Genomic DNA, 57,671 nt, shown 5'->3' with positions numbered 1-57,671 from the left:
TCACTTTTATGTTGATATACACCACGGTGCGTAACTAACTTAAATAGTAAGGCAGCAAGGTACATGATAATCATAATAATAGAAACACCTATACTTAATTGATACGTCTTGCCAGCGTCCATCTTCATTGAAAAGATCTCTGGAATAACAAAGGCCACAACAACAGCAAATATTAATAAAGCTGAATTATGCCTTGCATCATATACATTAAAACTTTGTCTTTTGTATTTAAGACCTCCAACAAAGAAGGATAACCCTCCTACTAATAATAAATTTCCAAGTACAGATCCCGTTAAAGAAGCTAACACCACTTCAATTAACCCTGCTTGAAGTGCAAAAATTGAAATGATAAGTTCAACAGCATTACCGAAAGTAGCATTTAATAATCCGCCTATTCTAGGACCAGAAACAATTGCTAGACTCTCTGTTGCTCTACCCATAAAACCAGCTAATGCGATAATCGTAACACAATACACAGCGAACATAATTGTTTCTGGCCAATGAAGTGTTTTTCCAAGTACAGATAGTGGTACACCTATAAGCGCTACTATAAGAAATATTTTATTAAACATGTTTTTCATCCTTCCATCGTATGTATTTCTCCTCAATATTATTATTATTATTCTCCTAACTTGTCCGATTTCATCACAATTACGTTTAAAAAATCGGATTGAAGAAAACAGTATGAAAGATATTTAAATTATCTTGTTTAAACAGACAGAATTATAAATTGTGAAAAGGGGTTAAAATTATGCACTTAAAAGAAAAAATCGCAACTATTATTCAAGGTCAACGTACTGGTGTATTATCTACAGTACGAAATGAGAAACCTCATAGCGCCTTTATGATGTTTTTCCATGAAGATTTTGTACTGTATGTTGCAACAGATCGACAATCAAAAAAGATAACAGATATTGAACAAAATCCTAATGTCCATGTACTACTCGGACGAGAAGGGAAAAAATTAGATGAAGATTATATTGAAGTTGAAGGATTGGCTTCAATTGAGGAAGACTCGACATTAAAAAACAAGTTTTGGAATAATAGCTTAAAACGTTGGTTACTCGGCCCTGAAGACCCTAATTACGTATTGATAAAAATCAACCCCGACACAATTTATTACATCGATGGTGCCGGTACGACGGAGCCTGAGTTTTTACGACTATAAAATAAAACAAGCCCCCCTTAGGTGGGCTTGTTTTGTCGAAAAGTTCTTTTGAAAAAAAACAATAAAATAGGTGGAACTTTCTAAAGATTCTGTTATATAATAGCATTAACTTAAATAAACTGTATTAAAACAGATTGAGAGGAGAAATAAAATTGATGAAGAGAGAAGAACGCAAAAACATGATTGAGTTTATTGAAAAGAAAAAAGGGATTGAGCGTGACGAATTACTGTTTATGACAGACGATGAAGTAGAACATATTTATAATGTAACGTACTTTTTATATGAGGAAATTGCAGAGTAGTATAATAATCCCCACCTTATTAAAAATATAAGGTGGGGATTATTTCGCTATTTAGCCCACTATTTACAGGCAGTAAAACTCCCACCTTAAAATTCAGGTGGAGCAAGAAGTTAAGTTGAAGTCGTGCTTCCTATAAGCTCAATTGCTTCAACTTTATACATGAGAATCATTTTCATGTATAATACTGTAAGATTGGAGGAATTTTACTATGAGTTCGTGGCTCTTATTTGCACTATTATCAGCAATTGCTGCTGCCCTTGTATCGATTTTTGGAAAGTTTGGTTTAGACGGCATCGATGCAAACGTTGCAACAACAATTCGATCTATTATTATGGCATTATTTATGATAGGCGTTATTATCATACAAGGTAAATTTCAAAATATCGGCGACGTACTGCTAAATAAAAAAGCACTGCTATTTATCACATTAAGTGGGATTGCAGGTGCTTCTTCATGGCTATTTTATTTTCTTGCCCTCAAAACAGGAAAGGTTTCACAAGTAGCTCCTGTCGATAAATTAAGCGTCGTATTTTCTATCATTCTCGCTATGATTATCCTCGGTGAAAAGTTAAACTTTATGACCGGCGTTGGTGTAGTCTTTATTACAGCTGGTGTATTATTTATTGCTTTCAGCTAAAAAAACCGCTATTAGCGGTTTTTCTTTTTCTTTATGTACAACCATACAAAACATGTAACAACTGCTGAAATTAATAAAATCCATATTCCATAATGATGTAAACTATACTCAACGAAGCGCCACTTCTCGCCTAACTTCCAGCCAAGCCCAATAAAAACACTTATCCAAATGAGCGCACCACCGTAAGCGTACAAACAAAAACGCCAAAGTGTCAAATTTGATACCCCAGCAAAATATGCTGTTAAATGACGTACGCCCGGTATAAAATAACCAATCATTAAAAGAAATGGCCCATATTTTTCAAATAAAATATGTGTTTTTTCAATGTGATGTTCTTTAATTCTAATTTTCGGCCCATATTTCTTTAAAACAGGGAGCCCAAGTTTTAAACCTAATATGTAGCTTAATGTGATCCCTAACATCGCACCAGCCAGCCCACTTAAAAAAGCAGCAGTTCCTGACATAACTCCTTTTGAAACATTATAACCAACAAAGGTCAATAAAAACTCGTCTGGTATCGGTAATCCGACAATCCCACCAGCCAAAGCTATAACAATTCCAAAATAGCCATAATGCGCGATTAACTCGCCAATATGTTGTTCCATTCGGAAGACACATCCTATGCACGGTCGTTATTCCACATTGTACCCTTTCTATCTTTAAGGCAAACATGGTATACATATTCACTATACATTGTTTTTATAATGAACTCTACTTCTATTCTTTCCTTTAACAGAGATAAAGAAAAACTTTACTCAGTGGGAGTTTTGTTCATCCTCTACTAATTATTAACCTATGCCAATCTTGCTTTTACAGACATCCCGACTCCACATAACTCACTTACATTCACCAATTTTGAGATTAGATTCTTATTGCCCGCAAATAACCCGATAAAAAATAAAAATTCATATGCGTGTTTTTTTGTTACAATAAAGGAAAGTTACTTTTCGCAACGGTTTAACTCTCAAGAAAAATGATATATCTAGCAAAAACATAGTTTGGTCTATATAATGCAACTTCTACCTATTAAAAGAACATACACCCTTTTACATACAACATCATTTTTCTAAATTATACAGGGGGGAACGAACATGACCATTGAAAATCAATTTATTCAAAAAGTTTACTATAAAACATTTTTAACAGAAGAAACTTCTACTCCTGCATCGGAAGTACTCGGTGGAGCATATATAAATGAATCTAAAAATGAATTCTCCAACATTTCTAATATTCGATTTGCTCAAGGTGAATTTTATTATCAAAATAAAGATTTTGAAGCAGCTATATTTAAATGGGAAAAAGTAAATAATGCTCTTGCACTTTGGGCGACAAAAAATATTGCAGATGCTTATTTTGAACTAGGATTCTTACCAAAGGCAGAAGAAATTTATCAATCTATTCAAACGGAAGATACGACTCTTACGATGGAGGTTTCCTTACAACTTCTTTCTCTTTATATCGAACAAGATCGTTTAGGACTCGCTTTTAAGACGATTAGTGAAGCTGTTGCATTCCAACCGGATTACCCAAATATTACTGCAATTGCACGTTCTTTCTATGAAAAACAAGAAGATTGGAACAACGCTATCGAACTAGCTGTTCAAGAAGGTATCCGAACACAATCTTTACACTGGTTTGATACGTTAATAACTTACATAAACAAAGGATTTACCAAAAATATTAAGCCTGAATATTTCTATGAGTCTTTAAAAGCTCTATATGCTGTTGATCAAGCTCAATTTAAAGAACTTGTTATTGCTCTTTGGAATAGCTATCAACATGAATCCTTATACCTTCCTTGGATTCAAAGTATTAATCATTTATTCTTGCATATTGAAACAGACAATAATGACGATTGGAATGAAATCTCTACTCGCTACCAAGAAACATACTTTGCATTAATTACCGGAAATCATTTTATGCATGAATTAAACGGACTTGTACCAAATTTATTAACAAATTGGTTCAGTTTAACGAAAGCAAAAGATTCTCTAGTTGTCTCTGCAGCAGTGTTAGCATGGAATGAAGTCTCACCTACAACTTTAGAATCATTACTCGTAAAAAGTGCTGGATCCTTACTTTCTAATACATCAGCTGAAGCAGATGTAAATATGGAAACAGTTTCTCATTTATTCGAAACAATCGCTGTATGGGCTGAGAAAAATGATGTAGATTTAAGTCATCAATTTACGCTACTCGTCCATGAACTATGTGATTTAAATGTCACACCAATACTAATAGCTGGAACTAGTGACCATGATAAAACATCATTTGTTAATTCAATATTGGGAGAGAACATCTTAACTGAAACTTTAACAACTCCTATTCTATTTAAAGACGCTAGTCAAACTGAAATAACAGAATTTACCGAGTTAGATATAAGAAATATCCCTAACCTTGATGAATTCCATCAAATAACGGCTACATCTGCTCAGTCAGAACTTGAGAAAAAATGTATAGAAATTAAGCTACCAAGTAGGTTTTTAAGAAAAAATAAGTTTACATTTCTTATTACACCATCTATTCAAGGCCAATTGGATAAAAACAATGCATACTTTGAATACTTACAAGCAGCAGATAGCCTTGTATACGTATTAAATTCTTCTTCACCATTGCATAGTCAAGAAATTGATACGTTAATTTATTTACGTGAACAAGTACCAAACTTACAAATTCACTTCGTATCACACACAAATAATACGACTACTGATGAAAAACTAATTAGTAAACTTAAAGTACATTTTCCAGATGCACAATTCTTCCCATACTCTCCTTCGCAAGAGAGTAGCCAGCAACTTGGAGATGTAACAGAATCTATTCTTTCTAATCTTGCAAAACGCGATATAGAAAAAGAACGTATAGAAAAGCTAATATGGTTTACGCAAAAGACAATTGCTTATCTCATAAATGAACGTGTGGAATTAGAAAATACATTAGTAAAATCCGTACGCTGGAATAAACACATCTCAGTGAAACTTACTGGATTTATTAATAACCTTACTGCTCTTGAAAAAGATAAAATTCGTTCTATTACCGAATCCTATCTTTTAACGAAAGAAGAAATTACACGAGATATACATTCTCAAATTCCTGAATTATTACAGAGCTGCTCTGATCTTGTTCAAGAAGATAGTGATTTCAAATTAGTTCATGAAGAATTAAATGCTGCAATGAATGAACGAGTTCAAAAGCATGTACAACAGGTACTTCTTCCTAAATTTACTGGGTCTATTCAAGAATGGATTGAAACAGCACATAATGAATTTATTCAAGCTCAAGCTTATTTAGATGAAATGAGTGAAACGTTTAATAAATTATATAAAGAAGAACGTATGAAACTTCCTTGCGATTTCAAATTATTAGATGATTGGAATCGAGATGTTGTACGAATGACAAATCGAATTACAGTAACGAACATCAATATTTTATTACGCTTTACACCGACACAGTTTTTCTTAAAAAGTGCCGGAAAATTATTTGGTAATATGCAAAAAAACCAATCTATGCTCGCCAACAAATATAAACAATATATTGAAACAGAAGACTATACAGAAATTGCTCACACAATTTCAAAACAATTCTTCCTTCAATTTGAAGTATTTGAAGGTGCATTAGAACGTGATATCATGATGTTCTTCAAAGATCCACTTAATATATTGAAACAAAATGTAGATGCAGCTCAACTTGAGATAAAGGAAGACGAGCAAACATTAGCAACGCTAAGAAGCAATCCAGAAACATATCATGATCCTTTAGCGCTATTTAAACTACAATTGCTACAACATAAATTTGTTTTAAGTACTACAAAGAAACATGAAGATATGTTTGTATCTAACGAATCTCCTACTGTTTAACAAAAAAACCAAGCAAACTAAAATTTGCTTGGTTTTTTACTTTATTATTTTCATATGTTCAAACGGATAATAAATGCCTGCTAACTTACCTAACACATCTTCTCTATCAATAAAACCTAAACCATTTCTACTATCTTTACTTATTAAGCGATTATCTCCCATAACAAAAATCTTATTTTTAGGAACTGTAATCGGTCCAAAGTCCTCTGTTAAATTCATAAGTTTTTTTTCTGCTTGTTTTTTATTACTATCCAAATACTCTTCATCTTTCACTTCAGAATTCACATATAATTGATCATTTCTCATCTCAATAATATCTCCTGGCAATCCAATCACTCTTTTGACATAAAAATTATCTGTTTTCACAACAATAATGTCTTCTCTCCCATAGCTTTCAAATTGTTTTGCTAGCTTATTAACAATCACCTTATCTCCATCTTGCAACGTCGGCCTCATGGATGCTCCTTTTACAGTCGTCGGAAAAAACACAAAAATTTTCGCCAAAAACACCAATAAACATGCAATTGCAATAGTTCCAAAGAATTCACGCCAACGTTTTTTCTTTTGCATCATTTCACCATCTCATCATCTTTTACTTTTATTATAAATAATACCACTGATGATTTTCTACAAAATTCTGAATCATAAAATTATAATATTAGAAACTTAAAAATATAAATACTGATCAAATTTACAAGCAAAAAAGATACTCTCAAAATAGTCTATCCACTATTTTTGAGAGTATCTTTTTATAATCCCACATATACAATACACATTTGAGCAGCTACATATGTAAACCAAATCCAAAGTGGCTCATACTTCAATTTACGTCCTCCGATATCTGTCACGCCAATAATAAAATCAGAAATCACAAATAGTAAACCACCAAACGCTGGTATCCACCATATTCCTGTATTTTCATAATATAAGGCGAATGCAAAGCAAGCCATTCCTCCAACCCACAATCCGTAAATTAGAGCTCCTATCGTAAACAATTTATCCTGTTTATCATTTCGGATAAAGAAGAACCATCCTACAATTAGAAAGAGCCCATATACGAGTAAGCCAATCCAAAAACCATTCCACGAGATTCCTGTTTGCAAAAATGCTTTTACATAAAAACAATGTGCAAGAGCGAAAGTAACCATCCCTCCAATTAACCTGTGACCAATTGGAATCAGCCCAGCCATAAACAAATCTCCCACAGTCGATAAAGTCATACCAAGTGCAACCCACGTACTATACTCTACAGATGGATCTTGTAACCATATCCAAATTGCACTACCTGTTAAAGAAAAACTAAGAATAAGACGGATTACTAAAGGTAACGGCATATTATCTTTCGTTCTTTTTGTCTGCCGCATTGCATAAATTGCACCAATTAAAAAAAGAAGTATTTGCCCAATTAACACCACGTAAAGTAGATTCATAACATGTTCTCCTCAATAAATGCTTTTTGTATCTTTTTTCGTTACACTTAGTCTATTATCCTTTTTCTATGAAAAAAAGAAGAACAGTACTGTTCTTCCATTGTAATCGCTTTTCTGCTCTCTATGCTACTTGTTTTTCTTGCTCCATTTTTTGCTTAGCTGGCGTTCGATTTACCACAATAATTCCCGCGGCTACACATGCTAAACCGAATAGCACAAATGAATGAATTGCTTCACCTAAAATCATGCTCGATAATAACACACCAAATACGGGTATAAAGAACATATACATAGATACTTTTCCAACCTTGTTGTACTTCATAATTGTATTCCAAATGCAAAAACCAGCTGCAGATAAGAAAGATAAATAAATCAGCATAAGTAGTGCATGTAGACTAAATGTAAATGGCATGACTCCAACTTGTAAAGCCCCTATACATAATAATCCTATAGAACCAAACATCATTTGGTATGCTGTCATATAGCCAACATCTAATGTTTTACTACCTTCTTTTGCTAATATGTTTCCATATGAATACAGCATTGCTGCACTAAGAAGTAATAAGCTTCCGATTCCAAAATGAAATGATAAGCTACCATCACTCGGCACATTTACTAAAATGACGCCACAAAAACCAATCGATACCCCAATTATTTTTCTTATATTGAGAGCATCATCTTTATATAAAAAATGGGCGAGTAAAATTTGAAAGAATGATGATGTCCCTGAAATGATAGCTCCTTCAATTCCTGAACTATAACTCATTCCAATGTAAAAACAGATATATTGAAGAAACGTTTGGAATAAACCAATTTGTATTAACTGTTTCCCCGTTCCTTTTTTGAAGCTCATATCTTTTCCTAACACTTTAAAGAATAATAAGAGCATGACTCCAGATAACAAGAAACGATAACCGGCAAATAATATTTGTTCTCCAACTTCTTGTGGTTGAATTCCAAGTTCAGCATAACTTAACTTAATAAAAGGAAATGCGCTTCCCCATAAAAAAGTTGCTACTATTGCAGCAATAAATACGCCAATCGGATGGGTAAAAAATTTCTCTGTCTTCACTCGTTGTCTTCCTTTCCGACCTTTTTATGAACAATATTCATATATACCAAAGGAATTGCGAAAACACAAGTTTTCCGTTTATACTTGAAACAAAACCGTACCATCTCATAAAAACATATGATATACTATAGAATAATTACAACATAATAACTATTAAAAACAGATTCAACAGAAATGCTGCTATCCATTATGGATGGCAGCTTTCGTCGTTTTATAGGGGTTTCGATTTTGATTATTTTTCTCAATAAGAATTCGGAAGGAGCGAGTAGTAATGAACTCAGAAGTAAAAACGTTACACGCAAAAGAAACAATTTCTCATCCCTCTTTATGGGACACATTAAAAAAACATTATGAACTTGTATTTGCAGTGGCATCTGGTATTTTTATTTTAGCTGGCTGGCTATTCACAAAGAACGATGCAATGAATGTAGGTATTACTTGCTATATCCTTGCTTATATAGTTGGTGGATATGCAAAAGCTAAAGAAGGCATTGAAGATACGATTGAAGAAAAAGAGCTAAATGTTGAAATGCTAATGCTCTTTGCAGCTATCGGTGCTGCAATTATTGGCTACTGGGCAGAAGGGGCTATTTTAATCTTCATATTTGCGCTCAGCGGTGCTATGGAATCTTATACATTAAGTAAGAGCCAAAAAGAAATTTCCGCTCTTCTTGACTTACAACCCGAAGAAGCATTACGCATTTCCAATGGAACAGAGGAACGTATTCCTGTTGGAGAGTTACAAATTAACGACATTATTTTAATTAAACCAGGTGAACGTGTTCCTGCTGACGGTACGATTCATAACGGTGAAACAAATATCGATGAAGCAGCAATCACGGGAGAACCTATTCCAAATGAGAAAAGATATGGCGATGAAGTATTTGCAGGTACTGTAAATTTACGTGGTGCTATCGAAGTTAAAATTACGAAGCCGAGCGATCAAACATTATTCCAAAAGATTATCCGTCTCGTACAAAGTGCACAAAGTGAAAAATCACCATCACAACTATTCATCGAAAAGTTTGAAGGAACATACGTAAAAGGTGTACTACTCGTTGTTGCGCTTATGATGTTCGTTCCTCATTTCTTACTTGACTGGAGCTGGAATGAAACGTTTTATCGCGCTATGATCTTACTTGTAGTCGCATCTCCTTGTGCACTCGTTGCTGCCATTACACCAGCAACGTTATCAGCCATTTCTAACGGAGCAAGAAATGGGATTCTCTTTAAAGGTGGCATACATTTAGAACGTCTCGCTTCAGTAAAAGCAATCGCCTTTGATAAAACAGGAACATTAACAGAAGGAAAACCTACCGTAACAGATATATATGTTCGAGAAAATATGACAGAAAAAGAAGTACTTTCTATTACAGCATCAATTGAAAGTCACTCTACACATCCTTTGGCTGAATCTATTGTTAAATATGCACAACATGCGTACGACATTACATTAAAAAAACCAGAAAAGGTTGAAGATGTAACTGGTTTTGGGCTAAAAGGAATATTCGAAAATAACGCTTATAAAATAGGTAAAGCTGATTTTATCGGTGAAGAAACAAAAACATTTCATAATGGTATTTCTGCCTCACTTGAAAAGGAAGGTAAAACTGTCGTTTATATTAGTGATGAGGGAGGCATTCTTGGACTTATCGCTTTAAAAGATACGCTTCGCCAAGAAACAATAGCTGCTATTCGTGATTTACAAAGCATTGGTGTCGAAGCAATTATGATTACTGGAGATAATGAAGAAACGGCAAAAGCAATTGCCTCTGAAAGTAATATAAAGGAATATTACGCATCATGCTTACCAGAAACAAAAGTTGAAACGATTAAAAAGTTAAAAGAAAAATACGGTACAGTAGCAATGGTCGGAGACGGTATAAATGATGCACCTGCACTAGCTACTGCTAGCATTGGTGTCGCAATGGGAGAAGGAACAGATGTAGCTTTAGAAACTGCGGATGTTGTACTGATGAAGAACGAACTATCTCGTCTTTCTCAAGCGATCCGTCTATCAAAACGAATGAATCGTATTGTGAAGCAAAACGTAATCTTTTCGCTAGCCGTTATTGCCATGCTAATTTGTTCAAACTTCTTGCAATTTTTAGCTCTTCCATTCGGTGTTATTGGCCATGAAGGAAGTACGATTCTTGTCATTTTGAATGGCTTACGATTATTAAAAGGAAGCAAATAAAACGGGTCCCTCATAGAGGACCCGTTTTTTTTAATGATAGCTATTATGACCGTTCGCACTGCTACTCGTTTTATGCTTTGGATGCGAACTGCTCTTTTGTTTATTATTACTTTTATTATTATGGTTCTTTTTATTATTACTCATGAAATATCCCCCCTGTTCCTTTTTATTATGGAACAAGAGCTCATTATTCATTACGGGAATTATTGTCACCGGTTCTATAATGGTGGAGTAAACCATTAATTTCACCGCCAAGTAAAATTACCCATCCAGTTAAGTAAAACCATAACATTAAAATAATGATACCACCGAGACCACCATATGTATTGGCGTAATTCGCAAACTTATCTACATAATAAGCAAATGAGTACGATACCACAATCCATCCTACAGTAGCAAATAACGCCCCTGAAATAACTTCTCTTCTTTTTAACTTTCGATCTGGTGCAAATGTATATAAGAAACTAAATAAAGCAAATAGCACGAAGAAACTCGCTACTAATCGTGTAATGCTCCATACGAAAGAAAAACTATCTGATAAACCGAGTGCTTTAAACACTGCTGCTCCAATAACTTGTCCGAATACCGGAACAATTAACGCAAAGACAATCATAAAAATAATAGCTAATGTAAACACAATTGATAACGCTCTTGTTGTAATAAAAGAACGTGTTTCCTTCACGTCATAAGCGCGGTTAAAAGCATTCATAACCGCATTAACACCATTTGAGGCAAACCATAACATGGATAATAAACCAAATGATAATAAACCACCATTTTGCTGGTTTACAACTTTATCTACATTTACCTCAATTAAGTTCATTGCATCATCTGGTACATAAACCTCTAATAAACTAAGCACATCCTCTGTTTGAATGGGAATAAATCCAAGAAGCGTAATTAAGAAAACGAGCCCAGGAAAAATTGCAAGCAAGAAGAAATAAGCGAGCTGTGCTGCCAAGCCCGCTACATCATCGCGCATCGTCCGGTCATATAAATCTTTACCAAACGAATAAGTACGATTTCTTCTCACCTTTTCTAAAATTTTTCTCATATATGTTTAAACGCTTTTCTTCTCTTCTTTATCTTGCTTTAACTCAATGTACGCTTCAGTTTTTTTTTCCACTGCATTTGAGTCTTTCATAAATAATTCACGCGCTTCTTTCATACCACCATCTTCAGCAACTATTGGTTCTTCTTCTACTTTCAACTCATCTACCTTTGGAGATACAGCTTGAATTTCAATCGTTTCTGGCTTTTCTTCTGGCTCAACTTTTTTCTTACTAAAAATTTCTTTCGTTTCTTTTAACGTCTCTACAACAGATGGCGTTAATTTTTTAATTTCTGCTACTTTCGCTTTTACCACATTGAAATCAGCAAGTTCGCGTCCTTTATCTGTAACAGTTTGCACTTTTTCTTTGATCTTTGCATTTTCACCAATTTCAATCATCTTTGTTTTTGCTTTTTCTGCTGTATTTTTTACTTTTTCGCGGTTTTCTTTCTTTAACATGGATACAGCTACACCTGCAGCTACACCAATCGCAATGTTTCGAGCAATATTATTTTTCTTTGCCATATTCCTTCACCCTTTCATTTCTTATGTTAGAAAGTATTTCTTTCTAAGCTTCCTCATATTCCTTGTTCATTTCGAATGAAAGCTAATAGCTTTGCACACCCTTCTGTTACAAGGTCATATACTTCTTGGAAATTCCCTGTATAGTAAGGGTCAGGAACGTCTGTCCAGCCACCGTCTGGAACAAAGTCGGACAGCCTACCAATATAGCCTCCAGTTTTACCTAAACTTTTTAAATCTGCTATATTCTTGTTGTCCATGGCAATAATATAATCAAACTTTGTTAAGTCTTCTTTTTCTACTTGCCTTGCTTTAATTCCTTCAAAAGTGACTGCATTTTCTTTTAAAATTTTTTGTGTTCCTTTATGTGGCGGATGACCAACATGCCAATCTCCAGTTCCTGCAGAATCAATGACAATTTTCTCTTCAAGTCCCTCTTTTACGACAAGATTTCGAAAAATCGCTTCTGCCATCGGAGAACGGCAAATGTTCCCAAGACAAACAAACAATACTTGAACCATATTTTTGTTTCTTCCCTTCTTGGTGCATTTCTTAATATATACTTATAGTATAAACAACCAATTATTAAATATAAAGGAAATCCCTACTAATTTAATAGGATTGAAAAGATCCATTAACGAAAATGATAAAAAATGTTAAGATAGCCTTATGTTATTTTAAAGGGGGACACTTCGGTGGATTTATCCGTAAAGTCAGAAGAAAACGTTGAATACATGGTCGAAGCTATTAAAGAAAAATTACGTATGGTTAATGCTGGAGCGATGAGAGCTGCTAGTTTTAACGAAGAAATGTACGAAGATTTACGTGACATTTATGATCATGTTATGAAACGTGAAACATTCAGCATTAGTGAAATGCAAGCTATTACAGAAGAATTAGGTACATTAATTAAAAAGTAAAAAAGCCTCTCTTATTATGAGGCTCTTTTTTATTTCCAACAAATTCATGACAACTCTTCTCTTTCCCTCAACCAACTGTAAAATATTGTACAATAGAAGTAGAACCTCACCTTAGATTTTTTCTCCATACATACTACTCACAAATAATAGCAACACTACCATTGCTAACTGTTTTTACTGGAGGTGCTTACTTATGAGCAATTGGTACAGTAAGACGAAAGATCAAACATTGATTGACCTAGAAACAAACGAACAAAACGGTTTAACAGATGAGATTGTAAGTGAACGTTTAAAGCAATACGGTTCTAATGAATTAGCTACAAAACAAAAACGCACTTTATGGCAGCGTATTTTCGCCCAAATTAATGACGTCCTCGTATATGTCCTTATTATTGCTGCCCTTATTTCTGCCTTTGTAGGTGAATGGGCGGATGCCAGTATTATCGCGCTTGTTGTAGTTTTAAATGCTGTTATCGGTGTTGTCCAAGAATCGAAAGCAGAACAAGCTTTAGAGGCATTGAAAAAGATGGCAACACCTAAAGCTATCGTCAAGAGAAATGGTGAACTAAAAGAAATTCCATCTGAGCACGTCGTTCCAGGGGATATCGTTATGCTCGACGCCGGACGATATATCCCATGCGATTTACGCCTTATTGAAACCGCAAATTTAAAAGTTGAAGAATCTGCTCTAACTGGTGAATCTGTCCCTGTTGATAAAGATGCAATCTACCACCCTTCCATGCAACGTGATGAGCAAGTACCACTCGGCGATCAAAAAAACATGGCCTTTATGTCTACTCTTGTCACATATGGAAGAGGCGTCGGTGTTGCTGTTGAAACTGGAATGAACTCACAAATTGGTAAGATTGCTACCCTTTTACATGAAGCAGACGATGATATGACACCACTTCAAAAAAGCTTAGCACAAGTCGGAAAATATTTAGGCTTTGTCGCTGTAGCTATTTGTATCGTTATGTTTCTCATCGGTTTTTTACAAGGCCGGGATACGTTAGAAATGTTTATGACTGCTATTAGTTTAGCTGTCGCAGCTATTCCAGAAGGTTTGCCAGCTATCGTTTCCATCGTTCTTGCAATTGGTGTGCAACGTATGATTAAACAAAACGTTATCATTCGGAAACTACCAGCTGTTGAAGCCCTCGGTTCTGTCACAATTATTTGTTCAGATAAGACAGGTACGTTAACGCAAAATAAAATGACCGTTACTCACTTTTATAGTGATAACACATACGATCGCTTAGAAAGTTTAAATGTAAATAATGATGCGCAACGTCTATTGTTAGAAAATATGGTGCTATGTAATGATGCGTCTTACAATAACGAATCACAAACGGGAGACCCGACTGAAATTGCACTTCTCGTTGCTGGAACCACTTTTAACTTGCAAAAAGATCATTTAGAAAAAATACATGAACGTGTTAACGAAGTACCTTTCGATTCAGATCGTAAAATGATGTCAACTGTACATACATACGATGAAAGCTACTATAGCATGACGAAAGGCGCTATTGATAAGCTCTTACCTCGATGTACCCATATTTTTAAAAACGGCAAAATCGAGATTTTAACTGATTCTGATAAAAATCAAATATTAGAAGCTGCCGGAGCAATGTCTCAAGAAGCTTTAAGAGTACTTTCATTCGCATTTAAACAATACGATTCAAACGATGTGGATATAAATCATCTTGAAAAAAATCTTATCTTTATTGGTCTTGTCGGTATGATTGATCCACCACGAACTGAAGTGAAAGATTCAATTAAAGAATGTAAAAAAGCCGGTATTCGCACAGTTATGATTACTGGTGACCATAAAGATACCGCCTTTGCAATTGCCAAAGAACTTGGCATTGCTGAAGAAATATCGGAAATTATGATTGGAACTGAATTAGATAACATTTCTGATACAGAACTAGCTAGCAAAATTAATCATTTAAATGTATTCGCTAGAGTCTCTCCAGAGCATAAAGTGAAAATTGTAAAGGCATTACGCGCGAAAGGAAATATCGTTTCTATGACTGGTGATGGTGTCAATGATGCACCATCTTTAAAGCAAGCTGATGTTGGCGTTGCGATGGGCATTACAGGAACAGACGTTGCAAAAGGGGCAGCAGATGTCGTGTTAACAGATGATAATTTCTCATCTATCGTGAAAGCCGTTGAAGAAGGTAGAAATATTTATCGCAACATAAAAAAATCAATTCTCTTCCTACTCTCTTGTAACTTCGGAGAAATTATCGCTTTATTTTTAGCCATTTTACTCGGCTGGGCAACACCACTACGACCTATTCACATTTTGTGGGTGAATTTAATTACAGATACACTGCCTGCATTATCACTTGGGGTTGATCCTGAAGACCCAGATGTGATGAAGGAAAAACCACGACATGCAAAAGAAAGCTTATTTAGCGGCAGCGTTCCTTTCCTGATTTTCAATGGAGTTATCATTGGACTTTTAACGCTAATAGCTTTTATCGCCGGAGCAAAATTCTATACTGGAGATACAAATTTATTCCCTCTTTTCCCAGAGCGAATTGATGACGATGCTCTATTACATGCTCAAACGATGGCATTTGTCGTTCTTAGTTTTTCTCAGCTCGTTCATTCATTTAACTTGCGTTCAAGAACGAAATCGATTTTTTCAATTGGGATCTTTACAAATAAATATTTAGTCTTCTCCCTCCTTATCGGTGTTCTTATGCAAGTTTGTATCATCTCCATCCCGCCCCTTGCAAATATATTCGGTGTACATGCATTAACGATGCAAGATTGGGGATTTGTTCTCTTATTAAGTATCATTCCGCTTGTTGTGAATGAAATCATTAAATTAGTGAAGAAAAACTAAAAGGCAATGAGGAATATTCCTCATTGCCTTTTCATTTATCCTGCTATTTTCCGTGCATTAAAACTCCCACCTCAAAATTCAGTTTGAGCAAAGAAGTTAGGTAATGGATTAACTGCCCATAAATGTCCAATTGGTGAAGGCTAATAATCGGTGGGGATGAACAAAACCCCACTGATTAAAGTTTCACTTTATCCTTGTAATTCTTTTTTGATATTCTCTGTTAATGTAGCCATACGCTTGCGGCTTTCTTCACGCTCACGTTTATTTTGTTCTTCAATTTGTTGTGTTTCTTGCATACCTCTTGAAATAATGTTCCAAGTTTCCTCAAGTGTTTCCATCTTAATACTAGAAGAACCTGATAATCTCGCTACTTCTACACTTTGCGTTGCGATATTTTGTGCATTTTTCTTAAGTAATTCATTTGTACGGCGATCCAGTTCAGCCATAGAATCTGCAACAAGCTTTTGGCGCTTGGCATTTACCGCTTGAATGATACCATTTTTAAAGATAGGAATCGTTGTAATAAATGCTGTATTGATTTTACCAATTAATTTATTATTACCACGTTGAATCATACGAATTTGTGGTGCTGTAAGTAACGCAACCATACGTGCTTTTTCTAAATCGTCAATACGCTGTTCTAAAATTTCAACAGAGTTTTTAAGCGACTCTAATTCAATACCTGCTAATTGATCATTATTACGTACACGCTCTTCATACATCGGAACTAACTCTGTATTTAAACGCTCTAATAACATTTCTCCTGCTACTACGTACTTCTCTAAGTCTAAATAATATTTTAAGTTTTGCTCATACAAGCCATCTAACGTACCAATTGATTTTTTCATCTCATCTTGGTACTTCGTAATTTCCACATAAACTTTATCAATTTCGCGGCCCATCGTTTGATATTTACTAAAGATTTGTTCTATCATTTTATCCGCTTTTTTGAACATACGTGAGAAGAAACCACTTTTTTCTTCCGCAAAATCTTTACTATCAAATCGGTCCATAATTTTACCAAGCTGTTTTAATAATTCACCAGAATCTTCTATCTTTGATAATGACATTGTATGTAAAATTTGATCAGCAAAACGTGAAATTTCCATAGAAGGTTCTTTTCCAAGTTCAATTAATTCTAATTGATCTTTAATATCTACCGCATTATAAATACGTTGTACATCCGCATCTTGTCTAAGTTGTAAGCGAACATCTTGTGCTGTTTGTTCATTTAATTCTGTTTTCGGATCTAGTACGACTGGGTTATTCATATGGTATTCTCCCTTTCCTTATAAAAATGGACGAAATAGTCCTTTTATTGTTTGTGATAAATTTTTATAGGCTGATGAACCATGAAACTCAAGATCGAAATTAACCTCTTCAAGCCAATGTGAATCAAATGCCCCCGCTTCAATATACGGTTCAATATCGTTTCTTCCCGTTGGATTGAAATGGAATACATCTACTCCAATTTGATTCAAAAATAGTAATAAAACAGCGTCAGAACGAGTTAATTCTCCGCTCTTCTCATTATTAAATATAACAATTTTCGGTACATCTTGTGAATAATCAAATTTCTCAAGCTGTTCTAAAATATTCGGTGGTATTTGAGAAAGTTGTGCGAAAACATATAGCGCTACATCTTGTTTCGTCTCTTTCGCAATTGGTTTGCACATTTCACTTTCGCACGTATGGATAATCGCCTCTGCAATCCCATGCTGTAAACCTTCCGGTAAACGCTTATGCGGCCACCAATGGCTATTCATAATTAGATCAGGATGCAATTTTCCAGCTCGGTCCAATGCATCTCGATAATGATATTGGAAGTTTGCTTTTTGCTCTTTCGTAAATGGGAATGTATTAATTAGTAAACTGTTATCAAATGATGTAACAGCCTTTAATCGTTGAAAATATTCTTTATCATTCTTTGAAACGCCTGATATTTTCGCAAATAAAGAAGGAATATAAATATGTTTATTTTCAACAAAGAATGTTGGGCGTACAAATGCCTTTTCTTTCGTAATTAAAAAGAGTTCATCATATGTCGTTTTTAACGTACGTGCTACAGGTGTATAGGAACGGAATTGCCACGGCTTGTACAGCAGTGAATTATCGTGGTGAAGTACTTGTTCAATTTCTTTCGAAGCTTGATACGCTACTGTTGCAACACGCTCACGGCGACGATCAGGGAATGGTTCAAGCGAAATGCGACTTGAATGAGATACAACAAAAGTTCTTCCCTCTTCATCAATATTTTCAAATCCATCTTTTCCTTCTGGGTGATAATAAAGCACATCACAACCGAGCATAATAAGAAAGTATAAGAAATATATACGGCTTTCCTGTGCATCACCGTACCAAATGATACGCGGCATTTGTTTCTTATAATTAATCGTAGAGAACCACTTCGCTACGTAATTTTCGCTTAGTTTAATTATGTCGATTAAGAAACGACGGAAGCCTTCTGTCTTTAACGACTGATTATGTTGCTTCTCATATAATTTCAATAGTGAAATAAACGTCGTATGTATGTAATGCTGTAAATCAGGATTGTCTACTTTCGGTAAAAGTTGTTTCCCAGATAAGTGTGCAACTAGCCTATTTACTGTCAGACCATTTGGTGCTTCTTGATGTAATCCGAACACTTCTTGAATATGACGAAGCTTTTCCGAATCAATCACTTTGTTTAAATTTTGTTCGTGTAAAACTTCGATTCCTTTCGCTTCACTATAATCAAACAGTTCATTAAAATATTCATCTACATCATTAGGAACACCAAGGATTCGACATGCTATATAACTAAATTTCATCTCATTCTCTGTCAGCTCATATTGTGGGCGTTTTTCTAAAAGCGTTTCAAATTGCTTTAAATCTGATTCATCTTTTAATGCATATGGTTGAAGTGTAAAACGTGAAAACACAACAGTTCACCTCCAAAAACATTTACGTTTTTTCTAAGTCCTTCTTCTATTATAAACTATTTTTGGTTATAAAAAATGGGCGCTCGCAAAACGAGCAAACCCATTTCAATTATTTATTGTCTTCTTTAGTAGCTGCAACTTCTTCTCTAGCTTGTCCAGAATTCTTCATGTAGTGAAGTATAAATGTTGCTCCAAATGCTACAACTAAAATAATAAAGAATAGTGTATGACTAATCTCAATCTCGATTAAAGACAGTAACATTTTTGCTGCAATAATTAAGATTAAAATGTATGCTGTCGTTTCAAGCTCTGGAATACGCTCTAACAATTTTAAGAATACACCAGCAATACCACGCATCATTAAAATACCTAGCATTCCGCCTAATAGTAAAATCCAAACTTCATTAGATACACCAAATGCAGCAAGTACGCTATCTACAGAGAATGCGATATCCATTAATTCAACCATCGCAACTGTTCCCCAGAAGACACCAAACATTCTAAAGAGAATACTATTTTGATTCATACCGTGAGCTTCGTCTTCTTCACTTGCACCTTTACGCTTATCAATAAAGTATTTTACTGATAACCAAGCAAGGTAAAGTGCACCAAGAAGTTTTACCCACCATAATTTAATTAAGAACATTCCGATTCCAATCGCAATAAAGCGGAACACATAAGCTCCAATAAGTCCATAGAATAATGCTTTTTTACGTTTTTCTTCCGGAAGATGTTTTACCATTACCGCTAACACAAGTGCGTTATCAGCAGATAATAATCCTTCAAGTACAACAAGTGTACCAATTAATCCCCAAGATACTGGATCCTGCAACACTTTAATCCACATGTCCAAGTCGAAAAACTGAGCATACGTATCAAGGATTCCTTGCAAAATACTCATCTTACCTTTATCCCCTATTCTTTGCTAGATTTATAGAAAGGTCAAAAAAAGGAAACGAATATCGTTTCCTTTCTATGCATCCAAGCCATACGCTCTTACAAGCGCACCTAAACCACCTTGGAATCCACTTCCTACTGCATTAAACTTCCACTGTCCATTATGACGGTATAATTCACAAAAGACAACTGCTGTTTCGATGGAGAAATCTTCCCCTAAATCAAAACGAAGAACTTCTTCACTCGTTTCTTCATTCGCTAAACGAACAAACGCATTTCCTACTTGCCCAAAGTTTTGACTACGGCCTTCTGCATCATAAATCGTAACTGTAATAGCAATTCTGTGCACATCTGCTGGAACTTTCTTCAAATCCACAACAAGTTGCTCATCGTCACCTTCACCTTCACCTGTACGGTTATCTCCTGTATGTAAAACAGATCCACAAGGAGACTGTAAATTATTATAGAAGATAAAATCAGTTTCCTTCGTACATTTTCCGTTTGCATCTAATAAAAAGGCAGATGCATCTAAATCGAAATCGGCTCCGCCGTCATAAGATTTAATATCCCATCCAAGACCAATTACTGCTTTTGTTAAACCAGGGCTTGTCTTACCTAAATCGATTTTCTGGCCTTTTTGTAATTGAATAACCATCTATATTCACCTCTATATTTTTATCTTTAAAAATATATCCATCAGTAAACATACATTTCACCGATGGATATATAAATCAAATCTATTACTCTACATCTAAACCAAAGTTATTACATAGAGACGCTAATCCACCTTGGAATCCACTTCCGATTGCATTGAATTTCCAATCACCTGCATGACGATATAATTCACCTACTACTACGGCTGTTTCAATAGAGAAATCTTCTCCTAAATCGTAACGAATTAATTCTGCATTCTTTTCTTCATCAAGAATACGTACGAAAGAATTAGAAACTTGTCCGAAGTTTTGGCTACGGCCTTCTCCATCATAAATTGTAATTGTGAAACAAATACGTTCGATGTGAGCAGGAACATTTTTCAAATCTACTTTAATCGCTTCGTCATCGCCTTCACCTTCACCAGTGCGGTTATCTCCTAAATGCTCTACAGCACCATTCGCACCTTTTGGATTATTATAGAAAACGAAATCTTCAGCTCCTGAAACTTTACCATTCGCGCCTACTAAGAAAATACTAACATCTAAGTCAAAATCGTTTTGTCCGTCATAACGATTCGTGTCCCAACCAAGTCCTACAAGAACTTTCGAAAGACCTGGATTCGTTTTTGTTAAGTCTACCTTTTGTCCCTTTTTCAATGAAATTGATGCCATATACAATTCCTCCTCGGTTATTTTATTGATAACGTGATACAATCTCACTTAAGTTTTTATCTTGCGTGCCTTCTCCAACTGCTGAAAACTTCCATTCACTTCCGTGACGATACATTTCACCTGCAATTAGAGTTGTTTTGCCAGCATAATTATCCGATAAATTATAGCGTGCTAATTCTTCACCAGTTTGCGGGTTTTGAATACGAATATATGCATTACGAATCATCCCGAAATCTTGACGACGATTTACACAGTCATAAATATTTACAACGAATACTAAACGATTAATACGGCTTGGAACTTTATGTAATTCTACGAAAATTGTTTCGTCATCACCAGCGCCTTCACCTGTTAAATTATCTCCTGAATGAATAATACTACCACAAGTAGAAAGTTTATTTCCGAAGTAAACTAAATCATTTTTGTTTAAAAAACGATCTCCTTCTAACATAACAACAGATGCATCACAATCTACATTTGGTTTACTTCCAAATAATGAAGACAGAAATCCACCTGATTGCCCAATTGGATCCCAGCCTAAGCCAACCTGTAGTTTTGCTACTTTTGGTTGTCCTTTCGTTAAATCGATCTTTTGACCTTTTTCTAAAATAATAGGCATGAAGTTTCTCCCTTTCTACAAAGCATTTTCCGAATCGGAAAATATTGTATTCTTCTCTTATATTGTAGCATTATTTACCTAGCGATAAAAAGGATAAATTCTCAGTTATATGAAAACATTCATATAATTTACTTATGATGATGTAAGAAGTGGTAAATAGCACCAATCATTCCTGCACAATTACCGTTTTGCGCAAGTTCAATCTCACAATTATTATAAATCTCTTGATTTAAGTATTTACTGACCTCTTCTTTTACTTCTTTTAAAAACTCATTTCCTCTATCGGTAATTCCTCCACCAATAATAATCGTTTCTGGATTAAAAATATAAGCAAGATTACTAATTCCGATTGCCAAATGTTTAAAGAAAATCCCAACTGCTTGAGCAACTTCCCGATCTCCTTTATCATACAACTCGAAAATTCTTTTCCCATTCCACTTGCCTTTGCCTTTATATTTGCTTACAAGTCGAATTAATCCTGAAATCGAAGCAACCTCTTCAAACGTTTTTTCTTCTATTAACATATTCCCCCATTCACCAGCACTAAATGAATGTCCTCGGTACAATTTTCCATCTATAAAAATTGCTCCCCCAATCCCTGTTCCAAGGGTGAGCATAATAAAGTTATCTTTCTCTCTTCCACTACCATTCCACTTTTCTCCAAACGCTGCACAATTCACATCATTGTCAATCGATACTGGAACTTTTAATATCTCTTGCAATCTATCAATAATAGGAATAGTACTATATCCCGGAATATGATCCGCACCTCCCGTCACAATTCCTTTATTAATATCAACAATTCCCGCAGTGCTAATACCGATTCCGGCAATAGTATGTTCATTCATTATTTTTTTGGATACATATATAAGTTTTTGAATAATTTGTTCTCCGCCTAAATGAATTTCTGTTGCAACTGTTTGACGCTTTAATACTCTCCCTATTTCTGAAACAATACCATACTTAATTTGCGTACCGCCAATATCAAACGCTATATACTCTTTCATCTGCTGCCACTTCCTCTACCGTTATGAATGTAAATTCTCCCCCTCTACTATTTGTAGGAAATCTACATTAACTCTTTTCTGCTTTGACAAATACACCACCTTTTTCTATATATAGTTTTTTTTGCATAAAACTCTTTTTCCTAAGAAATATTACAAAGGGATGTATTTTAGATGGAACATTAATCTCTTAGGAGGAAAACCATGACGAAAATCTTCATTTTAGCATCAACACTCTCTTTATCTTTTTTTAGCGGTTTAAATATCGGTAATGCTGCAACTGAAAACTTCCAACCATTAACAAACGCTATTGTACAAAATAGCGATCATTTTGCAGAAGGAAACTCAAAGGATAATAATATACCTCCAGGAAATAACGGTTCTCAGGACGATACTGGTTCTGGTGACAATGGTTCTGGCGGTAACGGTTCTGGTGGCAGTGGCTCTGGTGGCAATGGTTCCGGCGGTAACGGTTCTGGTGACAACGGTTCCGGCGATAACGGTTCTGGTGGCAATGGTTCCGGCGGTAACGGTTCTGGTGACAACGGTTCCGGCGGTAACGGTTCTGGTGACAACGGTTCCGGTGGCAATGGTTCTGGTGGCAACGGCTCTGGCGGCAGTGGCTCTGGTGACAATGGTTCTGGCGGTAATGGTTCTGGCGGTAACGGTTCTGGCGGCAATAGCTCTCAAGGCGGTAATCGTGTTAAAGGTGATAGCAGTTCTCAAGGTGGCAATCGTGTTAAAGGCGACAGCAATTCTCAGGAGGGCAACGGTTCTCAAGGGGGTAATGTAAAAGATAATACGAAAAAACAAGGTGATAAATTACCTAATACTGCAACGCATTACCCTATATCTATTTTAATGGGGCTTTCAACATTCCTAATTGGTATGTTACTGTTTATTCGTCGTAAAAACGTAAAATAAGAACAACATCCTTCCATCTAAAAAGTACATGAAATACTGTATAAAACTAAAAAGGACTTTGGATTACATTTTATTATGCAGCCCAAAGTCCTTTTATCACCTATCAGAAAAAGTATTAATACGCTTTTCCCCAATACACCATTTGTTTAGCTTCTTTACCACAACAAATACATTCTTCAGCTAAATGCTCTTGCTCAAAAGGCATACAACGTGAAGATACGCCAACTTCTTCTTTTAGTTTTTCTTCACAAGCTAATTCCCCGCACCACATTGCCTTAATAAAGCCTTGCTTTTCATCAGCTATTTTTTTCATCTCTTCGAAATTTGTCGCAACATACGTATTCTCATCGCGAAATGCTTTTGCTTTATTAAATAAAGCAATATGAATTTCTTCAAGTAATGCTGGAATACGTTCTTCTAATTGATCCATTGGTACAAACTCTTTTTCCTTCGTATCTCTTCTTACAAGTACAACTTGATTCTTTTCAATATCTTTAGGGCCAACTTCTAATCGAATTGGAATCCCCTTCATTTCATACTCATTAAATTTCCAGCCTGGTGTTTTATTACTAGCATCTATTTTTACTCGTGCAACCTTTTGAATATGTGCTTGTAACTCTGTTGCTTTTGCTAAAACTCCTTCTTTATGCTGAGCAATTGGTACAATAACAACTTGCACTGGAGCGACTTTTGGTGGCATTACAAGTCCATTATTATCACTATGAACCATTATTAGCCCGCCTATCATTCTTGTTGATACACCCCAAGATGTTTGGTGCACATATTGCCACTTACCGTTACGATCTAAAAACTTAATATCAAATGCTTCTGAGAAATTCGTCCCAAAGTTATGAGAGGTTCCTGTTTGAAGTGCTTTTCCATCATGCATTAAACTTTCAATTGTATAAGTTGCCTTTGCTCCAGCAAACTTCTCTTTTTCTGTTTTTTGTCCTTTAATAACTGGTATTGCTAAATAATCCTCACAGAAAGAAGCATATAAGTTTAAAATATTTAATGTCTCAGCCTGCGATTCTTCTGCCGTTTCATGGATTGTATGACCCTCTTGCCATAAAAATTCAGTCGTACGAAGGAACGGCCTAGTTGTCTTCTCCCAACGAACTACTGAACACCACTGATTATATAACTTTGGCAAATCATTATAGGATTGCACAATTTTTGAAAAGTGCTCACAGAATAAAGTTTCAGATGTAGGACGTACACAAAGTCTTTCCGCTAACTTTTCATCTCCACCATGCGTAACCCATGCTACTTCAGGAGCAAATCCTTCAACATGATCCTTCTCTTTTTGCAATAAACTCTCTGGGATAAACATTGGCATATATACATTTTCATGGCCAGTTTCTTTTAACTTCTCATCCATCACCTTCTGCATATTCTCCCATAAGGCATAACCATACGGACGTAAAATCATGCATCCTTTTACACTTGAATAATCAACAAGTTCGGCTTTTTTTACAATATCGGTATACCACTGCGCAAAGTCCTCTTCCATCTTCGTAATGGCTTGCACTTGTTCTTTTGCCATAGTCAGTCTTCCTCCTTCTAGAAAATACAAAAAAGCCCGCGTCCCTAAATAGGGACCGAGCTTTGTCGGCGTTACCACCCTGATTCATGCACAAAAATTGCGCATGCTCTCTTTTTGATAACGGGAAATTCCCGCTGCATATGCAGAACTCAAAGGCAGGTTCCATATTGCCTTTTTAAGAATCTTTCAGCCTGACGGATTCTCTCTCTGCTAAAAAGGTTGAACATGTACTAGTCCTTTTTCATCGTTATAACGAAATAAATTTGTTGATTATCATAATACAAATTCTTTTTTAAAACAATAGCTAATTTTCTTATTTTTATATATTCTTTTCATTTTTTGCAGTTTTATACGTAGCTTTTCCGCGTAATTTTCACAAGTTGATGTGCAATCATACCGATAAGTGTACCAAGTAGGACGAAGAAACCAATAAATCCATATCCCATTCCTTCCCACCCACCAATAACAATCATTGTAACGGGAAAGGACGCTAAGCAAAGAAGTATTAAACTAAGTGCAAATATAATATCGAACTGTTTGTCTGGAAACCGTTTCTTTAGTAAATATGAAATAGCAAATACAAGGATAATTGTGATTCCGCCAATGATGTAAAAGATACCAAATCCATCTAACCAATCCATAGTGTTTCCTCCTTCCATAGATTCCCTTATACTTAATTATATGTTTAATTTTTCTGAAAATAAATAATAAATTTTCACATAAAAATATATTTTTATTACTAGGTATTAATAGTAATATATAAGAATAGGTTTTATATAATCAGGAGGGAACTTTATGGATAAAGCATTAACAAACCATGTCATTATTTTATCATTCGACTGTTTATCAGCTTTAGATTTTCCTATACTACAAAAACTACCTCATTTCCAATCTCTAATAAAAAAGGGAACGGTTGTCGAAAAAGTAGAACCAATTTATCCTTCTGTAACATATCCAAGCCACTCAACAATCGTAACCGGTAATTACCCTAACAAGCACGGTGTTGTTAGCAATACGTTACTTCAACCAGGGCGTGAATCACCTGATTGGCATTGGTACCGAAAATCAATAAAAGGAACAACATTGTATGATGAAGCGCGCAAAGCAAATTTAACGACAGCTGCCCTTCTATGGCCTGTTACTGGAAGAGCGAACATCGATTACAATTTACCAGAAATTTTTCCAAATAGACCTTGGCAAAATCAAGTGTTAGTTTCCTTATTTAGCGGTAGCCCACTATACCAATTAGATTTAGATCGTCGTTTCGGCCATATAAGAAATGGTTTATCACAACCAGAGCTGGATGATTTCGTCCTCGCCTCTGCTGTGCATACAATCCAGACGAAAAAGCCTAATATCATGTTCGTACATTTCACCGATCTAGACACACAAAGACACTATCACGGCTTTGAATCTAACGAAACAATAGCTGCTATCCAGAGACACGACGAACGTCTAGGGAAAATTATTCAAGCACTAAAAGAAAGTGACTTATACGAAGAAAGTACAATTATTGCCCTTGGTGATCATAGCGCTTTAAGTGAAAACAAATCCATACAATTAAATGTGCTATTCCATCAAAGAGGACTTATATCTCTTAATAAAAAAAGAAAATTAGTAGACTGGAAAGCCTATTGCCAAAGTTGCGACGGCTCTGCCTATGTATATGTAAAGGACAAAAATGATACGGATACAATTCGGGAGGTACAACTACTCCTTGAAGAACTACTTCAAAATAAACAAAACGGAATTGAATTTATACTTCATGATGAAGCTGCGAAAGACTGCGGTGCAGACGGTAATTGTTTATTTATGTTAGAAGCACAAGAGGGGTATTATTTCACTGAAAACTATACAGGAGATTTTATAAAAGAAATTACTGCAAAAGATGTTACGCCTAGTAAAAAATATACATTTGGTACGCATGGATACTCTCCAACAAAACCTAACTATGAAACAATTTTTATAGCTGCTGGGAAAGGGATAAAAAGCGGCATTACCATACCGTATATGAGACTTATTGATGAGGGCCCAACTATCGCTAGACTACTCGGTTTACACTTAGGTGAAACAGACGGATCAATTGTAGAGGATTTACTCCAATTGTAAAGAACTGTGTATATATGTAAAAGTTATGTAAAATTCATCATTGTTTCTCTTTTTATAATTTTTATTTTTGTACACTGTTAGTAAAACAAATTTGAGGGGGAACATTATATGAAAAAAATGTCCAGACAAGAAAAAAGCTGGATATTATACGATTGGGCGAACTCCGTATATTCGCTCGTCATTACAACTGCATTATTTCCAATTTACTTTAAAGCAGCTGCAAAAGAAGCGGGTTTATCTGGGGCAACTTCAACAGCATATTGGGGATATGCAAACTCATTCGCAACACTTTTAATTTCTATACTTGCTCCTATTCTTGGCACAGTTGCTGATTATAAAGGATTTAAAAAACGTTTTTTCACATTCTTCTTTGGACTCGGTATCGTATTTACAAGTATGTTAGCAGTCGTTCCAACCTCTCAGTGGTACTTATTGCTAGGGTGCTATATGCTCGCCTTAATCGGCTTTGCTGGAGCAAACATTTTCTATGATGCATTTTTAGTAGACGTCACTTCTGAAGATAGAATGGACCGAATTTCTACAAGAGGATTTGCATTAGGTTATATCGGGAGTACAATTCCTTTTATCGGTTGTATCGCTCTTATTATTCTTTCCCAAAAAGGAACTATTCCCTTATCGGTCGGCATTGCTAGTCAAATTTCCTTTGCAATAACAGCTCTTTGGTGGGGATTATTTACAATTCCAATGCTAAAAAACGTAGAGCAAACACACTATATTGAGCGTCATCCAAGACCTATTAGAATGAGCTTCAAACGTCTTGCTGATACTTTTAAAAATATTAAAGAATATAAAACTGTATTTATGTTTCTAATCGCTTACTTTTTCTATATTGACGGAGTCGACACAATTATTACTATGTCTACCGCTTACGGAACCGATCTCGGTATTAGTGCAACGAATCTATTAATCATATTATTTGTAACACAAATTGTCGCTTGTCCATTTGCTTTACTATACGGAAAATTATCTGAAACATTTACTGGTAAAAAAATGTTATATGTCGGTATCATTATTTATATCATTATTTGCACATATGCTTATTTTTTAAAAACGACACTTGATTTTTGGATTTTAGCAATGTTAGTTGCTACATCTCAAGGTGGTATTCAAGCACTAAGTCGTTCATACTTTGCAAAACTAGTACCTAAAGAATCTGCTAATGAATTCTTCGGATTTTATAATATATTTGGCAAGTTTGCCGCAATTATGGGTCCGGTATTAGTCGGTGTTACAACCCAATTAACAGGAAAAACAAACGCTGGTGTTCTTAGTATTATTGTTCTGTTTATTATCGGAGGATTTTTACTAACTAGAGTTCCAGAAAATAATACATCCGTTACACCACCTAGTCCAAAGACTAAAACGCTATAAGAAAAGATCCTCTTCTCATAAGAAGAGGATCTTTTTTATTTTTAAAGGTGCGACTTATAATGAACGACTCTACTGCTTGTACAAAAATAATTTATCAACAGTTGTTCCTAATACTTCAGCTAAACGGAATGCTAACGCTAAACTTGGATCATATTTATTATTCTCAATTGCATTTATCGTTTGTCTAGAAACCTTACATTTATCAGCTAATGCGCCTTGTGAAATATTATTTTCAGTGCGTAATTCATAGATTTGATTTTTCACACCATTGCTCCTAACCTGTAAAATCGTTTTTACAACATCAGTATATAATTGGCTCATATAGTTGTCAAAAGTTCCTCAAAGAAAAAGGGAGCAATATTGCTCCCTTACAATAGTTATTTCGAAGCTAACGAATTTGTTAGTGCCTCTTTATTAGCAACATCTTCTTTTTTTATTTGCATACGTAGAACTGGCCCTATCGCTAATAAAATAAGTGCCATTGCTATACAAAACACAGTAACTAGTGAAGTTAGTTCCTTTAATCCTCCAGCTAGTGAAGTTCCAATTAGCATTGCCCCCATAAACAGTGGTAAAATCGTCCCATTTACTCTTCCAACCATATTTTCTGGTACAAGTTGAATCATAAGCGTACCGACAACAATATTAACACAAGCTAAACAAATACCTGTTCCAAACCTCATGAAACTAGTAATCCAAAATGATGTAGATAGCCCTTCTACTAAAAATGACATTGCTAATATGCCCATACCGAATACAAACATTTTTTTCGGATTCACTTTTGAAGCGAAAATTGCAGCAACAATACCACCAATTAACATACCTATTCCATCAGCTGCAGCTAAATATTGAACTGCTTCCTTTTCCATTCCAAGGCGTTCTATTACAAGAAACACCTCTAATGGAGTTGTTAATCCAACAGCTAAGCCTATAATGGTGAAAGTGATCGTAATCATACTTAAATTTTTCGTATGAAGAACATACTTCCAACCTTCTTTTATATCATTTTTTAATGAATCTCTCGCCACTTGCTCTTTTTCAACCCATTTTGGTAAAAATGAAAGGGCGATAGCAGATAACAAAAATAAAATGATTAAGCTATATAGTGACGTAAATAAACCAAGTTGTGTATACACAAGCGATCCTACCACTGGTCCAAAAATTAGAAATAATGACTGTAATGTTTGGTTAAATGCAATCGCATTTGCTACCTGTTCTTCTTTTACATAGCGCTTAAATATACGCGAAGATGAGGGCTGAGAAAACTGACCTACAATCGCGGAAATGAGTGTTGCAAAAAATATAGCCTGCCAATAATCCAGCTTTAACAACAGGACAATTCCTATAATAGACAGTACACTCAACACATCTCCAGCGACCATTGTTCTTTTCGGATTCCAGCGATCAGCTAGCGCACCACCGATAAACGAGAAAATAAAAATAGGTGCATATTCCATAACTGATAACAAAGAAACAGAAACCGGATCATTATTCGTTCGCTCCATTATAAAATACAAAAGAGCCATATTTCTGATCCAAATTGCAAATTGTTGTAAAATATCAGACGCCATAACGAGCATAAATGCTCGGTTTTTAAATAAAGCGTTCATTTTCATTCCCCTTTCACAAACCGACCGTTCAGTCTAATTTATTTTGTAAAAAAAGCAACTGACCTATTATTCAGCTGCCATTCCTTTTAACAATACATCTATTGCCTTTTTATAAATACGCTTCAACTCTTTATAATCTAGCTCGTAGTAAAGTACTCCAAGCCCTGATAATAATCCATTCACAATATACATAAGATCACGAGTATTATCTTCACGGAACTCTCCAGACTGTATACCTGCTTCAATTAATTTTTCAAACATAACATATGATTCTCTAGTTAAAGCTAATAGTTCCTCCAAAATCTCTTTACTTACAACTTGACTCATAGAGAATTCCTCTATGGCATTTGAAATTGGTTGCTGTATGTCCTCTACATGATATTCCGCGAGACCATATAGTTTTTCAGTACTAGTGCTATACAACTTCTCTTTTTCATTCCATTTTTCAAGCCAATCATACGTATGCTGTTTCACTACAAATAAAAATAATTCTTCTTTACTTTTAAAGTGATAATAAATACTTCCTTTACTTCGCTCTGTAATTTCACAAATCTCTTCCATAGATGTAGCTGCGTAGCCCTTCTGTGAAAATAGACTTTCTGCTTTGTATGCAATTTCTTTCTTTATCTCTTCTGCGCTTCTTCTCATATTCACACCTCTTTAAACCGACCGTTCAGTCTAATAATAACAAATCAAAAACCTCTATCGCAAGAGGCTATATTCCTTATTTAAGAAAACGTACTTTCAAACCAAGTTCGAATCATATGTATTGTTCCAATTTTAAATGCTAATTTAACAAGAAATACGCCTCCCGCAGCTAATAAAAATAACACTACTTTCCCCTTATTTTTCACTTTCGGTTCCCTTTTCATTTCCATTCCCCTTAGTATGTTAAAAATATTAATCAAACGTTTGTTTAACTGTGTTTATGTATATGTAAGCCGACTAATCAAACGTTTGTTTAAAAAGAAATACGCCTATATAAGGCGCATTTTCATCAATCCCCACCGCCACCGCAGCTTCCTCCGCTATCTCCCCCAAAAGAGCCTCCACAATCATGTGAACCGCCATCATGCGAGCTATCATTATCCGATCCAGCAAAGAAAAATAATGGTGATGAGCTGTTAGATGAATTATGTATGTTATTTTGTTTCGCCAAGTTCACCTTCTTTTTGTTCGATCGAACTGCTGTTACGATTATTCCAACTACAACAAATAATAGTATGACAATAATAAATCCCATATAAAAGCCTCCCCTATTCCTCGAATAATTGAATGATTCTCTCTAGATTTTCAAGTGAAATGAAGCTTGATTCACGAAGAATTTCTTTTCCATTATGAAATAATAAAATTGTTGGCCCTGTAAATACTCCATATCGCCCCGCAATCTCTTGCATGTCTTGTAGTAATATTTCTATTTTCTCTACGTAATCATAATTCTCTAATACGCAATTTACTTTTCTTAGCATAACATCACAAACACCACAATTTTCCGTTTTAATAAACAGAAGTACCAATTGTTGTTCTTCGATATAGGTCGCTAATTCTTCTACCGTTTTAAATGTAGTCATCTTATCCCTCTTAGCGTAATTTACGAAATAATTTGCCTTGATACATACGAAAAGCTGAACTATCTTTAATCTTTCTCTTTTCCATTACCTGCTGAAAACGAAGAGTTTTTGCTGTTAACTCTTCTCGTAATTTCTTTCTCTCTTCTTCATCATAACAGCAAGCAATTAAATCCTCTATTTTTAATATATCTTTTTGTAGTTCCATTTCTGGTGGAATCATTCCCGCATTTTTTAAAATTTTATAACTCATTCTAAGTTCTGGAGGTACCATTGAAAGATCTTCTAATTGTAGTGGTTTTCCTTTTCCCGGAAGATAATCAAGATCACCATTCCGTATTGCTTGTCGAATTTTTTCTTCAGCAATGTTCAAAAACACATCCACACTATTCCCTCCTTTACATATTTTTACTATTATTTTACATGATATTTCCTTATCTTTCTACGTCTTTAATAATTGGCTCCATACAATTTTTTCTCAAATTTATTTATAATGAGCTTTTTCTTCCCATACCAATCTTTCGTTTTCATATATAGTTTGTATTCAAGCCTTTTTGTATTGAGAAAGTCTTTTTCAACTTAATAAAGCGTTTACACTAAATCTTACATTTGTTACGATTTAATCACCCCCAGCTCCCTTGTATAGACTTCGTGATGTCTGATCATTTTATCTAGACGTTTCATACGTCTAGATTCATTTTGGTTTATTGGCGTATGCCTTTAAATATATCTTTTATTTTGAAAGGAGAAATGGCTATGAGGTCTCAAAAATTCACACTGCTATTACTATCTCTACTACTTTTCTTACCTCTTTTTCTCACAAATTTTATTACTCCAAATCTCGCATTAGCAGATTCACCAAAGCAAAGTCAAAAAATTGTTGGGTACTTTCCTTCGTGGGGCGTTTACGGACGTAATTATCAAGTTGCTGACATTGATGCATCAAAGCTTACTCACCTTAACTATGCTTTCGCGGATATTTGTTGGAATGGAAAACATGGAAACCCTTCTACTCATCCTGATAATCCAAATAAACAAACGTGGAACTGTAAAGAATCTGGTGTACCATTGCAAAATAAAGAGGTTCCTAATGGTACTCTCGTACTCGGTGAACCATGGGCTGATGTTACCAAATCGTATCCTGGCTCAGGGACAACTTGGGAAGATTGCGATAAATATGCCCGTTGCGGAAATTTCGGGGAACTAAAACGATTAAAAGCTAAATATCCTCACTTAAAAACAATTATTTCCGTTGGTGGCTGGACTTGGTCTAACCGCTTTTCTGATATGGCCGCTGATGAAAAAACAAGAAAAGTATTTGCTGAATCTACAGTAGCTTTTCTTCGCGCATATGGGTTTGATGGCGTAGATTTAGACTGGGAATATCCGGGCGTTGAAACGATTCCTGATGGTAGTTATCGTCCTGAAGATAAACAAAATTTCACTCTCCTTCTTCAAGATGTCCGAAATGCTTTGAATAAAGCAGGTGCTGAAGATGGCAAACAATATTTACTAACAATCGCTTCAGGCGCAAGCCAACGCTACGCTGATCATACAGAGCTAAAGAAAATTTCTCAAATACTCGATTGGATTAATATTATGACATATGATTTCCACGGCGGATGGGAAGCTACTTCTAATCATAATGCAGCTCTATATAAGGATCCAAATGACCCAGCAGCAAATACGAATTTTTACGTAGATGGTGCTATAAATGTTTATACAAATGAAGGTGTTCCAGTCGATAAACTAGTATTAGGCGTACCCTTTTACGGACGTGGCTGGAAAAGTTGTGGCAAAGAAAATAACGGACAATATCAACCTTGCAAACCAGGTAGTGATGGGAAACTTGCTTCTAAAGGTACTTGGGATGATTATTCTACCGGTGACACAGGTGTGTATGATTACGGTGATTTAGCAGCCAATTACGTTAATAAAAATGGTTTTGTACGCTACTGGAATGACACAGCTAAAGTACCTTATTTATATAATGCAACTACAGGCACATTTATTAGCTACGATGACAATGAATCTATGAAATACAAAACAGACTATATAAAGACGAAAGGTTTAAGTGGAGCAATGTTTTGGGAACTAAGCGGAGATTGCCGTACAAGTCCAAAATATAGTTGCAGTGGTCCAAAATTACTTGATACGCTAGTAAAAGAATTACTTGGTGGACCTATTAGTCAAAAAGATACTGAGCCACCAACGAATGTTAAAAACGTTGTAGTTACGAATAAAAATTCAAACTCAGTTCAATTAAACTGGACTGCATCTACTGATAACGTAGGAGTTATGGAATATGAAATTACTGCTGGAGAAGAGAAATGGAGTACAACAACAAATAGCATTACAATTAAAAACTTAAAACCTAATACGGAATACACATTTTCAATAATTGCCAAAGATGCTGCTGGAAATAAATCACAACCTACCGCTCTTACTGTCAAAACGGATGAAGCTAATACGACACCTCCTGATGGAAATGGTACTGCTACATTTTCAGTCACTTCGAATTGGGGCAGCGGTTATAACTTCTCGATTATAATCAAAAATAATGGAACGACTCCTATTAAAAATTGGAAATTAGAATTTGATTATAGCGGTAATTTAACACAAGTTTGGGATTCTAAAATTAGTAGTAAAACAAATAATCATTATGTAATTACGAACGCAGGATGGAATGGTGAAATTCCTCCTGGTGGATCTATTACAATTGGCGGTGCAGGAACAGGTAATCCTGCCGAACTTTTAAATACCGTCATTAGCGAAAACTAGACGTAATATCCATTAATTAATTCACTAAAGTTTGAATTTAGGTTTGAGCAATACCTCCTAAATTCAAACTTTTAATTTTACGAAAAATCAAAAATATCATAATAACCTATTATAATTATATTTAATTTCTAATATGAAGTTTATATGAAGTTCATTTGAATTTTACATGAATTTCCTTTAATTTCTATTGTCTTCCTATAATATCCATATTATCCTTTACATAAAGGAATTATTTTCATTCCATTTTGAACTATCTATATATATAAAGAAAGATAGTCACCTGTTAGGGAAAGGCTTTCGTATTATAAATATAACAAAAGAAAAAGCACGCTTATAAGCGCACCATAAGAGTGCTTCTTCATACAATTCTCATGTAAGAGTTCTCGAAAATCATGTTAATCACAAAGAAAAGGCATTAGCTCCTAAAAGCTAATGCCTTTTCTTTATTCATATTGTTCAGTATTCCAATCTTCTATATTCCATACTTTTGTTATCCACGATTCATAGAAAGAAGGTTCATGTGAGACAATTAAAACCGTTCCTTTGTATTGTTGTAACGCTTCCTGTAAAGCCATCTTAGTTTCTACATCCAAATGATTAGTCGGTTCGTCTAAAATTAAAACATTGCTTTTCGTTACGATAAGTTCACATAAACGCACTTTCGTTTGCTCTCCACCGCTTAATAAACGAATAGGTTTTAATACGTGTTCTTCTTTCAATCCACACTTCGCTAATGCTTGGCGCGCTTCTTTCTTTGTCATATCTGGTCGTTCTGCCCAAACTTTCTCTAACGGTGTTATTTCTGAAGCAAACTCTTCCTGTGCAAAATAAGCAGGATTTACTCGTTCCCCAACAAAAATTGAACCGCTTAGCGGCTTTATTTGACCTAATAACGTCTTTAACATTGTCGTTTTTCCAATACCGTTATGACCAACAACAGCTATCTTTTCTCCTTTTTTCACTTGTAAATTCAAGTCTGGAAATAACGGCTCACTATAACCCACTCTTAGTTTCTCAGCCTGTAATATACGACTTACTGGTTCATTATAAACAGTAAAAGCAAAACGGGACCGAGGTATATTATTAACCTTTTCAACCCTTTGCATTTTCTCCAATACTTTCTCTCGACTTTTTGCCTGTTTTGCTTTTCGAATCTTATTTTTTTGAATAAATGTTTCTAACTGAGCAATTTCTTTTTGTTGTTTCACATACGCCGATTGTAATTGTTTCCTTTGTACTTGGTAACTTTGTAAAAACTTTTCATAATCCCCTACATATCGCTTAACTTTTCGTTCTTCTAGATGGTAAATGACATTCGTAATATTGTTCAAAAATACTTCATCATGCGAAATGATAATATAAGCTTTTTCGTACAGCTTCAAGTACGATTGCAACCATTCTATATGTGCTGTATCTAAATAGTTCGTTGGTTCATCTAGCAATAAAACATCAGCTTTTTCTAGAAGAAGCTTTCCTAGTAATAACTTTGTCCGCTGTCCTCCACTTAACTTTGAAACATCCTTTTCCAATCCTATTTCAAACAGCCCTAAACCAATTGCCACTTCTTCAATTTCTGTATGAATTTGATAGAAATTAGAGTTTTCCAATATAGTTTGTAACTCTCCATACCTTACTAACAATTTTTCTACTTCTACTGCTTCAGCCATCTCTTCTGCAATTTTTAACATCTCGTATTCAATCGCATACAAGTTAGAAAATGCACTTTGCAAGTATCCTTCAATTGTTATTCCTTCTTGTAAATCTATATGCTGCTGCAAAAATCCAACCTTCACATGTGGAAACCATTCAATGTTCCCATCATCATGTATAAGTTCTCCTGTTAAAATTCTTAGCAGTGTTGATTTTCCAATCCCATTTTTCCCTACTAACCCAACATGCTCCCCCTTTAATAATCGAAAGCACGCATTATATAAGATGGTTTTCTCACCATACGAATGACTTAAATTTTCTACTATTAATATACTCATTTTTTTCTCTCCTTTACTTATCGTCCATAAGCTAAATAGAGAGACCAACAGTATGAAGCCTTATTTAATTATGCATATAAAAATGGGTAAGGTGAATACACCTTACCCATTACATATTATCGTAAAAAAGGATTAAGGTTCTTTACCTGCTGTCTTCAATTTAGCTTAATCTTAAAAAATGGGCAGACTTCTCCCATATCAAGCTAAAACCATTTGAAGAACAGTTGATAAAGTCATTTTATCCTTTCACTCCTTTAACATTTGTTATATTAAGAGTATAAACTACTCTGTTATATTCTATTCTCTATTTTCCCTTTTGTTCCTTCTCCATCTTTTCATATTCTAAAAAAAGCCTCTTAACAGTAATTATACTAAAAACTGTTAAAAGGCTTTTTCTATTTTTTCATATAAGGAGCTAACACACTTAAAATCTCTTCTTTATCCTTTTTTAATTCGAGTGATGTTAACATATCCATCGTTCTCGGCCTAGGTAATTTCACTTGTACCTCGCCAACTATTGACGCTGGTCTTTGAGATAAAATAAATACGCGATCTGAAAGCAAGATTGCCTCATCTAAGTCATGTGTCACCATAACGATTGTTTGCTTTTCTTGATGCCAAGAGTTTAAAAGCCAGCTATGTACTTCCATTTTTGTAAATGCATCTAATTTACCAAAAGGCTCATCCAGCAGCATAATTGGCTTTTCACATAAATATGTGCGCAGAAAACTAATTCTTTGACGCATACCACCAGATAATTCATCTGGATAATGGTCTGCATATTCATCTAGTTGGAACTGCTTTAATGCTTCCATTCCTTCTGTCAGCCTTTGTTTTTTCGGCTTTCCTTCAATTTCTAACGGAAGAACGATATTTTGCAAAGCTGATCGCCACGGTAGTAATAAATCTTGTTGTGGCATATAACTAACAACATCTTGCTCTTGTACTTGCTTATCGTTATACGTTACGTTCCCGCTTGTTGGTTTTTCAACATTTGCAATCATGTTTAATAATGTGCTTTTCCCGCAACCACTCGGTCCTACAAAGGAAACAAACTCTCCCTCTTGTATAGAGGCACTAATATTCTCTAATACATTCTTTCCGTCAAAAGATTTCACTATATTTTTTATTTGTAATCCGCTCATTTTTCACTTGGAAGGAATTCATTTGTAAAAGCATCTTTTACATCGATTTTCTTTTTAATAACTTTGTTGTCATATAAGAAATTCATGTAATTCGTCCAAATTTCTTCCTTCTGTACTCCCCATGCTTTAGCATCATCTTGATACTTCGTACTTAACCATTTTTGGCTTTCTTGAACTAAATCTTTATTTACATCTGGAACAGCTTTAATTAAAATATCAGCAGCCTCTTTCGGTTCCTTAATTGCAAAATTATAACCTTCTGTCGTTGCACTCATAAACTTTTTCACAAAGTCTTTATCTTGCTTCGTATGTTTTTCACTCGTAATAATAACAGGACTATAGAAATCAAGCGCTGGATCTAAGTCCTTCACCATAATCGTATTTAACTCTTTTCCTTGGCGCTTCGCTTCAATACCATCCCAACCGTAATAAATCCATTCGAAATCTGCATCACGACCGATTGATTTAAAGAAATCTGTTTGTCCTAAGATGATTTTTTCAACTTTATTAAAATCAGCTTGATGTTTATCCATAATCGTCTTTAATGTCGCTTCTTCCGCTGGTCCTCCCCAGCCGCCGTAACGTTTACCTTCAAAATCTTTCGGTGACGTCATATTATCTTTCTTAAGCGATGCAAACGCTGAAGTGTTATGCTGAATAATCGCTCCTACAGATACAACAGGAATTCCTTCCACACGAGCTAACGTTACATTTTCTTGTGCGCTTATTGCGAAGTCTGCTTTTCCTGATGCTATCATTTGCTCTGCTGTTACATTGTCACCTGGTTGAATAATTTCTACATCTAATCCTTGCTTTTTGTAATAATCTTTCGTTTGCGCTACATACAAGCCAGTATGATTCGTATTTGGAAACCAATCTAATACTACTTTTACTTTTTGATCTTTACTTGCACTTTCTTCTTTCTTCGCCGGATTACATCCAGCCACACCTACCGCTACTAAGGCAGCTAACATAACTTTCAAACCTTTTTTCATTTTCTGCCGTCCTTTCTATATATCCATGGTGCTGTTATTCTTGCCATAAACTCTACGATAAAATACAGGCATAATGTCACCATAACGATGATTGCTGCAACACCAAATACTCGGGCAGTCAAAAAGGATTTTGTAGCCCTCGTAAGCATAACGCCTAATCCTTCACTTGCACCGAGCCATTCTCCGATAATTGCCCCCATTACGCTATATGTAACTGCAATTTTTAAACCTGAGAAAAAGTATGGAAGCACTGCTGGAAATTTTACTTTCTGGTAAACTTGCCATTTTGTCGCCTTCATTGTTTGTAACAGTTTCAGCATGTTTTTATCTACTGTTTGAAAACCTTCTAAAATACTAAGCGCAATTGGGAAGAAACAAACGAGTATTACGACCATTACTTTCGGCAGCATCCCATATCCAAACCAAATAATAAATAGCGGTGCAAGTACAACAATTGGAATTGTTTGCGAAATAACGAGCAATGGATTTATTAAAATACGAAATAACGGTATAACGTCCATAATAATTGCGATGCTCGTCCCCAATAAAATTGCAAAGAATAGTCCAATTATAACTTCCTGCAGTGTTTGCATCGTATTTGGTAATAGTAAATCTTTCATCCCAATTAATTCTTGAACAATGGCAGAAGGCTTTGGTAAAATCCACGGTTCGATTTTAAATAATGAAACAGATCCTTCCCATATCGCAATGAGAAGGATAAGCCAAATAGTTGTAATAAGTTTAGATTGCTTCTGGTTTTGCATATTCATCACGGTACTTCCAAACCTTTTCATCTATCGTTACACCAGTGCTTGGACGATAATGGATTTTAATAGAAGTAATCACTTCTTCTGCTCCAGCATCGACGCAAGCTTGTTGCGCACGTTTAACGACATCAAGAAGTACATCTAATTCTCCTTCCAAAGTTGTTTCCATTGCCCCTACTTCATAACGAACTCCCGATTGTTGCACAACTTCAATTGCTTTATCGACAACAGAATATACATCTTTCGTTTTTGCTTGTGGTACTACTGAAAATGACATTGTAACTTGTTGTGACATAATAAAATCCCCCTTATAAAAATAAATTTCAAAAATAAGAAAAGGCTTTCCTACTGCGTAGGAAAGCCTTGTATGCAAGTTATTACAGAATAACATATGCTACATCACTTTAAGTAACTCCCTACGCTGGCATTATCCAGATCAGGTTGAGGGTCGATGTTTACTTACATCCTCTCAGCCAATTGGCTCCCCGGTCCTTAATTCGTTTTCATTGTAGCATGATTTATTTTATTGAACAAACAAAAGCATGCATAATCATTTCATTATTTTTGGAAAATAACCAACTTTTTCACCATGAGCTAATAACTGCTGAATAAATTCTTTATTAATTGCTGGTACTATCAATTCTTTTTTCTTAATCCATTTATTCGTTCTACGCGTACCCATTACAATTTCAGATTGCTGCGCTCCATCTCCTGCAACTTGAGAAGCAATTAACTCTGCTATTACTTCATTTCCCTTCGCTAATGCAAGTCCGGTATTTACATATTCTGAAAGTGGAACCATTTCAAGATTGTATCCACACTCTCCAATTAGCTGTATAAATTGTTCAAACTCAATTTGATGTGGATGACAAATATGTAACGTCTCTCCTATAATTTGCGCATCTTGCAAATACGATACAATTGATTTACTAGCAAAATCAATTGGTGTGAAATCAACTTTCCACTTCACATTTGGTGCTTTCCCAATTAATAGCATTGTTTTAATAAGACGATAAAATGCGTTTCCTTCAATATTTTGTTGGAACGAACCTGTTTCTGAATGACATGCTAAATTACCTGCACGATAAATATTTCCACGCAAACCATTTTTCATTGCTTCACGAACAATGTTTTCCGCTTGTAGTTTACTATTTGAATATACATTCTCTAAGTCTACACTGTAATTAAAATCACCAGTTTTCATGTATGTATCCCATTGATCTACCGCTAATTCTAACGGGATACCAATTGTAGAAATAAAATGGAATGTAGCACCTTTCTCCGCTAATGTTAGCATACGGCTAGTTCCTTGGACATTTATATTTTCAAATTGTTTTACATCTCCAAAATGTCTTACATCTGCACCGCAATGAATTATCGTATCCATCTTAGAACTGATGAACATAAATTCTTCTTCGCTCATCCCAAGATACTCTTCTCCCAGATCACCAGCTACGGCCTGTATACGCTGTAACCATTCTTCACATATATCATTAAAGTAGCCTGTTAATGTATCTATAATTCTTTGCTGCACATCTTTAGTTGGTCTTACTAAACAATAAATAGTAGCAGATGTACCTCTCAACAATTCATATAATATGTGTGATCCTAAATAACCAGTAGCTCCTGTTAAAAAGACATTTGAAATCTGGTTTTCTTCCAAAACGTTTGCATACGTGATAGTATCTGGTTCGTGAATCACTTTATATTCACGAAATACTTCTTCTTTCTCTACTTTTACTTCTCGCTCAATTCGAGCTAATCCATATATCGTTCTTTCTTTAAAGAAATCTTGAATTGTTAAATGTGAGAAATCTTCTTTTAACAATGTTAAGACTCGTAATACTTTTAATGAATGTCCACCAATTGTAAAGAAATCATCATGCACTCCAACTTTTGAAATTCCTAATACTTCCGCCCAGGCGTTCGCTATTTGTTTTTCTGCTTTATTAGAAGGTGCAACATATTCTTGTAGCCGAACCGGTTCATACTTTTCTTCTAACTGAGCTAACTTCTTAACATCAATCTTTTTATTAGGTGTAAGTGGTAATTCATTAATATAAATTAGTTTAGATGGCACCATATAATCTGGTAATTGCTCTTGTAACTGATAAACTAATTCTGGTATTTCTTTTTTATTTAAAGTTGTATAGAACGCGATTAAATATTGGCTACCTTCCTTACTCTTCTTAGCAAAAACAGCATTTTCTTTTATATTATGATTTTGAGAAATTTTACTTTGGATTTCGCCTAGTTCAATACGATGTCCTCTAATTTTTACTTGATCATCTTTCCGATGTAAAAACTCTATATTTCCATCCTCTAGCAACTTAACGATATCACCTGTTTTATATATATTAACTATAGGATTAAAAGGGTTCGGAATAAAAGCTTCAATTGTTTTATTAGGCTTATTAAAATACCCTTTTGCTAATCCCACTGAATCTATATATAATTCACCAGGTACACCAATTGGACAAAGATTCATATTCTCATCCAAAATCATAACTTGATAATTAGCACATGGTTTACCAATGGGAATACTCGCAACATCCTCATTTAACTGACTAGGTATTTTATAGGTTGTCGTCACTACAGTACATTCTGTCGGTCCGTATACATTATGAATTTCAACATTTGTACCTATTCTTTCTCTCCACAATTTAATAACCTCTACAGGCAACATTTCACCGCCAATCGCAATTCTTTTTAGGGAAGCTAGCTTATATATATCTTCTTCTGCTAAATAAGTTGCTACTTGTCGAACAAAAATTGTTGCTAATGCCAAGATTGAAGTTGCTTTCACTTTATAGATTGCATTTGCAAATGCTTCTACAGACAATCGCTCTTCCTCTAATAGTACATATAAGTTTCCTCCACAGAATAAAGAAGCAAATGACTCCCATACAGAAGCATCGAAACTAAAGGAAGGAAATTGGGCAAATACATCCTCTTCTGTCAATTCATATTGCTTTTTCATCCAAGTATACAGATTAACAACTCCTCTATGTGCTAACATCGTTCCCTTTGGATTCCCTGTTGAACCAGATGTATAAATCATATAAGCTATATCATCACAATGAATAGACAACTTTACATCTGTATCTTCATAAGTTTCACTATCATACATTGAAACTGTTTGAACCCCATCACATGTTATAGGCGTCTCTTTCATCAATATAACTTTCGCTTGGCTATCTTGAATAATGTACTGTATTCTACTTTCCGGATAATCTGGATCAATCGGAACATACGCTGCACCAGCTTTTAATATAGCTACCATACTTACTACTGTGTCTATGCTACGTTTCATAAATATTCCAACATAGTCTCCTAATTGGACGCCGTTTTTAATTAACATATGAGCTATTTGATTACTTTTTTTATTTAGCTCCTCATAAGTTAAAGTACCTTCCCTTGAAGATAAAGCTATACGATTTGGAAATTGAGTAACAGTATTATAGAACATATCGACGATACTTTTCTCAGGATATACTGCTGTCGTATCATTCACTTGACTATAAAGTGCCATCTCGGCCTCTGTAATAATATTAAAATTATTTATATGATTATTCTTATTTTTTGATTTATTAATTAAAACACCTTGTATTTGTTGTGCATAACGAGTAATTGTTGTCTCTTTCCAATTAACACTATTAAATATTATTTCTACACTTTGCATATTTTTACTAAATACAAATTGTAATGTATTCGTGTCTTGTAGCTCATAATATGTTTCGCCAATAATAATAGGTGACATTTCATATAATGTATTACCGTTTTGAAACTCTTCTATTTCTTCCTCATTCATTTCTTTAATTTGCTCCAGTTGCTCTTCAATCTGTAAATTCAAACTTTCATAGGAGAGAAAATTAGAAACTTCAATAGTAATCGGAAATAAACTTCCTCTTACATGATAAAGCACGACAATATGTTTTTCTTTAGAAATATGATATAACCACGTTGCAGTCGCTCCTATTAAATCTACAATGTGAGTCAAATTTGAAAACAGTTCCGTTTTCCTTTTTACCCCAAGTTCTGTTCCTTGCACATCTTTAGGTATTTTAATACTTCCTTCTACTTTTTCTAAAAATTCTTTTACCATCTCACTATAAGAAATTGCTAATTTCATATTTATGTAAATTCCTCTCTTAAATATAATAAAGGTGTGAAAATTCACACCTTTTTTATCCCTTATTAAAGGGCAGATTCGTTCAATTCATAATCAGTAGCGGAGATACCCCCTTGATTAGAATTGAACTTTCTCCTTATTCGCTTTTAAACTCACCAATAAGCTCTTGTAATTCCTGAGAGAGCCAACTTAAAGAAGTCGCTAATTCTGCAATATCTTGTACTGATATTTCTTGCTCTTTCATGCTTTCTTCAACATTACTACTGCTGTTGGCATAAGTATTTGCAATATGTGATAATTCATTTACGACTTGAACAATATTCTGGCTATTTTGTAAAATATCACTCGAATTACCAGAAACAGCTTTTACTTGATCTGTAACAGATTGCGCTGATTTTGAGATTTTTTCAAAGAAATCTCCGCTACTTTGAACAAGCGAAATTCCAGTTTCTACTTCTTTTGAACCTTTTTGCATGGAAACTACAGCATCTTCTGTCTCAGCTTGTGTTTCACCAATTAATTTCGCTATATCTTTAGCAGACGCTTCCGTCTGTTCTGCTAATTTTCGTACTTCATCAGCAACAACTGCAAACCCTCTTCCAGCTGCTCCAGCACGTGAAGCCTCAATAGAAGCATTTAAAGCTAATAAATTTGTTTGATTTGAAATACCTGTAATTACAGTTACGATATCACTAATTTCTTTTGACCTTGTTTCTAACGAATAAATGATGGAAGACAAATCTTGTACTGCATTTTGGATTAAACTCATTTGATTAATAATTTGTCCAATCACTTCATTACCTTCAATTGAATGTTGTTCCATACCTTCAGAAGCAACCGCAACTTGTTTCGCAGCCCCAGTTATCTCTTCTACCTTATCTTCCATTCCATGTACAATCCCTAAACATTGTTGTACTGAAGTTTTTTGAGACTGTGCCCCTACTCTTAAACCTTCAATAGAACTTGCAATCTCTTGAACTGCCATGCTGTTTTCCTCTGTACTCGCCGACAATTCTTGTGAAGAAGAAGAAACTTGCTCAGCAGTTTGCCTTACTTTATCTATAATCCCTTTAAACTTTTCAATCGTGTTATTGAAATAAACATTAATAATTCCAATATCATCTGGTCTTTCTTTTAATTTAATACTCAAGTCACCTTCACCAATTTTACGTAACCCTTCTCGTAAATCTTTTAACGGAGCTAGCGAGTGACGCACGATAAAGAATTGAGTAATAGTCGCAATTGCTAATGAAATAATGATAAAGAGTAAACCCTGTATCATAAACTTCTCTTTTGTAATAGGAACAATGGAAGCATCTAAGTCAGCGGCAACAATTGCAATAATATTGTTTTCTCCATCTGTAATTGGTTCTAATATTGTCACCCACGAACCTATTTCATCTTCATATACTTCTGTCATTTGAGCCTTTTTCGTATCAATCACTTTATCGTATGCCTTCATCCAATGAGCGGGTTGTTCATAATAATCTCCCGGCTTTATAGGAAACGCATTTGTTAACTCTGTAGTCAAACCAACGAGTTGTAATTCTCGCTTTTCATTCGGCTTTGCTCCTGTAACATACGTTTGTCCAACGCTTTTCAATTCTTTTGATACTTCATCTAATTTCTCTGTTAACTTTTCTTTTTTCACTTTTTCGGCTGTAGGATCTTTCGCCATGTCTCTAACTAATTCTACATCCAGTTTTTTCAATACTATTTCTCCTGTTTCAATAGACTGCCTTTCAAATAAAGACATCATACTATTTTGAAACATATTGAAACTTAATGCACCCATACTTCCAACAAGTGTCAAAATAACTAATACGGTTAATAAGACGTTCTTTTGAAGGAACGATAACTTATGCCAATATTTTTTCATTAATATCCACCTTCCTTAATCAACACAAACAAAAAAAACAAAATATATGGATATTTTGTTTGAAAATGTTTCTCAATATGTTCGAGAATAAAAAAAAGCCAATGTAAAAGCATTGGCCAAGACCAACCCTATCCGTCCGGTAACTGGCTAGCGTAGCCTTTCGACCTTAGCTCCTGTAGTTTTGCGTCCTCATGTTTCCATCAGTTTGCCTTTCTCGCTGAACGAGTTGAACGATATGGGAGTTCTATGAGAATTAATTTATTCTCTTTCAAAGATTACAACATATAAATCAAAATGTCTACTTATTTAGAGATATAAATACAAATTTTTAATGCATTGCTTTTTCGAAATAATTTCAAAAAGTACGTGAATGTTACTTTTTTTGTGTTATATAATAAAAAATGTATAAATAACAAGGATTTCTTCGGGTATTTATTTAATTTTCATTCAAATTAAACTATTCGAATATATCTTAACTAATGAATTTCGGAGGTAGTTTATCATGTTTTGGCTACAATTTCTTACCTTGTTACTCTGTATTTTTATTGGTGCACGCCTAGGCGGAGTTGGTTTAGGAGTAATGGGTGGAGTTGGTATGGCAATACTCGTTTTTGTCTTCCACCTACAACCAACCGCGCCTCCTATCGATGTAATGCTTATGATTTTGGCAGTAATTACAGCTGCTGGTGCTTTGCAAGCTGCTGGAGGAATGGACTATCTTGTTCATCTAGCTGAAAAGGCATTACGAAAAAATCCAAAGCGTATTACTTTTTTTGCTCCAATTGTTACTTATTTATTCACACTATGTGCAGGTACTGGTCACGTTGCCTATTCTGTACTTCCTGTTATTGCAGAAGTCTCTCGTGAATCAGGGATTAGACCGGAACGCCCAATGTCGATTGCCGTAATCGCTTCTCAACAAGCAATTACAGCTAGTCCAATTTCAGCTGCCACAGTTGCTCTTTTAGCAATGTTAGCTGACTATAAAATCACCTTATTAGATATTTTAAAAGTAAGTATCCCTTCTACTTTCATCGCTTGTATGATAGCTGCATTCGTTGCTAGTAAGATGGGAAAAGAATTAAATGAAGACCCTGAATACTTAAAACGATTAAAAGAAGGAATGATTCCTAAGCTTGAAGAGAAAAAAGAATTTGTAGGTGTAAAGGGCGCAAAATTATCAGTTATCCTTTTCCTAGTAGGAACCTTCCTTGTTGTACTTCTTGGTTCATTTGAAGCACTTCGTCCAGGATGGATAGTTGATGGGAAGTTAGCTCGTCTTTCCATGCCGAACACAATTGAGATGGTTATGTTAACTATCGCGGCTCTTATTATTATTTTCTGTAAACCAAATGTAGAAAGCATTGTATCTGGTAACGTCTTTAAAGCAGGAGCAACAGCAGTTGTTGCTATTTTCGGTATCGCTTGGATGGGAGATACTTTCTTTAATGGAAACTTAAATATGATTCAAGGATCCATTCAGCATTTAGTAACAAGTGCACCTTGGCTATTTGCCATCGCACTATTCATTCTATCTATTTTACTGTACAGCCAAGCAGCAACAGTACGTGCCTTAATGCCACTTGGACTATCCCTTGGTATTCCACCAGCGCTACTGATTGCGATGTTCCCTGCAGTAAACGGATATTTCTTCATTCCAAACTACGGCACAATCGTTGCTGCCATTAACTTTGACCGTACCGGTACAACAGGTATTGGTAAATACGTATTAAATCATAGCTTTATGATTCCAGGCTTAATCGCAACATTTACTTCTATCGGAATTGGAATGCTCTTAATTTCAATTATGTTTTAAAGAAAAAGCACAAACCTTTATTTAAAAAGGTTTGTGCTTTTTTAATCAAACGTTTGTTTAAATTTTGGGGCAGTCTATTTCTCCATGTAGCACTTAAAATACTACACGTCCTTCCCTACAAACTTCTCTTTACTTCTTCAGCTAATTTTCTCGTACTTTCATACGCAGATTCAGCTAAACTAATTGCTGAAATAACTGAAACACCGTCCGCACCCGCTTCTATAACTGCCGCTGTATTTTCAATTGTAATCCCACCAATACCAACGATTGGCACTGTAATTCCTTGTTCTCTAAAATAGGCTAATCCTTTCGTTCCTTGAACCGCTTTCGTATCTTTTTTCGTACTCGTTGGGAAAATAGGTCCAACGCCTAAATAATCTGCTCCATTTTCGATTGCAAAGCGTGCTTCTTTAATTGTATGAGCAGATACGCCGATAATTTTATCTCCCATTTTTTCACGAACAGATGTAATTCCTTCATCATCTTGTCCTACATGAACACCATCTGCATCTAATTCAATGGCTAATTCTACATCATCATTTACAATGAAAGGAACACTATATTCCTTACAAAGCGTCTGCAATTCTTTTGCAAAGCGCACTCTATCTTCTCCGATTAAAGAACCTTCCCCCTTCTCGCGAAACTGAAAAATTGTCACTCCACCATCTAACGCTTCTTTCAATACAGCTAAAGGATCCCTCGTGCAGTTATTACTTCCCATAATAAAATACACTTGCAATAGCTTAGACATTTTATCTATTTCAATGCGTGCCATTTCTTTCACTCCCTCTTACTCTAACTCCTCAATCTTTCCATACTTCTCAATATCACCAGAAGTAGTATTCGCTAACTGATTTAAAAATTCAATTTGGAAACCACCAGGTCCCTTTTCCACGGTCTTAGCAGCTGCCAGTTCCGAAGCTACACCATAAAACGTTAATGCTGCTACTGCTGCTTTTACATAATCTTTTTCCACTGCTACAAATGCTCCTATTACAGAAGTTAGTAAACAACCTGTTCCCGTAACTTTCGTTAAAATAGGGTGACCATTTCGAATAACAATAGTTCTCTCTCCATCTGTAACAACATCTTCTTTTCCAGTAATGACCGCAACTGTATTTAGTTCATCTGCTGCCTGCCTTGCAATACTTACAACATTGCCATTTCCAGTACCAGCGTCTACCCCTTTAATTTCCCATTTCTCATTAATAACATTTGCTATTTCAGCTGCATTTCCGCGGATAATTGCTAACTCAATTTCAGCCGGAATATGTCTCGCAACTTCTGTTCGATACGAAGTTGCTCCTGCACCAACTGGATCAAATAGTACTGGCACATTGTTCGCATTTGCTGATTTACCCGCGAGTAACATCGCTTCTACTTCTTCAGGACGAAGTGTCCCCATATTTAATACTAACGCTCCAGCAATGCTAGCCATTTCTGCTACTTCTTCTTTCGCATACGCCATTACAGGCGATGCCCCAAGTGCCAACAAACCGTTAGCAGTAAAATTTGTTACAACAACATTTGTAATATTATGAACAAGCGGATTAGATTCTCTCACCAAATCCACTACTTTACTAATTTCTTTCATATTCATCCTTTTCATCTCCTAACTATAATGATGGGAGATACACAAAAAGACACTTTGCGCGTACGCAAAGTGCCTGAATATGTGCTTTTACACTCTCCCTACGCTGGCATTATCCAACAGGTTCAAATGGTCAATGACGGACTAGTAGCCATACTCTCAGTTTATATCCACAAACCCCCATGTGTTTCTTATTCATCTACTTCAAAGTCTACTCTTATTCTAGTAAAATAACAAGTTCTTTACTTTTCTATTTGATATAGAGGCAACTGATAAAGTGAAACTTTAATCAGTTGGGATTTTGTTAACTCCATTAAAAACAGCTGAAATATGGAGCGAAACTGAATCTCAAGAAGATGTATGCTATATTTAACTTATGGAAATTTGAAAGGATGTTTTTAATATGTCAAAAAGCGTTGTAATCGCTGAAAAACCTTCCGTTGCACGAGATATTGCTCGTGTACTGAAGTGTGATAAAAAAGGAAACGGCTATCTTGAAGGTAGTAAATATATTGTAACTTGGGCTTTAGGTCATCTCGTTACATTAGCAGACCCAGAAAGCTATGATGTGAAATATAAAAAGTGGAATTTAGAAGATTTACCGATGCTACCGGAGCGTTTGAAATTAACGGTTATTAAACAAACTGGGAAACAATTCAATGCTGTGAAAAGCCAGCTACTTAGAAAGGATGTAAATGAAATTATTGTAGCGACAGATGCTGGACGTGAAGGAGAATTGGTCGCTCGCTGGATTATTGATAAGGTTCGCATTAATAAACCGATCAAACGTCTATGGATTTCATCTGTAACCGATAAAGCAATTAAAGATGGTTTTGCAAATTTAAAACCAGGTAAAGCCTATGACAATTTATACGCTTCAGCAGTTGCACGTTCAGAAGCTGACTGGTATATCGGTCTTAATGCAACTCGTGCTTTAACGACTCGCTTTAATGCCCAGTTAAATTGCGGCCGTGTACAAACCCCTACTGTTGCTATGATTGCTAGTCGTGAGGATGAAATAAAGAACTTCAAAGCACAAACTTACTACGGCATCGAAGCTCAAACAATGGAGAAGCTCAAACTTACTTGGCAAGATGCAAATGGCAATAGCCGTAGTTTTAATAAAGAAAAAATCGATGGTATTGTAAAACGTTTAGATAAACAAAATGCTACTGTTGTGGAAATTGATAAGAAACAGAAGAAGTCATTCTCTCCTGGTCTTTACGATTTAACTGAATTGCAACGTGATGCGAATAAAAAGTTCGGTTACTCTGCTAAAGAAACATTAAATATTATCCAAAAATTGTATGAACAGCATAAAGTACTAACGTACCCTCGTACAGATTCACGCTACATTTCATCTGATATCGTTGGAACACTTCCAGAACGTCTAAAAGCATGTGGTGTTGGAGAATACCGTCCCTTCGCACATAAAGTATTACAAAAGCCTATCAAACCTAACAAATCATTTGTTGATGATAGTAAAGTAAGCGATCATCATGCGATTATTCCAACAGAAGGATACGTTAACTTCTCAGCATTCACAGATAAAGAACGCAAAATTTATGATTTAGTTGTAAAACGTTTCTTAGCTGTGTTATTCCCGGCATTCGAATATGAGCAACTAACGTTACGCACAAAGGTTGGCAATGAAACGTTCATTGCGCGCGGAAAAACAATTCTACATGCCGGTTGGAAAGAAGTATATGAAAATCGCTTTGAAGATGATGATGTAACTGATGACGTAAAAGAGCAACTTCTACCTCACATTGAGAAAGGCGATACATTAGCTGTAAAGTTAATTATGCAAACATCAGGTCAAACAAAAGCACCTGCACGATTTAACGAAGCGACTTTACTTTCAGCAATGGAGAATCCTACAAAATATATGGATACGCAAAATAAACAACTTGCTGATACGTTAAAATCGACTGGTGGATTAGGTACTGTAGCGACACGTGCAGACATTATCGACAAGCTATTCAATTCATTCTTAATTGAAAAACGTGGTAAAGATATTCACATTACTTCAAAAGGTCGCCAGTTACTTGATTTAGTACCAGAAGAATTAAAATCACCTACACTAACCGGTGAGTGGGAACAAAAACTTGAAGCAATTGCAAAAGGAAAATTAAAGAAAGAAGTATTCATTTCGGAAATGAAGAACTATACGAAAGAAATTGTTTCTGAAATTAAATCGAGTGATAAAAAATATAAACATGACAACATTTCAACGAAGTCTTGTCCAGACTGCGGTAAACCAATGCTAGAAGTAAACGGCAAAAAGGGAAAAATGCTCGTATGCCAAGATCGTGAATGTGGTCATCGTAAAAATGTATCTCGTACAACAAACGCTCGCTGTCCGCAATGTAAGAAGAAACTAGAATTACGTGGTGAAGGTGCAGGTCAAATCTTTGCATGTAAATGTGGCTATCGTGAGAAATTATCAACATTCCAAGAACGACGTAAAAAAGAATCTGGAAACAAAGCCGATAAACGCGACGTTCAAAAATATATGAAACAACAGAAAAAAGAAGAAGAACCATTAAATAACCCATTCGCAGAAGCATTAAAAAAATTAAAATTTGATTAAACAAAAAGGTTCCTACCTCTATCGGTAGGAACCTTTTATTTTAGTGAATGATTTTACTTCCTTTTGCATTCTCAACAAATTTTTCACTTGATTTGTTAATTGGTGTTTTCAGTAATAACGCAGCCACAATCATAACTACTACGAAAGCACTTAACACAAGTAAATCTCGCGTTACGATATCCCAAAGCATTCCGCCAACTGTTTCACGAATTGCGCTAATTGCGTATGTGAATGGTAAGAACGGATAAATCGCTTGGAAGAACGCTGGTGTCATTTGGATCGGGAATGTTCCGCCCGATCCTGCTACTTGTAGTACAAGTAAAATGATCGCCATCGATTTCCCAACGTTTCCGAAAATAGAAACGAGTGAGTATACGATACAAACGAAGACTCCACCAATAAATAAACTAAATAACACAAACCAGAACTTATCGACTACGTACGTACCGAGTAAGAATATATCTCCCATCGATACGATAAACGCTTGTGAAAGACCTATCGTTAAGAATGTTAATAAACGTCCGAAGTAAATTTCATGGCTCTTATAATTCGCGCCCTCTTCGTGTACTTCTACCGTTAATAATGAAACCATTAATAATGCGCCTACCCATAATGCAAGCACTGTATAGAATGGTGACATCGCTGAACCGTAGTTCGGCATCGCAAATAATTTATTTTCTTTTAAATTTACTGGATTCGCAAAGTAATCACTTTGCTTTTCAACATCATTTTTCAATAAACGTATGATGTCTTTTAAATCCTCTTCAGATTCAAAATCACGAATTTTATCTGCTAATTCTTTAATCTTTTTCTCAGTAGCTGGCATTTCAGCTTTAATGTCTGCTAATTTCTTTTTACCATCTACTAAACCTTTTGATGAATCTTCTAGTAATTTTTTAACATCTGGAAGCTTTTTGTCTGCCTCTTTTAAAATTTGAGATGTGTTTTTAGACATCTCTTTTGTGCGAGCAATTGCTGCATTGAAATTTGGAGTGATTTCTGAGTCATATTTAGCTAAAATGTCACCAATTTGGCCCGAAACACTTTTAGACACTTGATTAATACTTTCAATAACATCAGCTGCTGGTTTTTGACCTTTATTAATAGCGTCAATTCCTTTATCAGTTAACTCCATTCCTTTTTGCAAACCATCTTTTGCTTTATTTAACTTAGAAATTGTGCCATTAAGATTTTTATCACTATTCACATCAGCTAACACTTTATTTGTACTTTCCAGAACTGGAATCATGTCATTAACTAAATTCCAACTTGCTTTGAACTGCCCATTCAAATCATTTAAGGCTACTTTTGTAGAATCTAATCCATTAACACCTTTGTTACTTAAGTCTTCTCTTGCTTTTTCAAGCTCTGTTTTTAATCTGCTGTAATCATTTACAGCTTTATCATATTTTTCTCTACCACTGTCTAATGCTTCATTTGTTTGGTTTACTAACTCATTTGCTTTTTTGATATCTTGATTTAAATTACCTCTTAGTTGCTGAGCATCTTCTTTTACATTTTCAGCTGTGTTTTTCAATTGCTCAGCTGTGCTTACTGCTTTTTCGAAATCTGCTACAAACGTAGCATTATAATCTGCTTCTGCTTGATTTACCAAGTTATTTATTGCATCTAACTTTTTATTAGCAGCGTCTCTTACATCTTGTTTCACTTCTTGTCCTGTACCAATAATATTGGCAATATCTTTAACGCCACCATTTGCATTTTCAATAGCTGATTTAAGGTTTGTTAATTTTTCTATTCTCTTTTGGAAGAATTCTTTTCCAAAATCAGTTGATGCAGACTCTTTAAATTTAGTAAAGACATCAATTAAATATGAAACACTATCTGCACGACCTTGCAGCGTCTCAGAAACCTTATTAAGATCTTGCTTCGCTTTTTCCGGATCAAAATTACCATTTTGCAACCCGTTTATAACACCTTGTGCATAAGTTGTTCCGACACGTATCGAACTAAAAACATTATTTACAGTTTGATTAATATTTTTAGCAATATTTTTATACCCCTCACCATTCACTTGCGGTAACGCTGGAATTTCTGGGATTTGTGGTACTTGCGGAATAGTTATATTAGGCAACACTGGGAATTTAGCTGGATCTGGAAGTGTCAGATTAGAATCAAATGATGGATTTTTTAAGAAATCCGTAATTGCCGCCGCACCATCTAAACCTTTTTGCATTACCATTAAATTATTCTTAATAGTTCCTGGGGCACGTTGCAATGTTTCATCATTTCTCGCAAAGAACTTATCTAAATTCCCTAACGCTTCTTGCCCATCATTAATAACACTCTCTACAACCGGCAACTCTTTTTGCGCCACTTTCACAATATCCTCTGCTCGAGTCGCATCATCTAACGCCTTATCCATCAATGTATTCATTTCTGGGAACTGCGCTTCTAACTTAAAGACAAGATCTTTTACTTTCTCGATACTTGGTAAGTTTGTTTCTAAATCGATTCCAAGGTCATTGAAGATTTTAAAAATCTCACCGTTCGCTGTTTTAACGAAGTTTTTACTAATTTCTTCCGTAATACCTGATGCACCTTTTGCTGTAATTTTCGGTGCAATCGCATTTACCTTTTCATTTACATAGTAATCCAGTTCTGGTTTCTGTGGATTTTCATCCAGAACAGTTGCAATTTTTTCAGAGAAATCTTTTGGAATCGTAATACTTGCATAATAATCTCCACGCTCAACTCCGTAAATTGCTTGTTTTTCATCTACAAATTTCCAGCCAAGATTTTTGTTTTTCTTAAGGGAGTCTACAATCTCTTTCCCGATATTAATATCTTTCCCTCTTAAATTAGAACCTGCATCTTGGTTAGAAACTGCAATGGGAACCTCTTTTGTATTTCCATATGGATCCCAAGAAGCTTTAATGTTAAACCATGCATATAACGATGGTAAAATCATTAATCCTAAAACAATAACAATTGCAGCCCAATGTTTGGCTACATTCCGTAAATCTGTCTTATAAATACGCCAAATCTGTTTCATAGAAGTTATCACCTAATTATATATTTTTCCTTCTTTAGAAAATGATACATACATTTTGCAATTATATCACTTTCTACATCGTGTATTAACCAAAAACGTACTATTTTTTCCCATTAACTTTCACTTACTTCATTATATAACGAAGTGAGTCAAAGTATGAATACAAAATGACCAAATCGGTTTTACATTCAATAATAACAAATATATATGAAATGTCATAAAAAATACAAGTATTTTCTCTTGGAAATACTTGTATTCCTAAAAAAAATCCTCACAGCTTTTATTCTCTGTGAGGATTTCTTCTATTATATATCCAATTGAACCTCTACACCGAAATGATCTGAAATTACATTTCTGTTTGTACCATTAAAAATAACTTTTGAAGAATGAACTTTTTTACTTTGGTTACACAATATTAGATCGATTCGCAAATTATGTTTATTTTCATCCCAACCAGCAATCTCACCTTGGACAGTCGTTCCTTCATCCTTCTCTATTGCTAATTCATATGTGTCATACAACCCTTTTTGCATCATATACTCATAACCTTCGTCTTTCAATCGAGCATTGTTATTAAAATCCCCCATTAAGAAGGCGAGCTTATTGCTATCTACACGCTCCATCAAACGATCGACTTGACCTTTGAATGACTCTTCTTCATCATTCCACCAACCGAGATGACAAGAGTAAAACGTTATATCCTTACCATTATAAGCAATTGTTGTACTTACAATTTTACGCGTTTTCCAATACGTTGTATCCTCGTTTTCTGAAATGAAGAACGTATCTTCTTTTATAATATTATGCTTCGTTATAATCGCTAATCCTTCTTCGTACACGTCATAACCAATATGAGAGAAATCCCAAGTAATATTGTAATCTTTTACATGTAGCGCTTTTAACTCTTCTAATAGTAAAAGTCCAAAATTATCTTTTTTCTTGTTACCGCATACATTTTCAGCTTGTATGGACTGACTTACTTCTTGCAATGCGATGACATCGTACTCTTCTTCTTGAATTACTTTAGCAAGGTATTGTATCTTTTCTATTTGATTCTCTTCTTGCCAAGAATGACAGTTTAAAGTTAGCAATTTCATATTATTACGCACCTAACATATCTTGAATGTCTGACTTTAATACGTCAGCTTTCGGACCATATACCGCTTGTACACCTTTATCTTTTACAATAAGCCCTAAAGCACCATTTTGTTTCCACTGTGCTTCTGGTGCAACAACATCTAAATCTTTTACTGTTACACGTAAGCGCGTCATACAAGCATCTACGTCAGCAATATTTTCTTTTCCACCTAATAAATCGATAACTTTTGTTGCTAATGAACCGTCTTGTACATTTCCTGTTCCTTCTGATGCCTCATCTTCATTATCAATATAGTTACCTGCACGCCCTGGTGTTGGTAAATTGAATTTTTTAATTAAGAAATTAAATAGTGTAAAGTTAAGACCGAAGAACACTAATGAAACAATAACAAAGTTGATTAAGTCTCTTGTTAAACCTGCGTTAACCATCATTGGCGTACGAGTAATTAACTCAATAAATCCAAATGCATGAACACGTAAGTTAATTAAATCAGCTAGCGCGAATGCAAGTCCTGTTGTAATAGCATATACAACATATAATACTGGAGCAATAAACATGAACATGAATTCAATTGGTTCTGTTACACCTGTTAAGAATACTGCTAATGCTGCTGATAAAAACATTGGTTTATATTTTGCACGCTTTTCTTTATCAACGTTACGGAACATCGCAAATGCAATTCCCATTAAAGCTGCTGTTGAGCCGATAACTTGTCCAGCTTTGAAACGAGCTGGTACAACGTTATTTAATAAATCGTTATATGCCTTCGTATCTCCATTTGCTAATAAATTATTTAAATCTGTAATCCATGCAAGCCATAATGGATCTTGTCCTGCTACAACTTGTCCAACTTTTGAACCAGTTAGCATCGTATATGTTCCGCCTAGCTCTGTATAGTTCATCGGAATCGTTAACATATGGTGTAAACCAAATGGTAATAATAAACGCTCTAACGTTCCATATACAAACGGTGCAACAACTGGTGCACTATCTTTTGAAGCTGCAATCCAGCGACCAAATTCATTTAACCCACTTTGGATGAATGGCCATAGAAGTGATAATACAATCGCAGTAACTGTAGACCAAAGAATTACAACGAATGGTACAAATCGTTTTCCATTAAAGAATGCTAATGCCTGTGGCAGTTTATTATAGTTATAATATTTGTTATATAAAGTAGCTCCTAAGAAACCTGTGATGATCCCTACGAACACTCCCATGTTTAATGCAGGTGCACCAAGTACAGAAGTAAAGTAATCTTTTACAATTAAATCTCCCGCTATTACTGAAGAAACTTTCGCTTTTGAATCCGCTAACATTTCAGCGTTTACCCCAAATATAGCTCCTGTAATTCGGTTTGTTAAGACGAATGCTAATAGCGCTGCAAATGCACCACCCGCGCGATCTTTCGCCCAAGATCCCCCAATTGCTACTGCGAATAAGATGTGTAGATTTGTAATGATTGCCCAACCGATGTCTTCCATTACGCGAGCGATTGTATGAACTGCGTTAACATCCCCAGCAGACATACCAATTAACTTACCGATGGAAATCATTAAACCAGCTGCTGGCATTACGGCTACAACAACTAATAACGCTTTCCCGAACTTTTGCCAAAAATCAAAAGACGTAATTTTCATCTGTTCTTCCTCCCCTTTATTTATAAAAACATAATGATTTAAATTATAATTTCTGTTCCCTTTATGAAAACGATTCCTTATGTTACTTTATTTTTATCTTTACGCAACCGTTTTCATAAATCTATTTTAATAAAAGCGTTTTCACTTTGCAATAGAAATTTATTTTTTTTCATAAAAAAAGATGCTCAAAGTGGTCATCTCCCTGTCAAGTAGACAGTAATAAAAAGAGTATTATGCCACGGCCTTTTCCCGATATTCTATCGGGGAAAGGCCGTGAAGTTTTTCTTGGAACCTTTCTGTA

The 57,671-nt window shown here is 35.1% G+C and carries 50 protein-coding genes, 3 riboswitches and 1 other annotated feature (1 of these 54 running past the window's edge); of the genes, 13 read left to right on the top strand and 37 right to left on the bottom strand.

Features of this window, described 5'->3' with window-relative positions; genetic code table 11:
* Nucleotides 1-572, bottom strand: the 5' portion of a protein-coding gene (gene cax, locus ACTFO4_RS23985; RefSeq protein ID WP_000482137.1) for a calcium/proton exchanger. It extends 484 nt beyond the left edge of the window; only the first 572 of its 1,056 coding nucleotides appear in the window; it begins with the start codon at nt 570-572; its stop codon lies off the left edge, out of view.
* Nucleotides 573-751: 179 nt separating this feature from the next.
* On the opposite strand from cax, the gene ACTFO4_RS23980 reads away from it, so the two are divergent.
* From ACTFO4_RS23980 to ACTFO4_RS23970, 3 genes are all read left to right on the top strand, one after another.
* Nucleotides 752-1,168, top strand: coding sequence for a pyridoxamine 5'-phosphate oxidase family protein (locus ACTFO4_RS23980; RefSeq protein ID WP_000550220.1), 417 nt, complete (start codon nt 752-754; stop codon nt 1,166-1,168).
* Nucleotides 1,169-1,323: 155 nt separating this feature from the next.
* Nucleotides 1,324-1,470, top strand: a complete 147-nt coding sequence (locus ACTFO4_RS23975; protein ID WP_000817786.1) for a BH0509 family protein — start codon at nt 1,324-1,326, stop codon at nt 1,468-1,470.
* A 208-nt stretch (nt 1,471-1,678) separates the two neighbouring features.
* Nucleotides 1,679-2,107 (top strand): EamA family transporter, encoded by a 429-nt coding sequence (locus ACTFO4_RS23970; RefSeq protein WP_000100295.1) that lies wholly within the window; start codon nt 1,679-1,681, stop codon nt 2,105-2,107.
* A gap of 11 nt (nt 2,108-2,118) precedes the next feature.
* Here the strand turns inward: ACTFO4_RS23970 and ACTFO4_RS23965 are convergent, their stop codons facing one another.
* The gene (locus ACTFO4_RS23965; RefSeq protein ID WP_000434872.1) at nt 2,119-2,712 is read right to left on the bottom strand and encodes a DedA family protein; all 594 of its coding nucleotides are present in this window, start codon (nt 2,710-2,712) and stop codon (nt 2,119-2,121) included.
* 486 nt (nt 2,713-3,198) lie between these two features.
* On the opposite strand from ACTFO4_RS23965, the gene ACTFO4_RS23960 reads away from it, so the two are divergent.
* Nucleotides 3,199-5,961, top strand: coding sequence for a tetratricopeptide repeat protein (locus tag ACTFO4_RS23960; RefSeq protein WP_410988173.1), 2,763 nt, complete (start codon nt 3,199-3,201; stop codon nt 5,959-5,961).
* Between the two features lie 36 nt (nt 5,962-5,997).
* Here ACTFO4_RS23960 and lepB read toward each other — a convergent pair whose 3' ends face one another.
* The 3 genes from lepB to ACTFO4_RS23945 all read right to left on the bottom strand — a co-directional run bounded on the left by lepB (nt 5,998) and on the right by ACTFO4_RS23945 (nt 8,463).
* A complete protein-coding gene (gene lepB, locus ACTFO4_RS23955; RefSeq protein ID WP_000983308.1) occupies nt 5,998-6,534 on the bottom strand; it encodes a signal peptidase I in 537 nt (178 codons plus the stop codon).
* A 176-nt stretch (nt 6,535-6,710) separates the two neighbouring features.
* Complete coding sequence (locus ACTFO4_RS23950) at nt 6,711-7,391, bottom strand: lysoplasmalogenase (protein ID WP_001051082.1); 681 nt, start codon at nt 7,389-7,391, stop codon at nt 6,711-6,713.
* Between the two features lie 121 nt (nt 7,392-7,512).
* Nucleotides 7,513-8,463, bottom strand: coding sequence for a DMT family transporter (locus ACTFO4_RS23945; RefSeq protein WP_000845695.1), 951 nt, complete (start codon nt 8,461-8,463; stop codon nt 7,513-7,515).
* 271 nt (nt 8,464-8,734) lie between these two features.
* Here ACTFO4_RS23945 and ACTFO4_RS23940 point away from each other — a divergent pair, with 271 nt between their 5' ends.
* Nucleotides 8,735-10,660 carry a heavy metal translocating P-type ATPase gene (locus ACTFO4_RS23940; RefSeq protein ID WP_001083750.1) on the top strand — a complete coding sequence of 642 codons (1,926 nt, stop codon included), beginning with the start codon at nt 8,735-8,737 and terminating at the stop codon, nt 10,658-10,660.
* Between the two features lie 187 nt (nt 10,661-10,847).
* Here the strand turns inward: ACTFO4_RS23940 and ACTFO4_RS23935 are convergent, their stop codons facing one another.
* The 3 genes from ACTFO4_RS23935 to ACTFO4_RS23925 are packed head-to-tail and all read right to left on the bottom strand — an operon-like array spanning nt 10,848 to nt 12,754.
* Nucleotides 10,848-11,714, bottom strand: a complete 867-nt coding sequence (locus ACTFO4_RS23935; RefSeq protein WP_001226536.1) for a YihY/virulence factor BrkB family protein — start codon at nt 11,712-11,714, stop codon at nt 10,848-10,850.
* Between the two features lie 6 nt (nt 11,715-11,720).
* Nucleotides 11,721-12,236, bottom strand: a complete 516-nt coding sequence (locus ACTFO4_RS23930; protein WP_001085389.1) for a DUF4075 domain-containing protein — start codon at nt 12,234-12,236, stop codon at nt 11,721-11,723.
* A 53-nt stretch (nt 12,237-12,289) separates the two neighbouring features.
* Nucleotides 12,290-12,754, bottom strand: a complete 465-nt coding sequence (locus ACTFO4_RS23925) for a low molecular weight protein-tyrosine-phosphatase (protein WP_000250916.1) — start codon at nt 12,752-12,754, stop codon at nt 12,290-12,292.
* Nucleotides 12,755-12,928: 174 nt separating this feature from the next.
* Here ACTFO4_RS23925 and ACTFO4_RS23920 point away from each other — a divergent pair, with 174 nt between their 5' ends.
* Nucleotides 12,929-13,153 carry a DUF1128 domain-containing protein gene (locus ACTFO4_RS23920; protein WP_000366196.1) on the top strand — a complete coding sequence of 75 codons (225 nt, stop codon included), beginning with the start codon at nt 12,929-12,931 and terminating at the stop codon, nt 13,151-13,153.
* Between the two features lie 193 nt (nt 13,154-13,346).
* The gene (locus ACTFO4_RS23915; RefSeq protein WP_440014477.1) at nt 13,347-16,013 is read left to right on the top strand and encodes a cation-translocating P-type ATPase; all 2,667 of its coding nucleotides are present in this window, start codon (nt 13,347-13,349) and stop codon (nt 16,011-16,013) included.
* Nucleotides 16,014-16,201: 188 nt separating this feature from the next.
* Here the strand turns inward: ACTFO4_RS23915 and ACTFO4_RS23910 are convergent, their stop codons facing one another.
* The 7 genes from ACTFO4_RS23910 to ACTFO4_RS23880 all read right to left on the bottom strand — a co-directional run bounded on the left by ACTFO4_RS23910 (nt 16,202) and on the right by ACTFO4_RS23880 (nt 22,782).
* Nucleotides 16,202-17,284, bottom strand: a complete 1,083-nt coding sequence (locus ACTFO4_RS23910) for a toxic anion resistance protein (RefSeq protein ID WP_001064409.1) — start codon at nt 17,282-17,284, stop codon at nt 16,202-16,204.
* Nucleotides 17,285-17,302: 18 nt separating this feature from the next.
* Complete coding sequence (locus ACTFO4_RS23905) at nt 17,303-18,934, bottom strand: YceG family protein (protein WP_000492859.1); 1,632 nt, start codon at nt 18,932-18,934, stop codon at nt 17,303-17,305.
* Nucleotides 18,935-19,043: 109 nt separating this feature from the next.
* Nucleotides 19,044-19,835 carry a TerC family protein gene (locus ACTFO4_RS23900; RefSeq protein ID WP_000025704.1) on the bottom strand — a complete coding sequence of 264 codons (792 nt, stop codon included), beginning with the start codon at nt 19,833-19,835 and terminating at the stop codon, nt 19,044-19,046.
* 72 nt (nt 19,836-19,907) lie between these two features.
* Complete coding sequence (locus ACTFO4_RS23895) at nt 19,908-20,486, bottom strand: TerD family protein (protein ID WP_000236643.1); 579 nt, start codon at nt 20,484-20,486, stop codon at nt 19,908-19,910.
* A gap of 85 nt (nt 20,487-20,571) precedes the next feature.
* Entirely contained in the window at nt 20,572-21,156 is a 585-nt protein-coding gene (locus ACTFO4_RS23890) for a TerD family protein (protein WP_000146726.1), read from the bottom strand.
* Nucleotides 21,157-21,178: 22 nt separating this feature from the next.
* Nucleotides 21,179-21,775, bottom strand: a complete 597-nt coding sequence (locus ACTFO4_RS23885; protein WP_001121586.1) for a TerD family protein — start codon at nt 21,773-21,775, stop codon at nt 21,179-21,181.
* Nucleotides 21,776-21,903: 128 nt separating this feature from the next.
* Nucleotides 21,904-22,782, bottom strand: a complete 879-nt coding sequence (locus tag ACTFO4_RS23880; protein WP_000666116.1) for an ROK family protein — start codon at nt 22,780-22,782, stop codon at nt 21,904-21,906.
* A 201-nt stretch (nt 22,783-22,983) separates the two neighbouring features.
* On the opposite strand from ACTFO4_RS23880, the gene ACTFO4_RS23875 reads away from it, so the two are divergent.
* Nucleotides 22,984-23,703 carry an LPXTG cell wall anchor domain-containing protein gene (locus ACTFO4_RS23875; RefSeq protein WP_440014476.1) on the top strand — a complete coding sequence of 240 codons (720 nt, stop codon included), beginning with the start codon at nt 22,984-22,986 and terminating at the stop codon, nt 23,701-23,703.
* Between the two features lie 115 nt (nt 23,704-23,818).
* Here ACTFO4_RS23875 and proS read toward each other — a convergent pair whose 3' ends face one another.
* Nucleotides 23,819-25,249, bottom strand: coding sequence for a proline--tRNA ligase (gene proS, locus ACTFO4_RS23870; protein WP_001040977.1), 1,431 nt, complete (start codon nt 25,247-25,249; stop codon nt 23,819-23,821).
* Between the two features lie 47 nt (nt 25,250-25,296).
* Nucleotides 25,297-25,503: a binding site (T-box leader), on the bottom strand.
* A 93-nt stretch (nt 25,504-25,596) separates the two neighbouring features.
* Nucleotides 25,597-25,890 carry a YesK-like family protein gene (locus ACTFO4_RS23865; protein WP_000383850.1) on the bottom strand — a complete coding sequence of 98 codons (294 nt, stop codon included), beginning with the start codon at nt 25,888-25,890 and terminating at the stop codon, nt 25,597-25,599.
* A gap of 154 nt (nt 25,891-26,044) precedes the next feature.
* Here ACTFO4_RS23865 and ACTFO4_RS23860 point away from each other — a divergent pair, with 154 nt between their 5' ends.
* Together ACTFO4_RS23860 and ACTFO4_RS23855 are read left to right on the top strand one after the other, a co-directional pair.
* Complete coding sequence (locus ACTFO4_RS23860; RefSeq protein WP_119682904.1) at nt 26,045-27,358, top strand: alkaline phosphatase family protein; 1,314 nt, start codon at nt 26,045-26,047, stop codon at nt 27,356-27,358.
* A gap of 108 nt (nt 27,359-27,466) precedes the next feature.
* Nucleotides 27,467-28,750 (top strand): MFS transporter, encoded by a 1,284-nt coding sequence (locus tag ACTFO4_RS23855; protein WP_000738812.1) that lies wholly within the window; start codon nt 27,467-27,469, stop codon nt 28,748-28,750.
* A gap of 69 nt (nt 28,751-28,819) precedes the next feature.
* Here the strand turns inward: ACTFO4_RS23855 and ACTFO4_RS23850 are convergent, their stop codons facing one another.
* From ACTFO4_RS23850 to ACTFO4_RS23820, 7 genes are all read right to left on the bottom strand, one after another.
* Nucleotides 28,820-29,071, bottom strand: coding sequence for a helix-turn-helix transcriptional regulator (locus tag ACTFO4_RS23850; RefSeq protein ID WP_002023181.1), 252 nt, complete (start codon nt 29,069-29,071; stop codon nt 28,820-28,822).
* Nucleotides 29,072-29,127: 56 nt separating this feature from the next.
* A complete protein-coding gene (locus ACTFO4_RS23845; RefSeq protein WP_000992556.1) occupies nt 29,128-30,360 on the bottom strand; it encodes an MFS transporter in 1,233 nt (410 codons plus the stop codon).
* A 66-nt stretch (nt 30,361-30,426) separates the two neighbouring features.
* Nucleotides 30,427-31,008, bottom strand: coding sequence for a TetR/AcrR family transcriptional regulator (locus ACTFO4_RS23840; protein WP_001254439.1), 582 nt, complete (start codon nt 31,006-31,008; stop codon nt 30,427-30,429).
* An 80-nt stretch (nt 31,009-31,088) separates the two neighbouring features.
* Entirely contained in the window at nt 31,089-31,232 is a 144-nt protein-coding gene (locus tag ACTFO4_RS23835) for a histidine kinase (protein ID WP_332284964.1), read from the bottom strand.
* Nucleotides 31,233-31,357: 125 nt separating this feature from the next.
* A complete protein-coding gene (locus ACTFO4_RS23830) occupies nt 31,358-31,603 on the bottom strand; it encodes a hypothetical protein (RefSeq protein WP_000505774.1) in 246 nt (81 codons plus the stop codon).
* Nucleotides 31,604-31,616: 13 nt separating this feature from the next.
* Complete coding sequence (locus tag ACTFO4_RS23825) at nt 31,617-31,931, bottom strand: thioredoxin family protein (protein ID WP_440014475.1); 315 nt, start codon at nt 31,929-31,931, stop codon at nt 31,617-31,619.
* A gap of 10 nt (nt 31,932-31,941) precedes the next feature.
* Nucleotides 31,942-32,313, bottom strand: coding sequence for a J-domain-containing protein (locus ACTFO4_RS23820; RefSeq protein WP_000382376.1), 372 nt, complete (start codon nt 32,311-32,313; stop codon nt 31,942-31,944).
* Nucleotides 32,314-32,684: 371 nt separating this feature from the next.
* On the opposite strand from ACTFO4_RS23820, the gene ACTFO4_RS23815 reads away from it, so the two are divergent.
* Nucleotides 32,685-34,709 (top strand): glycosyl hydrolase family 18 protein, encoded by a 2,025-nt coding sequence (locus ACTFO4_RS23815; RefSeq protein ID WP_119682902.1) that lies wholly within the window; start codon nt 32,685-32,687, stop codon nt 34,707-34,709.
* Between the two features lie 443 nt (nt 34,710-35,152).
* Here ACTFO4_RS23815 and ACTFO4_RS23810 read toward each other — a convergent pair whose 3' ends face one another.
* The 7 genes from ACTFO4_RS23810 to ACTFO4_RS23780 form a co-directional block, all read right to left on the bottom strand.
* Nucleotides 35,153-36,697 carry an ABC-F family ATP-binding cassette domain-containing protein gene (locus ACTFO4_RS23810; protein ID WP_242285507.1) on the bottom strand — a complete coding sequence of 515 codons (1,545 nt, stop codon included), beginning with the start codon at nt 36,695-36,697 and terminating at the stop codon, nt 35,153-35,155.
* A gap of 395 nt (nt 36,698-37,092) precedes the next feature.
* Nucleotides 37,093-37,842 carry an ABC transporter ATP-binding protein gene (locus ACTFO4_RS23805; RefSeq protein ID WP_000016088.1) on the bottom strand — a complete coding sequence of 250 codons (750 nt, stop codon included), beginning with the start codon at nt 37,840-37,842 and terminating at the stop codon, nt 37,093-37,095.
* Nucleotides 37,839-38,837 carry an ABC transporter substrate-binding protein gene (locus ACTFO4_RS23800; RefSeq protein WP_000715573.1) on the bottom strand — a complete coding sequence of 333 codons (999 nt, stop codon included), beginning with the start codon at nt 38,835-38,837 and terminating at the stop codon, nt 37,839-37,841. The genes ACTFO4_RS23805 and ACTFO4_RS23800 overlap by 4 nt, the downstream gene beginning before the upstream one ends.
* A complete protein-coding gene (locus ACTFO4_RS23795) occupies nt 38,834-39,607 on the bottom strand; it encodes an ABC transporter permease (RefSeq protein ID WP_001057166.1) in 774 nt (257 codons plus the stop codon). Before ACTFO4_RS23795 ends, ACTFO4_RS23800 begins: the two co-directional genes overlap by 4 nt.
* Nucleotides 39,579-39,899: an MTH1187 family thiamine-binding protein gene (locus ACTFO4_RS23790; protein ID WP_000082906.1), complete on the bottom strand. Its 321-nt coding sequence runs from the start codon at nt 39,897-39,899 to the stop codon at nt 39,579-39,581. Before ACTFO4_RS23790 ends, ACTFO4_RS23795 begins: the two co-directional genes overlap by 29 nt.
* Before the next feature lie 101 nt (nt 39,900-40,000).
* Nucleotides 40,001-40,102, bottom strand: a riboswitch (TPP riboswitch).
* 52 nt (nt 40,103-40,154) lie between these two features.
* The gene (locus ACTFO4_RS23785) at nt 40,155-43,736 is read right to left on the bottom strand and encodes a non-ribosomal peptide synthetase family protein (RefSeq protein ID WP_440014474.1); all 3,582 of its coding nucleotides are present in this window, start codon (nt 43,734-43,736) and stop codon (nt 40,155-40,157) included.
* Nucleotides 43,737-43,872: 136 nt separating this feature from the next.
* On the bottom strand, nt 43,873-45,615 hold the full coding sequence (locus ACTFO4_RS23780; protein WP_000761079.1) for a methyl-accepting chemotaxis protein: 1,743 nt from the start codon (nt 45,613-45,615) through the stop codon (nt 43,873-43,875).
* 135 nt (nt 45,616-45,750) lie between these two features.
* Nucleotides 45,751-45,835: riboswitch (cyclic di-GMP riboswitch) on the bottom strand.
* Nucleotides 45,836-46,117: 282 nt separating this feature from the next.
* Here ACTFO4_RS23780 and ACTFO4_RS23775 point away from each other — a divergent pair.
* On the top strand, nt 46,118-47,431 hold the full coding sequence (locus tag ACTFO4_RS23775; RefSeq protein ID WP_025710029.1) for an anaerobic C4-dicarboxylate transporter family protein: 1,314 nt from the start codon (nt 46,118-46,120) through the stop codon (nt 47,429-47,431).
* A 115-nt stretch (nt 47,432-47,546) separates the two neighbouring features.
* On the opposite strand, the gene thiE is transcribed toward ACTFO4_RS23775, so the two are convergent.
* Nucleotides 47,547-48,206 (bottom strand): thiamine phosphate synthase, encoded by a 660-nt coding sequence (gene thiE, locus ACTFO4_RS23770; RefSeq protein WP_017657404.1) that lies wholly within the window; start codon nt 48,204-48,206, stop codon nt 47,547-47,549.
* Between the two features lie 15 nt (nt 48,207-48,221).
* A complete protein-coding gene (gene thiM / locus ACTFO4_RS23765; RefSeq protein ID WP_119682900.1) occupies nt 48,222-49,031 on the bottom strand; it encodes a hydroxyethylthiazole kinase in 810 nt (269 codons plus the stop codon).
* A gap of 72 nt (nt 49,032-49,103) precedes the next feature.
* Nucleotides 49,104-49,216: riboswitch (TPP riboswitch) on the bottom strand.
* Nucleotides 49,217-49,425: 209 nt separating this feature from the next.
* On the opposite strand from thiM, the gene topB reads away from it, so the two are divergent.
* Nucleotides 49,426-51,615, top strand: a complete 2,190-nt coding sequence (topB, locus tag ACTFO4_RS23760) for a DNA topoisomerase III (RefSeq protein WP_440014473.1) — start codon at nt 49,426-49,428, stop codon at nt 51,613-51,615.
* 40 nt (nt 51,616-51,655) lie between these two features.
* Here the strand turns inward: topB and ACTFO4_RS23755 are convergent, their stop codons facing one another.
* From ACTFO4_RS23755 to ACTFO4_RS23740, 4 genes are all read right to left on the bottom strand, one after another.
* On the bottom strand, nt 51,656-54,631 hold the full coding sequence (locus tag ACTFO4_RS23755; protein ID WP_440014472.1) for a YhgE/Pip family protein: 2,976 nt from the start codon (nt 54,629-54,631) through the stop codon (nt 51,656-51,658).
* Nucleotides 54,632-54,936: 305 nt separating this feature from the next.
* Nucleotides 54,937-55,728: an endonuclease/exonuclease/phosphatase family protein gene (locus ACTFO4_RS23750; RefSeq protein WP_440014471.1), complete on the bottom strand. Its 792-nt coding sequence runs from the start codon at nt 55,726-55,728 to the stop codon at nt 54,937-54,939.
* 4 nt (nt 55,729-55,732) lie between these two features.
* Nucleotides 55,733-57,370, bottom strand: coding sequence for a PTS transporter subunit IIBC (locus ACTFO4_RS23745; protein WP_000705560.1), 1,638 nt, complete (start codon nt 57,368-57,370; stop codon nt 55,733-55,735).
* Between the two features lie 231 nt (nt 57,371-57,601).
* Nucleotides 57,602-57,671 (bottom strand): IS3 family transposase (locus tag ACTFO4_RS23740; RefSeq protein WP_325782447.1); only part of this gene is annotated, 70 nt, incomplete at its 5' end.

Origin of the sequence: Bacillus cereus group sp. MYBKT14-1, assembly GCF_051915185.1 — a bacterium.
Taxonomy (GTDB): Bacteria; Bacillota; Bacilli; order Bacillales; family Bacillaceae_G; genus Bacillus_A; species Bacillus_A cereus.
This window is presented reverse-complemented; position numbering and strand designations above follow the sequence as displayed.

Coding starts and splice junctions, on each gene's coding strand:
- ACTFO4_RS23910 (WP_001064409.1), bottom strand. CDS start 17,284: ATGAATAACCCAGTCGTACTAGATCCGAAAACAGAATTAAATGAACAA.
- ACTFO4_RS23845 (WP_000992556.1), bottom strand. CDS start 30,360: ATGAACGCTTTATTTAAAAACCGAGCATTTATGCTCGTTATGGCGTCT.
- ACTFO4_RS23750 (WP_440014471.1), bottom strand. CDS start 55,728: ATGAAATTGCTAACTTTAAACTGTCATTCTTGGCAAGAAGAGAATCAA.
- ACTFO4_RS23965 (WP_000434872.1), bottom strand. CDS start 2,712: ATGGAACAACATATTGGCGAGTTAATCGCGCATTATGGCTATTTTGGA.
- ACTFO4_RS23935 (WP_001226536.1), bottom strand. CDS start 11,714: ATGAGAAAAATTTTAGAAAAGGTGAGAAGAAATCGTACTTATTCGTTT.
- ACTFO4_RS23825 (WP_440014475.1), bottom strand. CDS start 31,931: ATGACTACATTTAAAACGGTAGAAGAATTAGCGACCTATATCGAAGAA.
- ACTFO4_RS23895 (WP_000236643.1), bottom strand. CDS start 20,486: ATGGTTATTCAATTACAAAAAGGCCAGAAAATCGATTTAGGTAAGACA.
- ACTFO4_RS23960 (WP_410988173.1), top strand. CDS start 3,199: ATGACCATTGAAAATCAATTTATTCAAAAAGTTTACTATAAAACATTT.
- ACTFO4_RS23800 (WP_000715573.1), bottom strand. CDS start 38,837: ATGAAAAAAGGTTTGAAAGTTATGTTAGCTGCCTTAGTAGCGGTAGGT.
- ACTFO4_RS23865 (WP_000383850.1), bottom strand. CDS start 25,890: ATGGATTGGTTAGATGGATTTGGTATCTTTTACATCATTGGCGGAATC.
- ACTFO4_RS23790 (WP_000082906.1), bottom strand. CDS start 39,899: ATGTCACAACAAGTTACAATGTCATTTTCAGTAGTACCACAAGCAAAA.
- ACTFO4_RS23850 (WP_002023181.1), bottom strand. CDS start 29,071: ATGAGCCAATTATATACTGATGTTGTAAAAACGATTTTACAGGTTAGG.
- ACTFO4_RS23915 (WP_440014477.1), top strand. CDS start 13,347: ATGAGCAATTGGTACAGTAAGACGAAAGATCAAACATTGATTGACCTA.
- ACTFO4_RS23900 (WP_000025704.1), bottom strand. CDS start 19,835: ATGAGTATTTTGCAAGGAATCCTTGATACGTATGCTCAGTTTTTCGAC.
- ACTFO4_RS23840 (WP_001254439.1), bottom strand. CDS start 31,008: ATGAGAAGAAGCGCAGAAGAGATAAAGAAAGAAATTGCATACAAAGCA.
- ACTFO4_RS23805 (WP_000016088.1), bottom strand. CDS start 37,842: ATGAGCGGATTACAAATAAAAAATATAGTGAAATCTTTTGACGGAAAG.
- ACTFO4_RS23890 (WP_000146726.1), bottom strand. CDS start 21,156: ATGGCATCAATTTCATTGAAAAAGGGACAAAAGGTAGACTTAACAAAA.
- thiM (WP_119682900.1), bottom strand. CDS start 49,031: ATGAATATGAAAGAAATTAGTAAAGTAGTGGATTTGGTGAGAGAATCT.
- ACTFO4_RS23755 (WP_440014472.1), bottom strand. CDS start 54,631: ATGAAACAGATTTGGCGTATTTATAAGACAGATTTACGGAATGTAGCC.
- ACTFO4_RS23980 (WP_000550220.1), top strand. CDS start 752: ATGCACTTAAAAGAAAAAATCGCAACTATTATTCAAGGTCAACGTACT.
- topB (WP_440014473.1), top strand. CDS start 49,426: ATGTCAAAAAGCGTTGTAATCGCTGAAAAACCTTCCGTTGCACGAGAT.
- ACTFO4_RS23885 (WP_001121586.1), bottom strand. CDS start 21,775: ATGCCTATTATTTTAGAAAAAGGTCAAAAGATCGATTTAACGAAAGGA.
- ACTFO4_RS23780 (WP_000761079.1), bottom strand. CDS start 45,615: ATGAAAAAATATTGGCATAAGTTATCGTTCCTTCAAAAGAACGTCTTA.
- ACTFO4_RS23785 (WP_440014474.1), bottom strand. CDS start 43,736: ATGAAATTAGCAATTTCTTATAGTGAGATGGTAAAAGAATTTTTAGAA.
- ACTFO4_RS23950 (WP_001051082.1), bottom strand. CDS start 7,391: ATGAATCTACTTTACGTGGTGTTAATTGGGCAAATACTTCTTTTTTTA.
- ACTFO4_RS23925 (WP_000250916.1), bottom strand. CDS start 12,754: ATGGTTCAAGTATTGTTTGTTTGTCTTGGGAACATTTGCCGTTCTCCG.
- ACTFO4_RS23875 (WP_440014476.1), top strand. CDS start 22,984: ATGACGAAAATCTTCATTTTAGCATCAACACTCTCTTTATCTTTTTTT.
- ACTFO4_RS23775 (WP_025710029.1), top strand. CDS start 46,118: ATGTTTTGGCTACAATTTCTTACCTTGTTACTCTGTATTTTTATTGGT.
- ACTFO4_RS23940 (WP_001083750.1), top strand. CDS start 8,735: ATGAACTCAGAAGTAAAAACGTTACACGCAAAAGAAACAATTTCTCAT.
- ACTFO4_RS23810 (WP_242285507.1), bottom strand. CDS start 36,697: ATGAGTATATTAATAGTAGAAAATTTAAGTCATTCGTATGGTGAGAAA.
- ACTFO4_RS23830 (WP_000505774.1), bottom strand. CDS start 31,603: ATGGGATTTATTATTGTCATACTATTATTTGTTGTAGTTGGAATAATC.
- ACTFO4_RS23930 (WP_001085389.1), bottom strand. CDS start 12,236: ATGGCAAAGAAAAATAATATTGCTCGAAACATTGCGATTGGTGTAGCT.
- thiE (WP_017657404.1), bottom strand. CDS start 48,206: ATGGCACGCATTGAAATAGATAAAATGTCTAAGCTATTGCAAGTGTAT.
- ACTFO4_RS23815 (WP_119682902.1), top strand. CDS start 32,685: ATGAGGTCTCAAAAATTCACACTGCTATTACTATCTCTACTACTTTTC.
- lepB (WP_000983308.1), bottom strand. CDS start 6,534: ATGATGCAAAAGAAAAAACGTTGGCGTGAATTCTTTGGAACTATTGCA.
- ACTFO4_RS23975 (WP_000817786.1), top strand. CDS start 1,324: ATGAAGAGAGAAGAACGCAAAAACATGATTGAGTTTATTGAAAAGAAA.
- ACTFO4_RS23970 (WP_000100295.1), top strand. CDS start 1,679: ATGAGTTCGTGGCTCTTATTTGCACTATTATCAGCAATTGCTGCTGCC.
- proS (WP_001040977.1), bottom strand. CDS start 25,249: ATGGCAAAAGAACAAGTGCAAGCCATTACGAAGATGGAAGAGGACTTT.
- ACTFO4_RS23855 (WP_000738812.1), top strand. CDS start 27,467: ATGAAAAAAATGTCCAGACAAGAAAAAAGCTGGATATTATACGATTGG.
- ACTFO4_RS23835 (WP_332284964.1), bottom strand. CDS start 31,232: ATGAAAAGGGAACCGAAAGTGAAAAATAAGGGGAAAGTAGTGTTATTT.
- ACTFO4_RS23745 (WP_000705560.1), bottom strand. CDS start 57,370: ATGAAAATTACGTCTTTTGATTTTTGGCAAAAGTTCGGGAAAGCGTTA.
- ACTFO4_RS23860 (WP_119682904.1), top strand. CDS start 26,045: ATGGATAAAGCATTAACAAACCATGTCATTATTTTATCATTCGACTGT.
- ACTFO4_RS23880 (WP_000666116.1), bottom strand. CDS start 22,782: ATGAAAGAGTATATAGCGTTTGATATTGGCGGTACGCAAATTAAGTAT.
- ACTFO4_RS23795 (WP_001057166.1), bottom strand. CDS start 39,607: ATGAATATGCAAAACCAGAAGCAATCTAAACTTATTACAACTATTTGG.